The 56,978-nt window shown below is 66.9% G+C and carries 54 protein-coding genes, 4 tRNA genes and 1 pseudogene (1 of these 59 cut by a window edge); 28 read left to right on the forward strand and 31 right to left on the reverse strand.

Going from position 1 to position 56,978, the window contains the following annotated elements; genetic code table 11:
* Positions 1 to 123 precede the first annotated feature (123 nt).
* Positions 124 to 1,320: an amidohydrolase family protein gene (locus AWC03_RS22725; RefSeq protein ID WP_085242946.1), complete on the reverse strand. Its 1,197-nt coding sequence runs from the start codon at positions 1,318 to 1,320 to the stop codon at positions 124 to 126.
* A 108-nt stretch (positions 1,321 to 1,428) separates the two neighbouring features.
* On the opposite strand from AWC03_RS22725, the gene AWC03_RS22730 reads away from it, so the two are divergent.
* Positions 1,429 to 1,740, forward strand: coding sequence for an acyl-CoA synthetase (locus AWC03_RS22730; protein ID WP_085242947.1), 312 nt, complete (start codon positions 1,429 to 1,431; stop codon positions 1,738 to 1,740).
* A 41-nt stretch (positions 1,741 to 1,781) separates the two neighbouring features.
* Positions 1,782 to 3,143: a TetR/AcrR family transcriptional regulator gene (locus AWC03_RS22735; RefSeq protein WP_085242948.1), complete on the forward strand. Its 1,362-nt coding sequence runs from the start codon at positions 1,782 to 1,784 to the stop codon at positions 3,141 to 3,143.
* Here the strand turns inward: AWC03_RS22735 and AWC03_RS22740 are convergent.
* From AWC03_RS22740 to AWC03_RS22755, 4 genes are all read right to left on the reverse strand, one after another.
* Positions 3,113 to 3,799 (reverse strand): TetR/AcrR family transcriptional regulator, encoded by a 687-nt coding sequence (locus AWC03_RS22740; protein ID WP_085242949.1) that lies wholly within the window; start codon positions 3,797 to 3,799, stop codon positions 3,113 to 3,115. The genes AWC03_RS22735 and AWC03_RS22740 overlap by 31 nt on opposite strands.
* Positions 3,796 to 5,025 (reverse strand): CaiB/BaiF CoA transferase family protein, encoded by a 1,230-nt coding sequence (locus AWC03_RS22745; RefSeq protein WP_085242950.1) that lies wholly within the window; start codon positions 5,023 to 5,025, stop codon positions 3,796 to 3,798. The genes AWC03_RS22740 and AWC03_RS22745 overlap by 4 nt, the downstream gene beginning before the upstream one ends.
* Complete coding sequence (locus AWC03_RS22750; RefSeq protein WP_085242951.1) at positions 5,025 to 6,221, reverse strand: cytochrome P450; 1,197 nt, start codon at positions 6,219 to 6,221, stop codon at positions 5,025 to 5,027. The genes AWC03_RS22745 and AWC03_RS22750 overlap by 1 nt, the downstream gene beginning before the upstream one ends.
* Positions 6,222 to 6,525: 304 nt before the next feature.
* Positions 6,526 to 7,437 carry a TIGR03619 family F420-dependent LLM class oxidoreductase gene (locus AWC03_RS22755; RefSeq protein WP_211279273.1) on the reverse strand — a complete coding sequence of 304 codons (912 nt, stop codon included), beginning with the start codon at positions 7,435 to 7,437 and terminating at the stop codon, positions 6,526 to 6,528.
* 18 nt (positions 7,438 to 7,455) lie between these two features.
* On the opposite strand from AWC03_RS22755, the gene AWC03_RS22760 reads away from it, so the two are divergent.
* Both AWC03_RS22760 and AWC03_RS22765 read left to right on the forward strand, forming a co-directional pair.
* Positions 7,456 to 8,088, forward strand: coding sequence for a pyridoxamine 5'-phosphate oxidase family protein (locus tag AWC03_RS22760; RefSeq protein WP_249025957.1), 633 nt, complete (start codon positions 7,456 to 7,458; stop codon positions 8,086 to 8,088).
* Between the two features lie 16 nt (positions 8,089 to 8,104).
* Positions 8,105 to 8,446 carry a hypothetical protein gene (locus AWC03_RS22765; protein ID WP_085242953.1) on the forward strand — a complete coding sequence of 114 codons (342 nt, stop codon included), beginning with the start codon at positions 8,105 to 8,107 and terminating at the stop codon, positions 8,444 to 8,446.
* Between the two features lie 60 nt (positions 8,447 to 8,506).
* Here AWC03_RS22765 and AWC03_RS22770 read toward each other — a convergent pair whose 3' ends face one another.
* From AWC03_RS22770 to AWC03_RS22790, 5 genes are all read right to left on the reverse strand, one after another.
* Positions 8,507 to 9,292, reverse strand: a complete 786-nt coding sequence (locus AWC03_RS22770; protein WP_085242954.1) for an enoyl-CoA hydratase/isomerase family protein — start codon at positions 9,290 to 9,292, stop codon at positions 8,507 to 8,509.
* 60 nt (positions 9,293 to 9,352) lie between these two features.
* A complete protein-coding gene (locus AWC03_RS22775) occupies positions 9,353 to 10,096 on the reverse strand; it encodes an enoyl-CoA hydratase-related protein (protein WP_085242955.1) in 744 nt (247 codons plus the stop codon).
* 37 nt (positions 10,097 to 10,133) lie between these two features.
* Complete coding sequence (locus AWC03_RS22780) at positions 10,134 to 11,414, reverse strand: FAS1-like dehydratase domain-containing protein (protein WP_085242956.1); 1,281 nt, start codon at positions 11,412 to 11,414, stop codon at positions 10,134 to 10,136.
* A 12-nt stretch (positions 11,415 to 11,426) separates the two neighbouring features.
* Positions 11,427 to 12,278 carry a mycofactocin-coupled SDR family oxidoreductase gene (locus AWC03_RS22785; RefSeq protein ID WP_085242957.1) on the reverse strand — a complete coding sequence of 284 codons (852 nt, stop codon included), beginning with the start codon at positions 12,276 to 12,278 and terminating at the stop codon, positions 11,427 to 11,429.
* Between the two features lie 222 nt (positions 12,279 to 12,500).
* Positions 12,501 to 14,015: a class I adenylate-forming enzyme family protein gene (locus AWC03_RS22790; RefSeq protein ID WP_085242958.1), complete on the reverse strand. Its 1,515-nt coding sequence runs from the start codon at positions 14,013 to 14,015 to the stop codon at positions 12,501 to 12,503.
* A gap of 91 nt (positions 14,016 to 14,106) precedes the next feature.
* On the opposite strand from AWC03_RS22790, the gene AWC03_RS22795 reads away from it, so the two are divergent.
* Entirely contained in the window at positions 14,107 to 15,108 is a 1,002-nt protein-coding gene (locus AWC03_RS22795) for an acyl-CoA dehydrogenase family protein (protein ID WP_085242959.1), read from the forward strand.
* Between the two features lie 39 nt (positions 15,109 to 15,147).
* On the opposite strand, the gene AWC03_RS22800 is transcribed toward AWC03_RS22795, so the two are convergent.
* The 7 genes from AWC03_RS22800 to AWC03_RS22830 form a co-directional block, all read right to left on the reverse strand.
* Entirely contained in the window at positions 15,148 to 16,329 is a 1,182-nt protein-coding gene (locus tag AWC03_RS22800; RefSeq protein WP_085242960.1) for an acyl-CoA dehydrogenase family protein, read from the reverse strand.
* Between the two features lie 28 nt (positions 16,330 to 16,357).
* Positions 16,358 to 18,685 (reverse strand): acyl-CoA dehydrogenase family protein, encoded by a 2,328-nt coding sequence (locus AWC03_RS22805; RefSeq protein ID WP_085242961.1) that lies wholly within the window; start codon positions 18,683 to 18,685, stop codon positions 16,358 to 16,360.
* Between the two features lie 147 nt (positions 18,686 to 18,832).
* Entirely contained in the window at positions 18,833 to 19,687 is an 855-nt protein-coding gene (locus AWC03_RS22810; protein ID WP_276328784.1) for an NAD(P)-dependent oxidoreductase, read from the reverse strand.
* The gene (locus AWC03_RS22815; RefSeq protein WP_085242963.1) at positions 19,687 to 20,880 is read right to left on the reverse strand and encodes a thiolase family protein; all 1,194 of its coding nucleotides are present in this window, start codon (positions 20,878 to 20,880) and stop codon (positions 19,687 to 19,689) included. The genes AWC03_RS22810 and AWC03_RS22815 overlap by 1 nt, the downstream gene beginning before the upstream one ends.
* Before the next feature lie 243 nt (positions 20,881 to 21,123).
* Entirely contained in the window at positions 21,124 to 21,582 is a 459-nt protein-coding gene (locus tag AWC03_RS22820; protein ID WP_085242964.1) for a MaoC family dehydratase, read from the reverse strand.
* A gap of 266 nt (positions 21,583 to 21,848) precedes the next feature.
* The gene (locus tag AWC03_RS22825) at positions 21,849 to 22,145 is read right to left on the reverse strand and encodes a hypothetical protein (RefSeq protein ID WP_085242965.1); all 297 of its coding nucleotides are present in this window, start codon (positions 22,143 to 22,145) and stop codon (positions 21,849 to 21,851) included.
* A gap of 9 nt (positions 22,146 to 22,154) precedes the next feature.
* A complete protein-coding gene (locus tag AWC03_RS22830; protein ID WP_085242966.1) occupies positions 22,155 to 23,654 on the reverse strand; it encodes a class I adenylate-forming enzyme family protein in 1,500 nt (499 codons plus the stop codon).
* A 295-nt stretch (positions 23,655 to 23,949) separates the two neighbouring features.
* Between AWC03_RS22830 and AWC03_RS22835 the strand changes: the two genes are divergently transcribed.
* The 4 genes and pseudogenes from AWC03_RS22835 to AWC03_RS28015 form a co-directional block, all read left to right on the forward strand.
* Positions 23,950 to 24,690: a FadR/GntR family transcriptional regulator gene (locus tag AWC03_RS22835; protein ID WP_085243128.1), complete on the forward strand. Its 741-nt coding sequence runs from the start codon at positions 23,950 to 23,952 to the stop codon at positions 24,688 to 24,690.
* Between the two features lie 890 nt (positions 24,691 to 25,580).
* The gene (locus AWC03_RS22845; protein WP_085242968.1) at positions 25,581 to 26,348 is read left to right on the forward strand and encodes a FadR/GntR family transcriptional regulator; all 768 of its coding nucleotides are present in this window, start codon (positions 25,581 to 25,583) and stop codon (positions 26,346 to 26,348) included.
* 551 nt (positions 26,349 to 26,899) lie between these two features.
* Entirely contained in the window at positions 26,900 to 27,883 is a 984-nt protein-coding gene (locus AWC03_RS22850; RefSeq protein WP_085242969.1) for a Rieske 2Fe-2S domain-containing protein, read from the forward strand.
* A 52-nt stretch (positions 27,884 to 27,935) separates the two neighbouring features.
* Positions 27,936 to 28,219: pseudogene (locus AWC03_RS28015) on the forward strand (2Fe-2S iron-sulfur cluster-binding protein); the annotation flags it as partial.
* Between the two features lie 39 nt (positions 28,220 to 28,258).
* Here the strand turns inward: AWC03_RS28015 and AWC03_RS22855 are convergent.
* Complete coding sequence (locus AWC03_RS22855; RefSeq protein WP_085242970.1) at positions 28,259 to 28,873, reverse strand: TetR/AcrR family transcriptional regulator; 615 nt, start codon at positions 28,871 to 28,873, stop codon at positions 28,259 to 28,261.
* Positions 28,874 to 29,830: 957 nt separating this feature from the next.
* Positions 29,831 to 30,133 (reverse strand): hypothetical protein, encoded by a 303-nt coding sequence (locus AWC03_RS28020; protein ID WP_249025958.1) that lies wholly within the window; start codon positions 30,131 to 30,133, stop codon positions 29,831 to 29,833.
* 835 nt (positions 30,134 to 30,968) lie between these two features.
* Here AWC03_RS28020 and AWC03_RS22875 point away from each other — a divergent pair.
* A complete protein-coding gene (locus AWC03_RS22875) occupies positions 30,969 to 32,060 on the forward strand; it encodes a tyrosine-type recombinase/integrase (RefSeq protein WP_085242971.1) in 1,092 nt (363 codons plus the stop codon).
* A gap of 98 nt (positions 32,061 to 32,158) precedes the next feature.
* Here the strand turns inward: AWC03_RS22875 and AWC03_RS22880 are convergent.
* From AWC03_RS22880 to AWC03_RS22890, 3 genes are all read right to left on the reverse strand, one after another.
* Positions 32,159 to 32,235, reverse strand: a tRNA-Phe gene (locus AWC03_RS22880).
* A 31-nt stretch (positions 32,236 to 32,266) separates the two neighbouring features.
* Positions 32,267 to 32,340 (reverse strand) — tRNA-Asp (locus AWC03_RS22885).
* A gap of 29 nt (positions 32,341 to 32,369) precedes the next feature.
* A tRNA-Glu gene (locus AWC03_RS22890) sits at positions 32,370 to 32,442 on the reverse strand.
* Positions 32,443 to 32,566: 124 nt separating this feature from the next.
* Here AWC03_RS22890 and AWC03_RS22895 point away from each other — a divergent pair.
* A tRNA-Lys gene (locus AWC03_RS22895) sits at positions 32,567 to 32,639 on the forward strand.
* A gap of 34 nt (positions 32,640 to 32,673) precedes the next feature.
* Here AWC03_RS22895 and AWC03_RS22900 read toward each other — a convergent pair.
* Positions 32,674 to 33,570, reverse strand: a complete 897-nt coding sequence (locus AWC03_RS22900; RefSeq protein ID WP_085242972.1) for a class I SAM-dependent methyltransferase — start codon at positions 33,568 to 33,570, stop codon at positions 32,674 to 32,676.
* Positions 33,571 to 33,663: 93 nt separating this feature from the next.
* Between AWC03_RS22900 and AWC03_RS22905 the strand changes: the two genes are divergently transcribed.
* The 3 genes from AWC03_RS22905 to AWC03_RS27660 are packed head-to-tail and all read left to right on the forward strand — an operon-like array spanning position 33,664 to position 34,746.
* Positions 33,664 to 34,164: a nucleoside deaminase gene (locus tag AWC03_RS22905; RefSeq protein WP_085242973.1), complete on the forward strand. Its 501-nt coding sequence runs from the start codon at positions 33,664 to 33,666 to the stop codon at positions 34,162 to 34,164.
* A gap of 53 nt (positions 34,165 to 34,217) precedes the next feature.
* The gene (locus AWC03_RS22910; RefSeq protein ID WP_085242974.1) at positions 34,218 to 34,604 is read left to right on the forward strand and encodes an ArsR/SmtB family transcription factor; all 387 of its coding nucleotides are present in this window, start codon (positions 34,218 to 34,220) and stop codon (positions 34,602 to 34,604) included.
* Positions 34,605 to 34,617: 13 nt separating this feature from the next.
* On the forward strand, positions 34,618 to 34,746 hold the full coding sequence (locus AWC03_RS27660) for a zinc transporter Slc39a7 (RefSeq protein ID WP_208859296.1): 129 nt from the start codon (positions 34,618 to 34,620) through the stop codon (positions 34,744 to 34,746).
* Positions 34,747 to 34,761: 15 nt separating this feature from the next.
* On the opposite strand, the gene AWC03_RS22915 is transcribed toward AWC03_RS27660, so the two are convergent.
* On the reverse strand, positions 34,762 to 35,814 hold the full coding sequence (locus AWC03_RS22915; protein ID WP_085242975.1) for an oxygenase MpaB family protein: 1,053 nt from the start codon (positions 35,812 to 35,814) through the stop codon (positions 34,762 to 34,764).
* Between the two features lie 67 nt (positions 35,815 to 35,881).
* Between AWC03_RS22915 and AWC03_RS22920 the strand changes: the two genes are divergently transcribed.
* From AWC03_RS22920 to phoU, 5 genes are all read left to right on the forward strand, one after another.
* Positions 35,882 to 36,487 (forward strand): TetR/AcrR family transcriptional regulator, encoded by a 606-nt coding sequence (locus AWC03_RS22920; RefSeq protein ID WP_142278486.1) that lies wholly within the window; start codon positions 35,882 to 35,884, stop codon positions 36,485 to 36,487.
* Between the two features lie 151 nt (positions 36,488 to 36,638).
* Positions 36,639 to 37,661: an acyl-ACP desaturase gene (locus AWC03_RS22925; protein WP_085242976.1), complete on the forward strand. Its 1,023-nt coding sequence runs from the start codon at positions 36,639 to 36,641 to the stop codon at positions 37,659 to 37,661.
* Positions 37,662 to 37,666: 5 nt separating this feature from the next.
* The gene (gene dusB, locus AWC03_RS22930) at positions 37,667 to 38,800 is read left to right on the forward strand and encodes a tRNA dihydrouridine synthase DusB (protein ID WP_085242977.1); all 1,134 of its coding nucleotides are present in this window, start codon (positions 37,667 to 37,669) and stop codon (positions 38,798 to 38,800) included.
* Positions 38,801 to 39,018: 218 nt separating this feature from the next.
* On the forward strand, positions 39,019 to 41,055 hold the full coding sequence (locus tag AWC03_RS22935; RefSeq protein ID WP_085242978.1) for an LCP family protein: 2,037 nt from the start codon (positions 39,019 to 39,021) through the stop codon (positions 41,053 to 41,055).
* A 58-nt stretch (positions 41,056 to 41,113) separates the two neighbouring features.
* Entirely contained in the window at positions 41,114 to 41,782 is a 669-nt protein-coding gene (gene phoU, locus AWC03_RS22940) for a phosphate signaling complex protein PhoU (RefSeq protein WP_085242979.1), read from the forward strand.
* Between the two features lie 16 nt (positions 41,783 to 41,798).
* Here phoU and pstB read toward each other — a convergent pair whose 3' ends face one another.
* From pstB to AWC03_RS22970, 6 genes are all read right to left on the reverse strand, one after another.
* Positions 41,799 to 42,575: a phosphate ABC transporter ATP-binding protein PstB gene (gene pstB / locus AWC03_RS22945; protein WP_085242980.1), complete on the reverse strand. Its 777-nt coding sequence runs from the start codon at positions 42,573 to 42,575 to the stop codon at positions 41,799 to 41,801.
* Positions 42,576 to 42,588: 13 nt separating this feature from the next.
* Positions 42,589 to 43,503 (reverse strand): phosphate ABC transporter permease PstA, encoded by a 915-nt coding sequence (gene pstA / locus AWC03_RS22950; RefSeq protein ID WP_085243131.1) that lies wholly within the window; start codon positions 43,501 to 43,503, stop codon positions 42,589 to 42,591.
* Positions 43,500 to 44,531, reverse strand: a complete 1,032-nt coding sequence (pstC, locus tag AWC03_RS22955; RefSeq protein ID WP_420845691.1) for a phosphate ABC transporter permease subunit PstC — start codon at positions 44,529 to 44,531, stop codon at positions 43,500 to 43,502. The genes pstA and pstC overlap by 4 nt, the downstream gene beginning before the upstream one ends.
* 48 nt (positions 44,532 to 44,579) lie before the next feature.
* Positions 44,580 to 45,704: a phosphate ABC transporter substrate-binding protein PstS gene (gene pstS, locus AWC03_RS22960; RefSeq protein WP_085242982.1), complete on the reverse strand. Its 1,125-nt coding sequence runs from the start codon at positions 45,702 to 45,704 to the stop codon at positions 44,580 to 44,582.
* A gap of 166 nt (positions 45,705 to 45,870) precedes the next feature.
* Positions 45,871 to 46,782 (reverse strand): mycothiol synthase, encoded by a 912-nt coding sequence (gene mshD / locus AWC03_RS22965; RefSeq protein WP_085242983.1) that lies wholly within the window; start codon positions 46,780 to 46,782, stop codon positions 45,871 to 45,873.
* Entirely contained in the window at positions 46,779 to 47,555 is a 777-nt protein-coding gene (locus AWC03_RS22970) for a winged helix-turn-helix transcriptional regulator (protein ID WP_085242984.1), read from the reverse strand. The genes mshD and AWC03_RS22970 overlap by 4 nt, the downstream gene beginning before the upstream one ends.
* A gap of 177 nt (positions 47,556 to 47,732) precedes the next feature.
* On the opposite strand from AWC03_RS22970, the gene lmeA reads away from it, so the two are divergent.
* The 8 genes from lmeA (at position 47,733) to AWC03_RS23005 (ending at position 55,051) form a co-directional block, all read left to right on the forward strand.
* Entirely contained in the window at positions 47,733 to 48,545 is an 813-nt protein-coding gene (gene lmeA, locus AWC03_RS22975) for a mannan chain length control protein LmeA (RefSeq protein WP_085243132.1), read from the forward strand.
* 83 nt (positions 48,546 to 48,628) lie between these two features.
* On the forward strand, positions 48,629 to 48,718 hold the full coding sequence (locus AWC03_RS28360) for an Ms5788A family Cys-rich leader peptide (RefSeq protein ID WP_368730642.1): 90 nt from the start codon (positions 48,629 to 48,631) through the stop codon (positions 48,716 to 48,718).
* Between the two features lie 115 nt (positions 48,719 to 48,833).
* The gene (locus AWC03_RS22980; RefSeq protein ID WP_085242985.1) at positions 48,834 to 49,316 is read left to right on the forward strand and encodes a DUF4395 domain-containing protein; all 483 of its coding nucleotides are present in this window, start codon (positions 48,834 to 48,836) and stop codon (positions 49,314 to 49,316) included.
* Positions 49,317 to 49,339: 23 nt separating this feature from the next.
* A complete protein-coding gene (locus AWC03_RS22985) occupies positions 49,340 to 49,690 on the forward strand; it encodes a sulfurtransferase (RefSeq protein WP_085242986.1) in 351 nt (116 codons plus the stop codon).
* 5 nt (positions 49,691 to 49,695) lie between these two features.
* Complete coding sequence (locus AWC03_RS22990; protein ID WP_085242987.1) at positions 49,696 to 49,998, forward strand: DUF1416 domain-containing protein; 303 nt, start codon at positions 49,696 to 49,698, stop codon at positions 49,996 to 49,998.
* Between the two features lie 238 nt (positions 49,999 to 50,236).
* A complete protein-coding gene (locus AWC03_RS22995) occupies positions 50,237 to 50,875 on the forward strand; it encodes a heme-binding beta-barrel domain-containing protein (protein WP_085242988.1) in 639 nt (212 codons plus the stop codon).
* 129 nt (positions 50,876 to 51,004) lie between these two features.
* A complete protein-coding gene (locus AWC03_RS23000; RefSeq protein ID WP_085242989.1) occupies positions 51,005 to 53,380 on the forward strand; it encodes a hypothetical protein in 2,376 nt (791 codons plus the stop codon).
* Positions 53,381 to 53,521: 141 nt separating this feature from the next.
* Positions 53,522 to 55,051 (forward strand): sensor domain-containing protein, encoded by a 1,530-nt coding sequence (locus tag AWC03_RS23005; RefSeq protein ID WP_085242990.1) that lies wholly within the window; start codon positions 53,522 to 53,524, stop codon positions 55,049 to 55,051.
* A 241-nt stretch (positions 55,052 to 55,292) separates the two neighbouring features.
* Here the strand turns inward: AWC03_RS23005 and AWC03_RS23010 are convergent, their stop codons facing one another.
* The gene (locus AWC03_RS23010; RefSeq protein WP_090421314.1) at positions 55,293 to 56,165 is read right to left on the reverse strand and encodes an aminodeoxychorismate lyase; all 873 of its coding nucleotides are present in this window, start codon (positions 56,163 to 56,165) and stop codon (positions 55,293 to 55,295) included.
* Between the two features lie 98 nt (positions 56,166 to 56,263).
* Here AWC03_RS23010 and ygfZ point away from each other — a divergent pair, with 98 nt between their 5' ends.
* On the forward strand, positions 56,264 to 56,978 hold the 5' portion of the coding sequence (gene ygfZ / locus AWC03_RS23015; protein ID WP_085242992.1) for a CAF17-like 4Fe-4S cluster assembly/insertion protein YgfZ. The gene runs 368 nt beyond the window's last position; 715 of the gene's 1,083 nt are visible here — the first part of the coding sequence; its start codon is at positions 56,264 to 56,266; the stop codon falls past the right edge of the window.

Below are 56,978 nucleotides of genomic sequence, written 5' to 3' on the forward strand. Positions count from 1 at the left end.
ACACCGATCACGCCCACCAGTACCGTCATCGAATATCGTCCGTAGCGTCGAAAGGCAAAAGCACATTGGTTCTTGCGGGCCGGCGACTGTGGCGCCGCCAGCCCGACATCGGCCGAACCCCGGCTAGGCCGAGAGAACCACCTCTCGGACCGGCACCCGGGGGAAGTTGAGCATCCGGCGGGCATTCTCCTCGACGATCAGTGCACATTCGTCGTCGGGAACCTCGGCGAGTACCTCGGCGGCACGCTTGCGCGAGTTCGGCCAGGTGGAGTCCGAATGCGGGAAGTCGATCTCCAGGGTGATGCGGTCGACGCCGATCGCGTGCCGGTTCTTCAACCCGTGCTCATCATCGATGAAGCAGCCCCAGAAGTGCTTGCGGAACAGGTCCGAAGGGCGGGTGTCGAAGTCGATCGGCTGGTAGTAGCGGTGGCGCTCCCACACGTAGTCCGTGCGCTCGAGGATGTAGGGCACCCAGCCGATGCCACCTTCGGCGAGCGAGAACTGCAGGTCCGGGAACTGCTGCAGCTTGCCGGAGAACAGCAGGTCGACGGTCGTCCACATCAGGTTGGTGGCGAACAGCGTGATGGCGACGGCGAACGGCGCGTCGGGCATCTGCATCTGGCCCGCTATCGGTTTCATCGAGGAGAACGAGAAGCCGGGGACATAGGACCCGGAGCCGAAGTGCAGCGACACCGGCATCTTCGCATCGGAGCACACGCGCCACAGGTCGTCCCAGTGGTCGGAGTGGAACGACGGCAGGCCCAGCGGCACCGGACTGTCGGGGAAGGACACCGTGCGTGCGCCCTTGGCGGCCACCCGCTGCGCCTCGGCGACCGAGGCGGCGGCATCCCATACCGGCAGGATCGCGAGCGGGATGTAGCGCTCGGGTGCCGTCGCACACCATTCGTCGATATAGAAGTCGTTCCAGGCCTGAACGCAGAGCAACGCCAACTCCTTGTCCTGCCCACGGAAGAAGGTGCCCCCGCCGAAGCCGGGGAACGACGGGAAGCACAGCGCGGCCTGCACGCCGTCGAGATCCATGTCGGCGATCCGCGCGACGGGGTCGTAGCAGCCCGGGATCATGTCCTCGTAGCGGACCGGATCGATGCCCCACTCCTCCCGCGGCTTGCCGGCCACGGCATTGAGCCCGATGGTCGGGAAGACCTGACCGTCGTAGGACCACAGGTGCTGGCCGTTTTGCTCGATGATCCGCGGGCCGGCCTCGCGGAACTTCTGCGGCAACCGGTCCTGCCACACCCGGGGATGTTCGACGAGGTGGTCGTCGACCGAAACGATCTGGTGATTGTCCTGTAGCGGCATCGGTGCCTCCGAATTCTGACGCACCGTCTTGATTTCTGACGGTTCATCTCACACCGTATATGATGCAAACCACACCCGTAAAGAGCTGAGAGGCAGAACATGTCCGGGATGCAGGAGAGGTCGTCGCCCGACGGTGGCGCCCGCGAAAAGATCGACGAAGACGACCACGACCTGCTCACGTTCGGGGAGGCCGGCGAACGACTGCGGGCGGAGATCGCAGCGACCGCCGCTCGCGTGGCTGAACTGCAGCGCCTCGGCGACCGCGACGCGTTGGCCACGGCGACGGCGCGCCTGACCGCATTGCGCGTGGCGGCCACGCGCAATGCGGCCGACCCGATCAACGATGCCAACTTCGAGTCGTTCTTCGGTTATCCCGGCAGAGCCAAGCGCACCGTGCCGCGGCCGCCGGCCAGTAGCTGAATGGCCCATCGTCGCCTCCCTTAGGCGATGATGGGACTGCCATGAAAAGTCCGGAGAGGGTGCGCCGCCCGGGGTACGCGCCGACCAACCCCGCGGTCGGCCGCCGGGGTATGCACACCCGCGAGCAGATCGTAGCCCGCGCGGGACAGCTGTTCGTCGAACACGGCTATCACGGCACCTCGATCGATGCGATCGCCAAAGCCGTCGGCGGGTCGCGCGCCACGATCTATCAGTACTTCGAAAGCAAGGACGACATCTTCCGGGAACTGGTGCGCCAGTGCGAACCGGCGGTGCTCGAGCACGCCGCCCGGCTGGGGCGGCTGAGCCCCGACGCCGCCGGTATGCGCAGCCTGCACCGGTGGCTGACCGAGTGGGCGCAGCTGTACGACAAGTACGCGATGGTGTTCCTGGAGTTCCCCGGCATCGGCGCGATCGAAGGCCTGCCCCAGACCGAGGCGGGCGCGGTGTCGGGGCAATACGCCGACCTGATCACCGGCAAGCTGCGCGACGCGGGGATCAGCGGCATCGAGCCTGCCGATGCCGCTGCCGCGCTGCTGCGCATCGCGCACATGGTCAACCTGTACCGGTTTCGCGGGATGTTCGGCCTATCCTCGGCCGCGCGCACCACGGACTCGCTGACCGTCGCGATGCAGTTGCTGCTCTTCCCCGAGACACCCGCCGGCGACATTGCCGAAGTGAGCTCGGCGCCGACAGGCGTCGCTGTCGGGCGCGGTGAGCGGGCGGCACCGGCGGCTGCGGTGCCCGACGAGCCTGATCCGTTCAGTGTTTCGCCGATCCGTCAGGATGTGCTCTCGGCGAGTTCGGTGTTGTTCAACGAGCGCGGCTACTACTCGGTGGCGATGGAGGACATCGCCGCGGCGGCCTCGGTCAGCCGCGCGACGTTGTATCGGCATTTCAGCACTAAGGTCAAGATCCTCGAGGAGCTCACCGGCTGGGCGGTTCTGGAAGGCGGGCACCTGTCGACGGAGCTCTACGAACTGGACCGGACCGGCATCGACGTCAACGGGCTGCATTCCTGGCTGGGCCACTACGTACGTTTCCATCGCAGCTACAGCGGCGTCATCCGCGCCTGGTACGACGGGACCTTGGCCCAGCAGCTCGCCGGTGACGCGGTGGTCCGCGGCATGGGCAGCTTCCATGTTGCGGTCACCGCGCTGCTGGACGGCGTACGGTTACCGCCCGGCGTTGACCGCCTGGTCGCTGCCGCCGTGTTCTTGTCGGTGCTGGGCCGGATGACGGAGCTGTCGATCTCGCAGCGGCGCAACGTCAGCGACTACGACACGGCCGGCCTGATGTTGCTGGTGCTGCAACGCGCGCTGTTGGGGACCTTGAACCCCGGGGCTGGCACCGCTCACCCGAGACCACGCCGGCGTAGCCATTGACTGAGGTTCTCCAGCGCCTCGGTTGCCGCTGATACCGTTTGTTCGACCTCGCGGGCATGGGAGAGGAATTCACCGCCTACCCCGCCCCTGGCCTCCAGCGCTGGAATGATGAACTGCCGGAAGCGTTTACGCACAGGGGCTTCGGAGCGGTCGGCCTCCTCGGCGGCCAGGTAGGTCTGCTCGACGAGGAAATCGATCAGGTCATCAAGCCCGACATCGGTGCGGATCTCGCCGCGCCGCTGGCCCTCCTCGAGCACGGGGCCCATCACCCGCACTGCCGACTCGTGCACGCGCGGGTGGTGGACCGATGCCGAGTGGCGGGCGATCAGGGCGACGATGGCCGGATCGGTGGGCAGCTCGCGGGCGGTGTAGATCAACGCCGCCTCGACCTTGGCGAACGCCCCGTTCTTGGTGCGCACCAGGTGATCCACGGCCTGGATGTGACGCTCGGCGCGCAGCAGTGCCACTTGGATCAGCAGCTCGGAGACGCTGCCCAGCTGCCGGAAGGCGGTGGCCCTGGACACGCCGGCCCGCTGTGCGACGGCTTCCATGCGCAGCCCGTCGACGCCGTGCTCGTCGACTTCGACGTCGGCGGCCCGGACGAGCCGCACCCGAACCGAGCCGTCGTCGCTGCGCTCGGCCTGTGCTGCGGTCATGTGATCGCGCCGGCGACCTTCAACTCGATGAGCGCGTCATCGTCGAGGCCAAGTTCGCGGAGCACATCGTCAGTGTGCTCGGCAAACTGCGGCGCCCGGGTCAGCGACAGCGCCGCGTCGTCGAACCTCACCGGATTGGCGACCAGTTTCTGCGGCTGCCCGTCGGCGTCGACGATGTCGACGATGCGTCCGTTGGCGATCAGCGCCTCGTCGTTGCCGACATCCCAGCCATCCTGCACCGCGGCCCAGGCGCCGGTCCCCTGCTTGAGCCGCCGCACACACTCGTCGAAGGTTCGCGACCCGATCGCGTGGGCGACGATATCGCAGGCCGCCTCGGCGTTTTCGGCCAATGATTCCAGCGAGCTGAACCGCTGGTCGTTGGCGTATTCGCCGCAGCCCATTAGCTCGCAGAATTCGGGCCAGTACCGCGTCGGCTGCAGCATCGACAGCTGAATGAACCGCCCGTCACCGGTGCGGTAGTTGCCCGTTAACGGGTTTCCGGGAGCCTGGGTTCTGGTGTCGATCTTGGGGAGATGCCCACCGCTGAGCAAGGCCAGGTTCACGCTGAACTGAGTCGCCCAGGCACCCACCGCCAGCAGCGACACATCGAGCACCGATGGCTGCCCGGTGACCCGCCTGCCGTATAGCGCGGCCGCGACCCCGCCGGCGATGGCCAGTCCGCCGATGTTGTCGCCGTAGGCACCCGACGGCATGAAGGCGATCCTGTCGGCATCGGCGGGCGTCACGCCGTTGGCACTGCCGCCGCGCGCCCAGTACGCCGTCGCGTCGTAGGCACCGGTATCGCGATCGGGCCCGTCCAAGCCGTATCCACTGCCCACGACATAGATGATGTCGGGATTGATCTTGCGGACGTCCTCGACGTCGATGCGCAGCTTGGCCCGGACACTGGGCAGATAGTTGGTCAGGAACACATCGCTTCGGCGGATCAGCTCCTCGAGGATGGGCCGCGCCTCGGCGGTGGTCAGTCCCAGGCCGACGCTGCGCTTACCGCGGTTGGGTGCCTCCATGATGGGTGCGAACGACGATCCGGGGGCGGTCACCGCGCGACCGAGGACCTTGACCAGTCCGCGCTGAGCGTCGCCGGTGACGGGGTTTTCGACTTTGATGACGTCAGCACCCCAGTCGGCCAGGACGGCGCCCGCGGAGGGGACGAAAGTGAACTGAGCGACTTCCAGGACGCGGACGCCGTCGAGCGGGCGCTGCATCAGCGCCCCCAGACCAGCGGCAGCGTTTCGATCCCCAACTGGGCGCCCGTTTCGGTCAAGTCGGCCCCAGCGGCGAGCCGGTAGTCGTGGATCCGTTTGTGCCACTCCTCCAGGGCGATCTTGAGTTCGCGGCGGGCCAGATGCGAGCCCAGGCAGCGGTGCGGTCCGGCGCCGAATCCGATGTGGTTGTTCGGCTTTCGGGTGATGTCGACAGTCGAGGGGTTCGGGAACGCAGCGTCGTCGCGGGTGGCGGCATTCAGCGGGATGCACACCATGTCACCGGCTTTCATCGGACATCCCTGTATCTCAACGTCTTTCATGACCTTGCGGGCCGGGATCACGATGGCGTAGGCACGCAGGAACTCTTCGACCGCGGTCGGGATCATGGCGGGATCCGCGACGATCCTGGCGCGGTCGTTGTCGTGGCCGGCCAGGTGCCAGAACGTCCAGCCTAGCGTCACCGATACGGTGTCGAGCCCGGCCATGAACATCAGCAGGCAGAACGACAGCAGGTCGGCGTCGGTGACCGGCTGGCCGTCGATCTGGTAGTCCAGGGCCTTGCTGACGATGTCGTCGCGCGGCTGCTCGCGGCGCTCGGCGATGAGAGTAAAAAATCGACCCATCACCGCCATCATCGCTTCGAGTTGCTTCTGCTGACGTTCTTCGTCGCTGCCACCGGCGTGCAGGATGTCGTGTTCCCACGCCATGAACTGGTCGAGCTCGTCGACGGGCAACCCCATCATTTCCAGGAAGATCGTGGTCGGGAACCGTTGGGCGAATTCGGCCATGAAGTCGCAGCTGCCGCGCTCGGCGATCCCGTCGATCAATTCGACGGCGCGCTGGCGGATCTTGCCGTCGAGGCGTTCGACTGCTCCCGGCGCGAACAACGGCGCGAGTTGGTGGCGCCATTGCTTGTGTTCATCGCCGTCGAGCATTTCCGGGATCCACTTGTACGGCGGATTCGGTTCGTAGGCAACGACGACGCTGTTGGAGAAGGTCTCCGGGTCCTGCATGACCTGCAGGATTCCCTGGTAGTTGACCATGGTCCAGAATCCGGGCCCGAACTCGTTGCGGAACCACGGAAATCGTGACCGCAACTCGTCATAGGTGTTCAGCCATGTCCCGGCCGGCTTGGTCTCGGTGTAATCGAAGTTCAGCGTCGGACACTGCTCGGCGGGTCGCTGGACCGTTGTCACGACAATCCCCTCTCTGCGATAGTCATTGACATTAGTCGCATTGATGCGACTATGAGCCGTTACAGTATCAGCAATGGTGCGCTGGTGTCGAGATCCAGATCACATCGGCCCCTAGGCTGTGGCGACCCCGACACCGCCACCGTGCCCACAACGACCCACCGATACCCGGATGGCCTGCGAGCACCAGTCGTCAACCGCCCCAGTGGGGTTCATCCGATCGGTCGGCCGCGCGGCTGCGGGAACTGGCGACCAGATCTCGTCCATACCCTCGGGGGCGCCGGCTGTGGCCTCGTGGTAGGTGGAGTCAGTCGCCGAGGAGGCAGGACAGCGTCTGGATGTCGGCGCGGAAGTCGGTCAGGCTCCTGCTGGCCGGCTCGAGGGTGATCCATGTGACCCCGGCGGCGGCGTAGGCCGACAGTTTGGGCTGCACTGCCGAGCAGAACGCGTCGCATCCCTGCGCAAGCAGAGCGGCCTCAAACGGCATGAACGCCACATCGGCGGCCCCGCGGCCGCGTTCGGCGCGCCGTGCGTTCACCTCGGCGATCCAGTCGGCCAGCACATCGATCTGTTCGAGCGCGCGGGCGCGGGTGATCTCAGCGAACTCCCCTGAGGCAGCCATCGGAATCCAGCCGTCGGCGACCTCGACCACCCGCCGGCGCGCAGCCCCGCCGTTACCTCCGATCCAGACCGGGGGTCCGCCCGGTGTGCGGGGTAACGGGAGAGCGACATGATTGGCCACGCCGAACTCCCCTCCCAGGTGCTCTTGGCCGTCCCAGGTGCGTTTCCAGGCCTCGATCGCCTCGTCCATCAGCTGGCCACGACGGGGGAATTCCGCTCCGAGCGCGTCGAATTCGCTCTTGAGGTATCCCGCAGCCGTGCCGAGGGTGAATCGACCGCCGGAGAGCACGTCCAGGCTGGCCGCGGCCTTGGCGGCCAGGTACGGATTGCGGTAGCCAGCGACCATCACAAAGGTGATGACGCGCAGTGTTCGGGTGGCCGCCGCGGCGAAGCTCAGGGAGACGAACGGGTCGAAGGCGTGGTGGCCCCCGTGGGCGAGCCAGTCCTTGTCCGGGTATGGATGCTCGCTCATGGAAAACCCGTGGAATCCCGCGTCCTCGACCAGTTTGGCGATCTCACCGATACTTGCGCCTTCCGACCAGCGGTCCCAGCGCTTGACCGCCCGCATGGGGAACAGCAGGTTGAACTTCAACGTCATCGTTTCCTCACCGCCGCCATGGCCGCGCCGGGGTTGGGTATCGACATCGGCCGGCGCCCCGACGTTCCCGGCAGCGACCGGGACGCATTGGATATAGTCAACCATATAGCTATTTTGGACAACATCGGATTGGGAGTTCCCGTGATCGCGGACAACACCGCCCAGCCCAACCCCGGGACTGACTTGTCGCCCGCGGCTGCATCGCCGGTTATCACCGACTTCCTAAGCCGCCACCATCGCGCGTTTCTGTTCTGCCGGGACTCCGCAGGCGAACCCACGGGGTATGCGATGCGCACGGTCGCCTACCAGGGCGGTGATCTGCTCTTCGCCACGTACACGAAAAGCACCAAAGTCAGAAACATCCGCGCCCGGCCCGGGGTCGCCTGCCTCGTGCAGTCGGGGCCCGAGCAGAACGCGTCGTGGGTGTCGGTTCGTGGGCATGCCGAGATCTTTCTACCGGCGCGCGACGAAGTCGACGCCCTGATATCCTCCGCTTCTTCTGATGCGCGAGTGCCCGACGCGGTGGTGGCGACGGTGAGGGACCGGCTGATCAGCGGGAAGCGCTGCATCATTCGGGTCGCTGTCGACGAGATTGTCGCGAGCAATCTGGCGGCGGCGCCTGGATCGAGCAGCGACCATGCAACGCAATGAGATTCGACGTGGGCCGATGGCCATGTCGCCCCGCGAGCTCGACGCGTTCCTCGAGGGCCGGCCGACCGGGGCGATCTGCTTCGACGAAGACAGTGGGGCGTTGGTGGCGCTGCCGGCTGCGGTGGTCGGCGGGTCCGTCCGGCAGGGCGAACTGCACGTGTGCGTGGCCGGGACCGTTTGCATCAGCAGGGATTTGCCCGCTTGCCTGGTCGCAGACAGTTTTACGAGCTACACCGCGATCCGGGGCATCATCGCTCAGGGCGCTGTGTCGAGCGCGACAGCCGGCGTGCACTCCGACATACTGGTCTGGCTGCGGCTCAATCGAGTTCGCACCTTCTCCTTCGCCGACGCCGTCTGAACATGCGATCACAGTTGCGGTCAGCCAGGCCCGGCTCGCACCGAAACGAACACCATCACCTCATCGCCGTCGCGGCGCCTTCTTGTTGACCCGGGAGTCGGTCTGGCCCTCGCCGGCGTTGCCGATGTGGGTGTAGTACAGACCGTGGCGCTGCGCGAGGGTGGGCGGCAGGTCCCGCGCCTCCCACATCGCCCGCACCGTGCCCTGGATGGTCTGGGGTCGCCGGGTGGCGATCTCGGCCGCCAATTCGGCAGCGCGGCTTCGTAATTGGTCGTCGGACACGACCTCGGTCACCAGACCGATCCGCAGCGCGGTCTGGGCGGCGATCCGCTCCTCACTGCCGAGCAGCGCCCACCGCATCACGTCGCCGTAGGGTAGGCCGAGTGCGAGCATGCCCATGGGCTCCAGCGCGGAGACGACACCGGCGTTGGCATGGGGATCGAAGAATTCGGTCGACTGCGCGCAGATGGCGAAGTCACACTCGTTGACGAAGTACATTGCGCCGCCGGCGACCATGCCGTGCAGGGCGCCGATCACGGGCTTCCACACCTTGTATGCCTTGGGCCCGAGCAGGGTGCCCGGGTCCTCTTGGTTGAAGATCGGCTTGTGATACCACCACGGGCCCTTGGACACGTCGATGCCGGTGCAGAACGCGCGATCGCCGTTGGCGCGCAGCACAGCAACGCGGATGTCGTCGTCATCGCGCACGGTGGCCCACACCGCCGCCATCTCGGTGGCCATCTGCTCGTTGAAGCTGTTGAGTTGACCGGGTCGGTTGAGGGTGACGGTGGCGACGTGGTCGGCCACGTCGAACTCGATGGTGTCCAGCGCGCCTAGATCTGTCATCGGTAGTCCTTGGTCATCGGGCCGACGCCGCCTGACGGCAGCTACGCCGGCGTATCAGGTTTACTTGCCCGGTCTCGGGCCGCGACGAAACGCCCGCACGGCGCGTTGAAAATCATCGGTCTGCGTCAATGCCTGCTGCCCTTGGGCTTCCAGTACCTGGGCGCCTGTCAGGTCGGGCAGTGTCGCGTTCGTCAGTGCGCGTTTGGTCCATCCGTATGACGTTGTCGGTCCGGCCGCCAGGGCCTGCAGCACCGACTCCACTTCGTCGTCGAATGCCTCGTCGTCGACAACGTGACTGATCATGCCCCAGTCGAACGCGTCGGTGGCCGGGATCTTTTCGGCCAGCAGGGCCATCCGGGCGGCGCGCGCCCGCCCGATCGCGGCGGGCAGTAACGCGGACGCCCCGCCGTCGGGCATCAGCCCGACCTTGGTGAAGGCGAGTTGGAAGAAGGCCGAGCGCGCCGCTATCACTAAGTCGCAGGACAGTGCCAGAGAACATCCGAAACCTGCTGCGGCGCCGCGCACCCCGGCCACCACCGGTTTCGGTAGCTGGGTGATTGCCTGGACCACCTCGTTGGCCGCGATCGCCGCGCCCTCGGTGTCGACCCCGCTCAGGTCGCCGCCGGCGCAGAACGCCTGGCCGGCACCGGTGAGCGCGACGACGCGCACCGCATCAGTGCTCGCCGTCGCGATCGCCCCGGTCAGCTCCCGCAGCATCGACGTGTTCACCGCGTTGCGCTTGACCGGCCGGTCAAGCACGATGTGCAGGACCGAGGCGTCGGTGTGCGTAGTAACGCCGTTCATCGCTGCTGTTCGGCCGAAGGTGGTCTCATGCCCGCGGTTACTCCCCGTGCAGTCGGCGCATCTCCTCACCGACCTTGCCCGACATCCGCGACACCACCTGCGCGCCGCGGCGCCGCAGATCCTCGTCGGGCACCGGCAATACCACCGCACCGGTCTGTTTGGACGGCAACAGAACCTTCGCCGTCCCTTTGGTGGTGGCTTCGTCGCGCTGACTGATTCCCTTCACCTCCAGCGACACCGCGGTACCCGGCTCGTCACCCTTGGCGGTGACCGTGCCCGTCATCCGGTGGGTGTCACCCATGTAGTTGAAGCCGCGCAGCTGCAGGTCCATTTCGGCCAGCCAGCCGTCATCACCGATCCAGTTGCTCAGCAAGTGGCTCACCCAGGCTGCCCGCATCTGCCCGTAGTCGTAGGGTGCGGGGAGTCCGAGGGCCTCTGCTCGGGCGACATCCCAGTGCAGCCGCTGCACGACGTCGGGCACACCGTACTCGTCGGGCTGATAGAACGCCGGCATCCGCTGGCGCAGCTGGTGGGCGTACTTGAGGGGGCCGACGCCGTAACCTCCCCAGCCCCAACCCATGTGCATGCTGATGATGTCCACCACCGTCAGCGGTCCCTTCATCACCGGCGGCAGCTCGTCACCGACGGCCACGTCCTCCCACCATTGCGGCTCGGCCCCGCGGCGCACCTCGGCGTCATAGGCCTGTTCAACCTTGGTGAATTCCTCCTCGGTCCAGTGCTGCCGGGTGATATGCGAGTACTTGCCGGACTTCTTCGAGCCCTGGCGTTCGGCGTTGATGTAGGACTCGTCGCGGGTGGCCAGCGGGTTGCCGTCGATATCGACATAGAGGTACCGAAAGGTCTCTTTGACCGAACGCCCACCGGAGAACTCGCTCTCCTTGACCTGCACATCGAGTGTGTAATTCTCCGCCAGCACCGGCCTGCCGGCGTAAATCGGCTGATACCAGGTCCATTTCACGCCGGCGTAGTACTTGCCGGTGCCGCGGAACAGGCCGCGGAACAGTTTCTTGCGTTCGGGATCGGTGAACCTGGGTGTCTGGTCTAGGCCCGTGCTGATCGGGAACGTCGGCGGGGCTATCTGTGCGTGCCAGCGTGTGGTGGCCCCGTAGCCGGGGTCGGTGAACAGTGGGTTGTCATCGCCGCAGCCGAACGCGAAATGGCTGATGGCATCGGCACTGGGCAGCCGGTTCCAGGCTTCGTCGCGCTGGTTGACCGGGATGCCGATCTGGGCCTTGGCCCGTGCAATGTCTTCGTCGGTGATGCGGCCCTCGACGGCGGCTGCTTCTGCGGTTGTCATCGTTTCTCCTTTTCAGAACTTCAGCATTGCTCCGGCGTCGACCTTGAACTGGCTGCCGGTGATGTAGCGCGATTCATCGGAGGCCAGGAAGCACACGACCTGGGAGATGTCCTCGGGCTCGACGTAGGGCACGGGCATGGCTTGCATGGCCGGAAATGCCAGCAGTGCGTCGTCGCGGGTGGGGTTCTCGAGATCGGGCCGGAACTGCTTGTACATCGGGTCGCTGTTGAGCATTCCGGTGTTGCAGTTGGTCGGGTGAATGACGTTGGCCCGAATCGACATTGGCGCCAGCTGGGCGGCGAGCTGCCGCGTGTAGGAATCCACGAGCTGTTTGGCGAAGCTGTAACCGGCCCCGCCCGGTCCGAGCGGGCCACCGCCGGCGGGCTGGCTGGCGGCGACGAGGCCGGCGATCGAGCCGGTGGTGATGATCGACGCACCGGACTTCAGGTAGGGTAGCGCCACGTGCACGGTGTTGACCACACCGACGAAGTCGACGTCGAACGCGTCGGCGAAGCCACTGATGGGAACATCGGCGCCGAGCGGGCAGATTCCGGCGTTGGCCACGACGACGTCGAGGGTGCCGCCGAGTTCGGCGACGGCGTTGGCCAGTTCCCGGGTCAGTGCCGCGCGGTCGCGGACGTCGACCTCGGCGGTGACGGCTCGCCGGCCGGTCTTCTCGACTTCCAGGCCCGCCTCGGTGAGGTCGTGTGGTGTGGCCAACGGATATTTGTTGGTGTCGATGTCGTGGCAGATGTCGAAAAGAATGATGTCGGCACCCTCTTCGGCGAGTTTGACTGCGTGGCTGCGTCCCTGGCCGCGCGCGGCGCCGGTGATCAGAACGACTTTGTCGCGTACTCTTTCCATTTGTCAGGGTGCCTTCCAGATCGATTGCCGCTTCTCGGCGAACACCGTCAGCCCGTCCCTTGCGGTGCTCATCACGACATCTCCATGATCGTCGCACCGACTCGGTCGTGGGCACCCATACCCGACGGAGCCGCGAATACCGTTGTCGCGCGGGATGATGACTGTGTCTGGCATCAAGTTTCTCCGTGGGGCTGGATTCAACAGGACCGTTAACGACCGGGTTCAGGTGGCCGCGGGCGGCCTCGATGATCGCAGGTCGTCGAGCATCTCGGTGAGCCTGCGCCGATCGACCTTCAATGCGGCGCCACGCGGCAACTCGCCGACGACGAAGATCTGGGCAGGCACTTCATACGGCGTCAGGATCGACCGACAGTGCGCCCGCAACTCTTCGGGGGTCACCGAGGTGCCGGCGCGCAGTTCCACGGCGGCGAGCGGGATTTGACCCAGCCGAGGGTCGGGCAGCCCGGCCACCGCGGCGTCGTGCACAGCCTCGTGACGTCGCAGCGCCTGCACCACCGTCGCCGGCGCGATCTTGAACCCGCCCCGCAAGACCACGTCGTCGGCACGGCCGTCGATGTACAAGAACCCTTCGTCATCGAGGTGCGCCAGATCGCTGGTGGTGACCCAGCCATCACCGGATCCGCTGACCTGTGGCGAGGCGACCTGCAATCGGCCGGTTCGCCCGGACGCCAGCACCGCGCCGTCGTCGTCGATCACCTGCAGACGTACCCCGGGGAACGCCCGCCCGACACTGCCCTTCTTGTCGGTCCAGCGGGCGTGGAAATCCTTCAGCGTCCATCCCGCGACGGCGCCGGAGAACTCGGTGGCGCCGTAGACGATGAGGATCGGGATGCCGTATCGCTGCCAGAAAGCGTCCACCAGTGCCGGATCGACGGGGCTGGTGCCGGCATTGATCGCGCGGACGCTGGCCAGATCCTCGCGGGGGATGTCCGCGTCCAGGACCGCTCGGATCGCCGGTGGCGGCAATCCGACCAGCGCGGGCCGGTGTTCTTTGACCGCGGCGTGCCAGCCCGCGACGGTGAAGCGTTCCAGCAACGCGAATCGGCGCGCCGAGACCAGCGATTGCAGCAGCCCCCACAGGCCGCCGATGTGGACGATGGGCAGGGTCACCAGGGCGACCGCGCCCGTCAGTGGTGCCTTGGCGCGGACTTCGGGACGCTCGTTGTGCTGTAGCGCCGCAGCCAGGGACGCCTCGAGTTGGGAGCGAGTGAGCGGGACGCGCTTGGGTGGCCCGGTGGTGCCGCTGGTCAGCATCTCGATCGCGACGTCGGGATCGCCGGGCACCGGCTGGCGGCTGGCCTGCGCGCGCGGTGTTACCGCGTCGCCCTCCACAGACCACCCTGCCACACCCAGATCGGTGACCACTTTGCTGAATTCAGTGTTGGACCAGAGGTTTTCGGGGGCCAGAACATAACCGGCGCCGGTCGCGGTCAAATCGGCGCTGAGCCGTCCGGGGGGCTGCAGCGGGCTGAGGGTGACCAGTGTGCGGGAGGCGCGCAGTATCGCCAGCAGCGCCGCGACCGACTCGACGCGGTTGCCGAACACGACCGCGACCCGGCCGCCGGGACCGCAGCCGGCCGCGGAGAGCTCGCGGTCGATGCGTTCGGTCAGTGACCTGACGTGTCCCCAGGACGCCCAGCGCCCGTCGCACTGCACCATCGCGGCGGCATCGTCGGCAGTCCACAGCCGTGCCAGCGCTTCGGGGAGGCTCGTCATCGTCTGTGTCCTTGCTCGGTTCGGTGCGACGTCCGGTTCCCCGAAGATAAACGACATGGTTTACTAGGTCAACCTACTGGGAAGGACCGACATGGACTTTGGGCTCTCCAGTGAGCAACAGCAGCTCGCCGAAGCCGAACGGTCTTGGCTCACACGCAATGATCCGATCCCACGGGCGCGCGCGATACTCGATAGCTCCCCGGTCACCGTCGACCCGAAAGCGATATCCCACGCCGCCGGGGCCGGGTTGTTGGCGCTGTTGACGCCCGAGGTGAACGGCTGTCACGTGGATCTGGCGGTCCTGGCCGAGGCCCACGGCTACGCGGCGAGCTCGCTGCCGATCGCCGATCTGGCGATCGCGGCCTGGCTACTCGGGGTGTCCGGTGCGCCGCAGGCGCAGGCGGCAGCCGAGGGCGAGGCGCTGTTCGGCCTAACCCGCGCGCCGGCGACAGTGACCGGCCCGAGCAGTCCGGTCCCCATGGCGGCCGATATGACGGGAGTCGTCGTCGTCGGCGAGGCGGACGAGGGTGACTACCTGTCCGTCATGACCAACCCGCGGCTGGATCCGATGTCGACGCTGGATCTGAGCCGGTCGTGGGCGCGTGTGGCCTTCGACCCGGGCGAAACCGGGCGGCTAGCGCTACCGTCTGGCACGGCCGGATTCGTCCGGGACGCGCTGGCGGTTCACCGCGGTATGGATGCGCTCGGGGCGGCCTCACGACTGTTGGAGATGACCGTTGTCTACGCCGGTCAGCGCCAGCAGTTCGGCGTGCCGATCGGTTCATTCCAGGCGGTCAAACACCATTGCGCGAATATGGCGCTCGCTGTGGAGGCTGGCCGGTCGACGTTGTGGGCGGGCGCGCTGGCGCTCGACACCACCGCACCCGCGGCGCAGCGATCGCGCGCCGCGTCCTCGGCTGCGGCCTACGCCAAAGCCGCGGCGGCCGAGGTTGCCGGGACCGCGCTGCAGGTGCACGGCGGTATCGGCTTCACCTGGGAGCACGATCTGCACCTGTTGCTGCGGCGGATCAAGGTCGACGAGGCGATGGACGGCACCGTGGCCGAGCATCGCGCTGCGCTGGTCGCCGTCTAGGCCCCGTGGCGGAGGGGCCCTCGCCCGGCGAGCAACTGGTTACCGTGGCAGGCCGAGCCCGCGCTCGGCGATGAGATTGCGCATGATCTCACTGCTGCCACCGGCGATGGTGAAGGCGCGGGCATAGAGCCACTCGTCTTGCCAGCGCCCGCTGTCGAGCACGTGGGGGTCACCGCCCACCAGGACACCGTCCTCCCCCGCCAGGTCGACGGCGAAGGTTGCGATGGCGAGGTTCAGTTCACTGAACATCAGCTTGGCCATCGCGGCGTCGTGCATGCGCTCGGTGCCGCGGGTCCATCGGGTGATGTTGGCGTAGGTCAGCGCCGAAAGGGCGTCCACCTCAGCGGTGAACATCCCGATCTGGTCACGGACCCGGTCGCTGTCGAGGGCGCGGCGGCCGTCGATGGTGACCCGGCGGGCCAGATCGGTCAGCGCTTCCACCGCCAGTCGCAACTTGACGACGATGGCGCCGACGTTGCTGCGTTCATGGGCCAGTGTGGAGTTGGCGATCGCCCATCCCTGGCCGGGCTTGCCGATCATGTTCGCCGCAGGGATCTCGACGTCGTCGAGGAACACTTCGTTGAAGTCCGAAGTCCCGGTGATCTCGCGTAACGGACGCACTGTGAGACCGGGTGTGGACATGTCGCAGATGAATGCGCTGATGCCTTGGTGCTTGGGCGCGTCGGCATCGGTGCGGGCCAGCAGGTAACCGTACTGCGCCCAGTGCCCGTCGGTCGTCCACACCTTCTGGCCGTTGACGCGGTAGATGTCCCCGTCGAGCACCGCCTTGGTGCGCAGCGCGGCCAGGTCGCTGCCGGCGCCGGGCTCGGAGAACAGCTGGCACCACTTCTGCTGGCCCGCGCGGATCGCCGGCAGGTGCCGGCTGCGCTGCTCTTCTGTGCCGTAGGCGATCAGCGCCTGGGCGGCCAGCACGTTACCGCTGGGTAGGCCGGGCGCCTGCGCCCGCGCCAGCTCCTCGCCGACCACCACCCCGTGTTCAGTCGTCCAGCCGTCGCGGCCACCGTATTCGGCCGGCCAGTCCGCGCCGGCGTAGCCGGCCTGATAGAGCCGGGCCGCCCACTGATTGAGGAGTTCATTCTCGTGGGCGTCCTCGGCACTGCGGACGCCAGCGCGCGGCGGGATCGCCGGTGCATGCGTGGCGATGAACTGCCGTACCTCCGCGCGGAAGGCCTCCAGTTCCGGACCCGTCCCATATTCCATCGATCTACTGCCCTCCGTCAGCGAATCGTCATCGTGCCAATGCCCGTTCGAGGCGGCGTTCCTGCAATGGGGCCAGCAACTCGCGTGCGGCACGGTCGCGCAGCGCGTCGGCCCGGCCTACCGCCACGGCGTTGGCCTGGGCGCGGCGCAGCAGCAGATGGGCGGGGTGCTCCCAGGTGAAGCCGATCCCGCCGTGGATCTGAATGGTCGCTTCGGCGGCACTTACCGCGCCGTCCAGGGCTGCTGCGGCGGCCAGATCGACCAGGCAGTCCGACTCGTCGCCGTCCAGATCCGCGTCGGCGGCGGCCTGCACCTGGCTTCGCGCGCCTTCCAGGACGACGAGCATGTCGGCGCAGCGGTGCGAGATCGCCTGGAAGCTGCCGATCGACCGGCCGAATTGCTGACGTTCACCGGCCCAGGCAACCGCCATGCTCAGTGCGCGGGCCGCGACGCCGACCGAGTCGGCGGCCACGGCCAGCAGAGCCCGCCGCCGGGCGGCACGCAGACCGTGCCGAAGAGTGCCGCCGGTGCACAGCGGCTGTCCGGTCGCGCCAGTGAGGGTCACCGAACCGATGGTTGCGGTCAGGTCCAGCGGCTGCTGCGCTGCGACGTGCACGCCCGCGATGCCGGGATCCACGGCGACGAGCAGTTCACCCTCGCCGCCCTCCGATCGGGCCACCACCAGCAGAATCTTCGCCACCGGGGCTCCGGCCACGATGGGCACGACCCCGGTGAGCGAGCCGTCCCACACCGGCAGTTCGATACCGCTGGTGACCCAGCCGTCATCGTGGAGGGGCACCGCGAACGCGGCCGGAGCCCCGGCAGTGATCCGCCGGGCTATCGCAGTGGCGCCAGTCTGCACGGCGACGTCGAGGGCGATGACGGTGGGAACGAGCGGTGCGGGCACCAGCGCCGCGGCGGCCTCCTCGATGGCCGCGTACAGCAGCCGGGGCGCGGCGCCGGCGCCGCCCGCCGATTCCTCGACCGCCAACCCGGGCAGCCCGAAGTCGACCAGCGCCGACCACACCGCGGGGTCAGCGATGTCGAAGCGGCGCCCGGAGTCCAGCAGCGCGGTCACGTCGACACGCGCGGGCAGGGCCTTGGCCAGCACAGCGCGTAACTCGACTTCGCTGGGATCGGCCACGGCCAGCGGGGCGCCCGGAATGACGGCTGGGGCCCGGGTGCCCTCGCCACGGTGGGACGGCAGGCCCAGCACCGCCTCGGCGATGGTGTTGCGCTGGATCTCGGCGGTGCCCGCCCCGATGGTGGTGGCGCGGCTCATCAGGTAACCGTAGGTCCAGCGGCCGCCGTCTACGGCGTCGGCGGCACGGCTGCCCAGCGCGGCGTGCGGACCGCCGGCGCGCAGGGCCAGGGCATGCATGCGTTGCTCGAACTCCGACTTGACCAGCCGGTTGACCGAAGCGACCCCACCGGGATCCTCACCGCGCAGCACGGCCGACAGCGCCCGGGCGCTGTTGGCCGCGATGGCGCGCACGTCGGTCTCCAGTCGGGCGATGTGCTGGCGCACCAGCGGATCGGAGTCGAGCCCGCGGGTCACCAGCAGTGCGACCACCTGGTCGACCGTGCGGCGGTACCTGAACTCATCGGCGAGGAATGCCGTGGCACGTTCATGGCCCAGCGAGGTCCGCATGATCGACCAGCCCTGTCCTTCGACGCCGACACGATTGTTGACGGGAACCTCCACGTCGTCGAAGAACACCTCGGCGAAGTGCGCACCGCCGCTGATGTCGCGCAGCGGGCGCACGGTAATTCCCGGGCTGTCCATTGCGATCAGCAGGTAAGTGATGCCGTCGGTGCTGCGGCCGGCCGGCCCGGTGCGCACCAGCGCGAACATCCAGTCGGCGCGGTCGGCCATCGACGTCCACACCTTCTGGCCGGTAACCCGATAGATGGCGCCGTCGCGGACCGCACGGGTGGACAGTGAAGCCAAATCGCTGCCGGCGCCCGGTTCGGAGAATCCCTGACACCAGAATTCGTCGGCCCGCAGCAACGGCCGCAGGAACCGCTCCTTCTGCTCCTGCGAGCCGTGGGAGATCAGTGTCGGCGCGAGGATGAACGACAGCTGACACGGGTGTGGCGGCGCGCCGGCCGCCGTGGTCATCCGGTAGTAGTCGAGCTGTTCTTCGACGGAAAGCTCAAGCCCGCCAGCCGATTTGGGCCATCCCGGTGCGGCCAGCCCATGGTCCACGAGCTCAGCATGCCAGGCTCGCGCGGCTTCGACCCGGTCGATCTTGACCCCGCCGCCCTTGGCCTCGGATCTGAGCTCGGCCTGCCGGCGGACGTAGTCGGCAAGCAACACCTGGAGCCGGGGTCGCCACTCGGTGGACTGGTTCACGGAGAGACCTTACATAGTTAACTTGGTGTGTTATCTACTAGCAGTGTCACCATAATGGGCCTTTTTGGCAAGAAGCGGCGATCATCCCCGGAGGATCGGCGCGAGTTACCGGCCGGCGGCAGCCCCGTCGCGGGCGGCCCGCTCGCCCTAGCGGTTGGTTGTCAGGTCCAGTGGCCCCTCGGTGACCACTGCCTGCAGGAGTCCGAGATCCGCTCCGGCCTGTTCGGCGGCGGTGACGGCGACGGCCACGTCTTTAGCCAGGAACGGTGCGGCCGCCTCTGCGAATCTGCCCAGTCCGCCGATGCCTTTTGCGTAGGTTGCCGCGCTGCTGGATCCGCTGCACGCCAGCAGCGCGTCGAGGAATGCGTGCGGCGCGATACCGAGTTGTTCACCGATCTGTGCGGCCGCGGCCAGCAGCTGCGCGTTGGCCGCGAACAACATGTTGTTGATCAGCTTGATTCGAAGCGCGCTCCCGAGTTCGCCGGTGGCGATAATCGGGTTGGCGTAGGCGGCCAGGATCGGTCGCACCCGCTCGACGTCGTCGCCGCACCCGCCGACGAGCACGGTCAGTGTGCCCGCGGCGATGTGGTCGGCGGTTCCGCTGACCGGCGCATCGAGGATCGCTTGTGCGCTCGCGGCGCTATTCGCCAGCTCGGTCAGGGTGGCGGCGCTTCCGGTGGTGTGCGATACGAACACCGCGCCGGGTTTGGCGTTGGCGATGAACCCCTCTGGGCCCAAGCCGGTCTCGCGCAGCTGGGCGTCGGAGAACAGGCAGGAGATCAGAATGTCGCTGTCGGCGGCTAGGCCGGCCACCGACTCGGCTACTACCGCGCCCCGGTCGGCCAGCCGCGAACGCACGTCAGAGCGACGGGCGTAGACGTTCACCGGATGCCCGGCGGCGAGCAGGCGTTTGACCATTGGTTCGCCCAGTTGTCCGGCACCGATGAATCCGATGGTCGGCATTGGCGGTTCCTTTCGTAGAACGGCCCGCGATCGTGAGATCAGCGGCTGCTCAACAACATTGACCCGGCCACCGGTCCGCCGCCGACCCCAACGGCCACCACCTCTGGGGTTTTAGACGCCTGGCACTGCCCGCCCTCACCCCACAACTGGACGCAGGCCTCATGCAGAAAGCCCATACCATGCAGACGTCCACCCGAGAGCTGGCCGCCACTGGTGTTGAGCGGCAGATCGCCATCCAGGGCGATCCGTTCACCACCGTCCACGAATTCGCCGACGCGGCCGTGCTCGCAGAATCCCATGGCCTCCAGCCACATCACCGTCAAGAAGCTAAATCCGTCGTAGAGCTGCGCCATGTCGACGTCGCCGGGGGTCATCGAGGTGTTTTTCCACAGTGTCGCGGCTGAATCGTGGGCGGCCATCGTGGTCACATCGCGGCGTTGATCCCACGTGGCGCGCTCGAACATGCCCGGTCCCACGGATTCCACTGTCAGGGGATGGCGGGGAAGACCGCGGGCGGCGTCGCGGCGCGAGACGATGACCGCAGTCGCCCCATCGCAGGGAACATCGCAGTCATACAGGCACAGCGGTTCGGAGATCATCCGGGCGCCCAGGTAGTCCTCCATCGTCATCGGGTCCCGGTAGACCGCATCGGGATTGCGTGCGGCGTTGCGGCGCGCGTTGATCGCAATCCAGCCCAGTTGCTCACGGGTCAACCCGAAGTCATGCATGTACCGCTGGGCGGGCATCGCCAGCCAATTGGCCGCCGAGAGCGCGCCGAAGGGGGCGACCCACTCCAGGTGCGGCGGCAGCTTGCCGCCGCTGAAGAGGACCGAGGCGCGGCCGCCCCCGGCCTGGTGGGCGGCGGTGGATTCCCATACCGACCGGTACACCACCACGTGATTGGCCAGACCCAGCGTGACCGCCATGCACGCCTCGATCGCCGGGCCGATCTGGCCGGCGGTCTCCATCGCCGAGATGTACCAGCGGCAGCTGAGCCCCAGCGCATTGCGGACCTCGGTGATGGTGGCGCCGGAGAACCCGGGATCAGGCGCCCCCGGGCCGGGATAGCTGGCGATGCCGTCAATGTCGTCGGGCTCCAGACCCGCGTCAGCGATCGCCCTCAGCACCGCTTCCAGCGTGAGCTCCAGGCCAGTGCGTCCCAGCCGCCGCCCCACTTGAGACTTGCCTGCCCCGGTGATGACGGCTTTGCCGTCGAAGGGTCCGTCATTCATGCCGCCACCGGGCCGGGTGGCCCCGACTGGTTGTTGGCCGGCGCCCGACGGACGATACGGTCGCCGACGCCGTTGGCCGTCTCCTGGCTCATAGGTCCTCTCCGGCACATCCCACGACACCGCGCGCTGCACCCCGGCAAATCGATATCGTCAACTGTATAGCGGATTATGCTAAAGGAGCACGTTCCGGTCGGCTGGCCGCGCGGGGGTAATCCACCCGAGCGCCGCGATTCGCAACCGGATTCAGAAGATGTACCGAGCGATCAGCTCGACCACGGCGGCGGGTCGCTCGGACCCCTCAATTTCGAGAGTGTGACGCACGGTGAGGTTGACGGTGTTGTCGTTGACCATGTCAGCAGCGGCAAGCTCGGAACGCACGCGGATCCGGCTGCCCGCGGTCACCGGAGCCAGGAAGCGCACCTTGTTGAGCCCGTAGTTGACCCCCATCTTGGCGTTGTCAACCCGGTAGGTGTCCTTGCTCAATTTCGGAATGAGCGACAGCGTCAAGAAGCCGTGGGCGATCGTGGCACCATAAGGGCTTTCGGCCTTGGCGCGCTCGGTATCGACGTGGATCCATTGCTGATCCTCGGTGACGTCGGCGAACGCGTCGATGCGCTGCTGATCGATCTCTTTCCAGTTGCCGACCCCGAGCTCCTGGCCAACGGTGTCGACAGCGTCTTCGACCGACGTGATCACTTTCATGGTCTCTCCTCGCGCTGGGCTCGATATCGCTATTTATATAACGCTATAGGATGGCGAGGCCACGAGCCCTCACCTGCGCAGCGATGGTGGCCCCACCAGGGTCGCTACGCATCTAATTCCCCCGCGCCGTGGGCAGCACACGATGACTCACTGCGTGCGTCACGACATGGGAGGTGAACTGGCCTCCATCGGGTGGCGGCCCGCGATGCGCTCGCGAACTGCGAGACCGCGCAAGCGGTCGCCGAATACGGTTGTGCGGCAAGCGTTCAGTCGCTGGCCGGCAGTGGCTTGGCTTCTTTGAGGCTCAGCGGGGTATCGCCGATGCTCAGAGTGCCGGCGCCGGCTTTGGTAACCAAGACTTCGGCGGCGTGGTCATCGACGTAGCGCTTGCCCATCAGGTTGCCGTCGGCGAACGCCGGGTTGAGTTCACCGGCACGGTCGGCGCCCAGCGCCACCATCGGCGCGCCCCCGCAGCGCAAATCGTCCAGACTTTCGGCGGACTTGATGACGATGACCTGGGTGTCGCAGACCTGGCTTTGCAGGCGGGTGCCGTTCTTCATCACGGTGCGTCCTCACTTCTGGGCATTAACATTTCGCAGGCTTTCCACGATGTCGCGACGCAGGATCTTGCCGGTCGGATTGGTCGGCAGCTCCTCGCGGAAAACCACGTGGTCTGGTGTTCGCGAACCCCGCAAGTACTTGCGGACGTGCGCGCGCAGTTCTTCGGGGTCTGGGTCGATGTCGGCGGCGGGCACCACCACGGCCACGATCGCCTGGCCCCACTGCGGGTCTTCCACACCGACGACGGCGACTTCGCGCACATCGGGATGTTCGATGAGCACGTCTTCGAGTTCGGCCGGTGCGATGTTCTCGCCGCCGCGGATGATGGTGTCATCGGAGCGCCCGCTGATAAATAAGTAGCCATCCTCGTCGAGGGTGGCCACGTCCCTGGTAGGAAACCAGCCGTGGTCGTCGAGCACCGAGCCGATGCCGGTGTACTTTCCCGACACCTGGTCGCCCCGCACGTAAAGCTCGCCGGTCTCTCCCGGCCCGACGAGGGTGCCGTCGGCGGCACGGACCTGCACCTCGATGCCGGGTACGGGTCGGCCTACCGACGCCAGCCGTTTGGCGATGGCCGCGTCGGGGTGGTTGTGGGCCGTGCGGTGATCATCGGGAGTCAGCACAGCGATGGTCGAGCTAGTTTCGGTCAAGCCGTAGGCGTTGACGAATCCGACTCCGGGCAGCAGGTCCAGCGCCCTGCGCAACAGGGGCAGGCCCACTTTCGACCCACCGTAGGCAAGGTTGCGCAGACTCGGCAGATCTGTCGGCTCCTGCTCAAGCACTGTCACGATGCGCTCGAGCATGGTGGGCACCACCGTGGCGGTGGTTACCTGCTCGTCGACGATCAGCCGGACCCATTGCCGGGCGTCGAAGCTGGGCAGGTACACCATCCGCCGACCGGCGTACAGGTTCGAGATCGCCGCGTTTACCCCGGCGATGTGATACGGAGGCACGCAGATCAGGGCCGCGTCCTCGGGGCTTGCCGAGTCGAACCCGACCGTGCCGGTGATGTAGCTCGTCAGATTTGCATGCGACAGCTCAACCGCTTTCGGCTTAGACGTGGTGCCCGATGTGAAGAGCACGATCGCGATCGCGTCGGGATCGGCGAACCCGTTGGCGGGCGCCGCCGTAGCAGCAGAGGCAAGAAACTCCTCAGAGGTGATCACCCGTTGGGCTGCGGTGGCGATCATGTCGCGGTAGCCGGTGTCGACGACGACCAGGGGGTCAGGCAGCCGTGCGATCAACTCCTGCATCGCCTCGGCCGACAGCCGGTAGTTGACTGGGGTGAATCCGCGCTCCGCACGCGCCGACGCGAAGATCAACGCTGGCAGCATTGCCCCGCCGACACCGACGTAGATGACATGCTGCGCGCCCGACGTGGCGATGACGCCGGACCCGCCGTCGGCGAGATCACTGAGTTCCCGGGCGGTCCAGCGCCGTCCGCCTGACACCAGCGCGGTGCGCTCAGGGTGGGCCTCGGCCGCCATCTCCAGCAGCAGCGAAATACTCACAGCGTTCGTCCCTTGTCGTGTGCCCGCGCGGCAGATAGCCTGCGAGCCTGTGGAGATACCTTAGCGAATCAGATATATAGTTAGCTAGTTGTGGTAGTAGTTTGGAGAACCGGGCATCAGCCGGCGGCGTGTCTGACTAACGCGCGACGTCGCGACGGATCCACTGGGTCAGGGGTGGCGATCAGCGATGACGTTGCACACTGAACTCGCGCGTATGGCCGCCGCCTTCGGGTGCCGGTCGGCTAACCTGTGAATCAGTTAGTGGATTGATGGTGCAGGCCGACGGAGGGACATGATGGAGGTCACCAGCCTTCGCGAGCCGAAGATGGCCGATCGGGTAGCCACCGTGCTGCGCAGGATGTTCATCCGTGGCGAGATCGCGGAGGGCACGATGTTGCCCCCGGAATCGGAGCTGATGGAGCGGTTCGGGGTGTCGCGCCCCACGCTGCGCGAGGCGTTTCGGGTGCTGGAGTCCGAGTCGCTGATCGAGGTGCAGCGCGGGGTGCGCGGCGGGGCCCGCGTGACGCGTCCACGTCGCGAGACACTGGCCCGGTACGCGGGGCTGATCTTGGAGTACGAGGGCGTCACAGTCAAGGACGTCTTCGACGCCCGCGTCGCCTTGGAAACCCCGATGGTCGTCCAGTTGGCGAAAGACCGCGACCCAGCGGTCATCGCCGAACTGGAGGAGATGGTCGAACGGGACGCTCAACTCATCAAAGGGGCCCACGCTACCGATCAGTTGACTGATTTTCATGCCGCGATCGCCCGGCTCTCCGGCAACAAGACGTTGCAGATCGTCAGCGCCATGCTGCATCACATCATCGAAAAGGCCAACCGGTCACTACAGCCCACGGCCGGCACGCGGGCCGAGCAGGCGGTACGGCGATCGGCGAAGACCCACCGGATGATTGTCGACCTGATCAAAGCGGGTGAGGCCGAGAAGGCCGGCGAGCTGTGGAGCCGACACCTGCGCAAGGCCGAGGAATTCGTGTTGACCGGTGCCGAATTGTCGACGGTGGTCGACCTTCTCGAATGACAGAGGTCTGCAGCGAGGAGTTTCTGCAGGCGATCGGAACGCCACTTCATCTCCTGCGCCCCTTCGACATCGACGTGATGGACGCCGACACCAGCCGAGGCACCGCGCTGATGGCGATGTCGCGGACGGCCCTAGTCGATCCGATCCGTTCACGGGCTTACCGACGGTCGGACCGCTGGCCATCCTCGTCGATGCGGTCGGCGGGCTGGTCAACCACTTTCGCCGCGACAGCGATCAGTGGACAGTGTCCGGCGAACGTGCCTTCGATCTGAGCCCCGACACCCAGCGGCGGGCCTCGATCGAGGCCGAAATTCCGGTCAGCGCCGCCGCTTCCACTTTGGGCCCAAAGGGAGCCAGCTCGCTGGCCTTGTGCACGTTGACATATGAGGGCGCCCTAATCGGAAGCGCCACCGTCCGGTCCTATTTCGTCGGCACCTACGATCTCGTCCTCGACGAACCCGACGAGACGGTCTCAGGCGATACGTCATGTGTCGAAACTGCCCCAGCGTGCTTGGGGTCTTAGGTCAGCACCGCAGGCAGGAACGGCGACCGGTTCGATGTGGACGCGACCCTCTCGCACCGCGGCTGGACGGAGCTCATCGAGGTCATCAGGGCAGTCCTGCGGGCCGAGAGGCGCGTGGCGATCCGCCTCCACGCCCGGCTGCGCACCTGCGATTCGGTTATTGTGCGGCTGCACGATCGGCAGAATCGGGGCGCTGTGATTGATGCGCTGCCGCCGCGATGGTTCTTGCCGTCCGTACGCCGTGCTCTGGCCCGGACCCGGTTGTCGCATCGCACTGCAGAACCACGTCCATCGGGGCGGGTTCAACCGCACCGACCGGTGCAACATGGTTTACTGAGTTGTATAGGTTGGCCCAGAGGAGGTTCCGGTGACTCAACGGCAGTCACTTGCGCCGGAGCCGGGTCCGGCTCGGTCGCCGAAGACTTTCGAGCTCGTGGCGGGCACCCTGCGCAAGATGATCGTAGACGGACGACTCAAGGACGGAGACTTCCTCCCACACGAGTCCGAGCTCATGGCGCAATTCCAGGTGAGTCGACCGACCCTGCGCGAAGCGGTGCGGGTGCTGGAGTCCGAACGGCTGGTTGAGGTTCGACGCGGCTCACGCACCGGGGCGCGGGTATGCGTCCCGGGTCCCGAGATCGTCGCCCGTCCGGCCGGACTGATACTGGAGCTTTCCGGGGCGACGCTCGCCGACGTGATGACCGCTCGTATCGCGATCGAGCCGGCTGCCGCCAAACTGCTCGCCGAAGTTGGCACCGTCAAGGCACACAAGGAAGTGAAGCGCCTAGTCGATGCGATTCCGGATGCTTGGGACGCCGGAGAACTGGCCAGTGCATCGGCGAACTTCCACCGCAGGATCGTCGAGCTGTCGGGCAACGCAACCCTGGCGATGATCGCGGGGATGCTGCACGAGATCTCTGAGCGGCACACCACCGCGGCAGTCCTAGCCGCCGAGAACGCGGTGCCCCAAGACCAGTACGACAAACTGCTCCGGTCCTATCACCGCCTCGCCGAGCTCGTCGAGACACGCAACGGCGACCGAGCGGAAACCCATTGGCGCAGACATATGCAGAACGCCGCCGGAGCGCTGCTCAAGGGCTACGAGAAAACCAAAGTTCGCGACATCATGGATTGACAACGCCGGTCGCGCGGCGACGGGTTAACGTCGACCCGACGTGCTCCCACTATGCGATGGCGTTCGCCCGCGCGCCGGAGGAAATCACCGAGGATGCGCGGTCTCGTGCCGCTGGCTAGCAGCGGACGCCGAACTGCAACGGCGGCAAGGCCATCCGGTGATCCGGCGGGCGCAGTGAATTTGTGACGCCAAGTCCCGCCGGTGCGGCAACCGCGGTTCAGCGGCTTCGACGGCGGCACGGGAGCGGCTCATCGCCGGGCCACAGACGTGCTCGATCCACCTCGATTTCGACAACGGTGGCCAACCGGATGGATCCGATCTGCCGTGGGTGCGCCTTCCAATCAACCCGGTCCGCCAAGGCCGATCGTGATCCGCAGATACGTGTTGTTGCGCGGGCTCATGGCTTCGATCCAGGCACCCGCGGGCCGCCGGGGTCCTGTGAGGGTTTACGCGGTGACGGCTGCGCAAAGCTTTGGACGGCGCGGTGCGAGCACGACTAAACCGGTTGTAAGTTTTTGACATATGTGTCAAAGACATGGCACGATCGCGACATGATTCAGGCGCCCAGCATGCAGCCCACTGGTTGGTTTCAAGTCGCCTGGAGCGCCGATGTGCCGGCAGGCGCGGTCAAGCCGCTGCGGTACTTCGGCAACGACATGGTGATCTTCCGCGGCATGGACGGTCACGTCAGCGTGCTCGACGCCCACTGTCAGCATCTCGGCGCCAATCTGGCCCGAGGCGGATTCGTTGTCGAGGACGGCATCCAGTGCCCCTTCCACGGCTGGGTGTGGAGCGGTGAGGGGCGGAATGTGCGGATTCCGTACGAGCCTCGCCCCAACCGGGCACGCAGGGTTCGCCCGTGGCGGGTCACCGAGCTCAACGGCTGCATCTTCATCTGGCACGACACCCAGGGACGCGAACCGCTGTGGCAGCTACCGGACTGGAAACATCTGCTCAATGCAGACGTCGTCACGCAGGACTATCGCCCCCTCGGGGATGACGAGCGGGAATTGTTCTCACAGGTGAAGGTCCACCCTCAGATCATCGCCGAGAACGCTGTTGATCCGCACCACTTCCGCTTCGTCCACGCGACGCCGATCAGTCCGGTGGTGCTCAGCGAGACGATCGACGAGCACGTCTGGCACGCGAAGGTGGGTTTCGGGCGGCGCTGGGCAAACGGGGTGGACCGCGCGGGCGATAACCGCAACACCATCGAAATCTATTGGTCCGGAATCGGATACGCCATCAATGGCGAATGCACCGCCGACGGAGTCCGCGTGATTGCCATCAATGCGACGCCAGTTGGCGATGGCACCTGTGACATCTTTGCCAGTTACTGGATCTCGGGGTCGGACAACTACGCCGAGCGGCTCAAACAGGCGAAAGCCGCTTTGCCCGACGATATCAACATCTGGGAATATCAGAAGTACATGGACAAACCGGCGCTCACGCCATCGGAGGCCGACGGCTTCTATAAGTTGCGGCGCTGGGCTCGCGGCTTTTATCCGCCGGAACCGGTGGCAGTCTCCGGATAGCAGCGGTGAGTCTCACCGATCCCACCCTGACCTAGGGGTGGCCCTTGATAAGGACGGACCGCCGGCCGCCGCGTTCGTGCGCCTCGACGGGCAGACCCGCACCGTATCGCGGCCGCGCACCGCCACGCCGCTCCACGTCCTGCTCGACGAGGGCATCGACGCTCCGTTCCCTGTCGCGAGGGTCATTGGGGCGCCTGTGCGATGCTCAAGCACCGGTGCGAGATCGAAATGGATACCAACGACGTCCTCGACCCCAACGACCTCGCCGACGGACTGATCCTGGCCTGCCAGGCCCGGCCCACGTCCGATGCTGTCGAAGTGACTTACGACGAATAGGCGCGACGCGCCGTTGGGGTGATTCGCTCGAAAAGGAGCTCACCCGACCGCGAGCAACTGGTGGAGGACTTCACAGAGTGCAGCAGTGATCTCCTCGCGCGACGTCGAGGCCATCTCCTCGTGTTGTGCCAGCAGCCAGGACCGCTCGATCATCGCCATCACCACCAGCCCCAGCGAGTGCGGGTCTGACCGCAGCGGCGTCGGTGTGAGTTTGATGATTCGCTGCCCCAGCGCTTCGGTCGTCCTGCGATACGACCGTGTGGTTGCAGCGCGGAACCGCCGGTCTAGGGGTGCATCCTCCGTGCTGCGCAGAACGAACGCGCCGTTGCGGTCGAGGTAGTCGAAGTACCGCAACACCCACTGCCTGATCTCGGGCATCGTTGGGGGGCTGCCGAGGTCGCTGAAGGCCTCGACAACGGCCAGCACTTCTAGGTATGTCGTGTTGCCGAGCTCGTAGAACAGCTCGGACTTGTCGCGGAAGTAGTAATAGAAGTTGGCGCGCGTCACCTCGGCCCGCTCGGTGATGTCCCGGATCGTCACGCCAGAAAAACCCTTGCTGGAAAAGGCATAGCGAGCCGCATCGACGATGCGCTCTCTGGTCCGGTCCGACTTGCGAAGCCCCGTCGAGCCAGCGGCGACGTCCTCAGCCGTCATGGATGATCGGCAATCCTCTGTTCTGGCAGTGGTCAGGGAGACGCGGTGCGAATCTCCGTTGGATCGTCGCACCGTTGCGGCGCCAATTCCCGTTCGCATCTCCGGACATTATCAACACATCTGTCAAAACTAGGCTAGTGCACAGCGGTGGGCGGCACAAGCGCCGGTGGCGACTGGAACGCAGCGAGAGCCGCGCATCCGGCGGCGCGCCCACGTCAACGCCGGCGCGCACCGTTGAGGGCCGCCACCCCCGCCAGTTCAGCGATCGCCGCAAGCGTCTCACCGCGGCCCTGCATACACGCCAACGCAGCGGCGCCGCCCAGGCGGTGTTCATGACGGCGACGCTCCCCCTCGGCGCGAACCTCAAGGATCCGGTTTGCTCCCACTCGTCGACCGCCGCCAGGCGCCCGAGCTCGACGAGAAACGGCGCTGCACCGGCGGCATTTTGACGTTCACGCTCAAGACGCGCCTCATTGGCTTTGTTCTGCGCCTCACGAACACGCTTGAGCGCTTCAGCTTTCGAGTTGATGCTCACGATCGCCGAACCATACGACGCGTCCGGCGCCTTCCTCTACCACCATCCGCAACATCACCGTGTCCCCATCTGTCGCCACCGCCTGTGCCCAGTTCCCTCGCCCGCCAACACAACCCAGTGCGCCCTGCGCCCACCGCTCACCACCGCCCACCAGCACCAGCACTTCTCAAGCACCCCACGCACCACACACCTTTTGCATACCTAGTGCTTGCGCCGCCACGTTGTTGGGCACGCCACCGCCGGCCTCTGGCCCGGCGGCGTCTACTGAACCTAGTGCTTGCGCTGCGGCGTCGGTGGCTGCGCCACCGTTGGCTTCCGGCACCGCGCCCTCTCCTACGCCCCGCGCCGCGCTGCCTTCCGCACCTGGTGCATCCGCACGCGGCGCTGCCTGCGCGTCGGCAGCCTTCAACACCGCGCGCACCTCACCGACTTTGACCCGCCAGTTCAGCGATCGCACTGAGGCTTTCACCGCGGCCTTGAATCCGGGCCACCGCTGTCGCACCAGCCTGGCGGTGTTCGTGACGGCGCCGCTCCCCCTCTGCGCGTATCTCGTGGATACGGTTGCGCTCCCACTCGTCGACGGCGACGAGCCGCCCAAGCTCGACGAGAAACGATGCAGCGTCATCGACATTTTGACGCTCACGCTCCAGACGTGCCTCGTTGGCCTTATGCTGCGCCTCCCGGACACGCTTGCGCGCCGCCGATTTCGAATTGATGTTCACCACGTAGGAACCATAGGACGCACCCACCGTCGCGCTCTACCATCCTGACCAACATCATCTGTGTCCCCATTTGTCCGCACCCACTGTCGCCAAATCGTCTGCCCACCAATGCAACACATCCGCACCGATCCGCACCACTCACCACAACCACCTGTCCGATCCGGGAAACGGTCGGGTGTGCTCATTCACGGGCTAACGCACACGTATCCAACGACGCCCCGTACCGCAGCCTCAAACCCGCTAGATGCACTGGTCGCCACACCGTGGTTTCGCCTGGTGTCCGTTGCCGCAATATGACCATTTCAGATGCACTTCCGGCGTCTCACCCGTTCGGGCTTCTAGGCTCTCCTAGAGCTGGTCTCGCAGATTCGACCCCCTGACCGCACTCGACGGTGCATTTCCGATCGAATGTCGCACTGCTGGTAGCGGGAATCGAGAACTAGGCCTCATGATCTCGGTATGACCTGCCGGCTAGTACCGACGGCGGGAGACGGGGTTGGAGACGATGACTATAGAAAATGCGTCGGTCATGCTCAGCGCTCATGAAGTTCGAGCGATGACCGGAGTTCCGGTCTCAACGCTGCATGATTGGGCGGCCAGGAGGGAACGTGGGATCGATGCGCCCGGTCCACATCACCTCAGGCTTAGCGATCGGCACCGTCGATGGTTACTGGATGACGTCAAAGATTGGCTGGAATCGACTCGGGTATAGAGCGATTCGCCCTCACAGACTACTTAGCGCAACCGCAAATTTTGAGCTAACGATTAAGCTCGCACACGGTCACCGCCGGCTGGAGGCACTGATCCTCAATTCCCCCAACGGCATTCGGGAGGAATCTTGGCCATAAAGCGCCGCGAGACGAAGGACGGCGTGCGTTATGACGTCCAATGGCGCCTACCGGATCGTTCGAAGCGCAAGAAGAGCTTCCGAACGGAGCGTGAGGCGCGCCAGTTCGAAGCAAGGCTCGTCACCGACAGCGCCGCGGGCGTCAGGGTGGATCCACGCGGCGGCAAAATCCCGCTCCGCAACGTCTATCGGTCCTGGCTAGCCTCCCGACCCGACCTGAGCGCGAAAGTCCGCCGCGGATACGAAGACAACTGGAGGCTGCGTATCGAGCCACAGTTTGGTTCGTGGCCGATCGCACGGATCGACCACGAGTCGATCCAGCGATGGGTGAATGCCCTGTCAGCGTCGGGTCTCGGACCGCGGACGGTGAGGTGGACGCACTCGGTCCTCAAGATGACCCTTGACCGCGCCGTCGAGGAAGACCAGCTCCTCGGCAAGAACCCCGCATCACGCACCAAATTCCCACCGATGCGGCAAGCTACCCACGTCTATCTAACCGTCGGCGAAGTCGCAACACTTGCCCAAACATGCGGGGCTCAAGGCGACGTCGTCTTGCTCCTGGCTTACACGGGCCTACGATTCGGTGAACTCACCGGCCTCGATGTCGAGGATGTCGACCTGGGCGCTCGTCGAATCCGCGTTCGCCGGTCGATGACCCAAGTCGGCGGCAAACTCGTTGAAGGGAATCCGAAATCGGAGGCCGGCCGACGTTCTGTCCCTATCCCCGAGCGCTTGATGCCGGCACTTAAGGCGCGGCTCGACGCACGACCCGGTGGCGCGCCGGCGATCGCGTCGCCGAAGGGTTCCCGGCTGAGCCTGGAGAACTGGAAGCGTGCGGTCAACTGGCGGAAGTCTGTGACTGAGATCGGCCGGGCCAACTTGCGTGTGCATGACCTCCGGCACACCTATGCATCGCTGTCGCGACGGGCCGGGGCCGACTTGCGACTCCTCCAAAAGGCGATCGGCCACGCATCAATCACCGTGACCGCACACACCTACGCGGACCTGTTCGACGACGAGCTCGACGACATTGCAACCGCGCTTGACTCGCTCGACGATAGTTTTCGCGCGGGTCGCGGTTAATCCAGTTTGGCCCCATTTTGGCCCCATTTCATCCGCTGCTCACGTGGTCGAGGAGGCGCCGAGGCCGTTCTGCAGCACTCTGAGCAGCATAAACAATGTGGTGGCCAGGGGCGGGATCGAACCGCCGACCTTCCGCTTTTCAGGCGGACGCTCGTACCGACTGAGCTACCTGGCCGGAAGGCATGCATTGTGCCTCGCCGAATCGGCGACCCTGACGGGACTCGAACCCGCGACCTCCGCCGTGACAGGGCGGCGCGCTAACCAACTGCGCCACAGGGCCTTGCTGCTGCTCCGCGTTACCGCGTCGCGTACCCCCAACGGGATTCGAACCCGTGCTACCGCCGTGAAAGGGCGGCGTCCTAGGCCACTAGACGATGGGGGCCAGAACCGAATCACTCCGGGGTACTCGCAACGTGGTTTCGTTAGGAGCCACGTCAGCTTAGGTCACCGCAGGCCCAATCCTCAAACGAGCCGCACTTTGGGCCCAAGTATCCTGAATCTCCGCAGCCCCTATAGCTCAGTTGGTAGAGCTACGGACTTTTAATCCGCAGGTCCTAGGTTCGAGTCCTAGTGGGGGCACCGACGCGTGTTAACCTCGCCAGCGCGGCGCTCGTCACCCGAGCACCGCGCTGCTGTAGGTCACGTCGGCGAATGCCTGGGCGACCTCGTCGTCGGCATACACGAAGCCATTGGCCGCGTGCAGGTCCGCGATGGTTTGCGACGAAGTCTGCCAGCCGCGCCGGTTCAGGTGGTCGACGATGTGGCTGCGCTCGCCGTGATAGACGAGGTCGTTGAAGTCGACCTCGAACCCGAGCTCGCTCATCCGGTCGTGGTGCGCCCGCCAGCGCGGGTCGGCGAAAACGGCGGTGTCGGGCACGAAATCGAAGGCCAAGCGACTGCCCGGGGCGCTCAGCGCGGTGATGGTGTCGAACAGCGCGTCCTGGGCCTCCTCCGGCAGGTACACCAGCAGGCCCTCGGCGCTCCACGCCGACGGCGCCTGCGGATCGAAACCGGCATCGCGCAGCGCCGTGGCCCAGTCGTCGCGCAGGTCGACGGCGACGGTGCGCCGCTCGGCGGTCGGCTCGGCGCCCAGATCGTGGAGGGTCAGCGTCTTGAACTCGATCACCTCTGGCATGTCGACCTCGTAGACGACGGTGCCGGCCGGCCCCGGCAGGCGGTAGGCGCGCGCGTCCAGCCCCGACGCGAGGATCACCGCCTGCCCGATGCCACCGCGCGTCGCTTCCAGGAAGAAGTCGTCGTAAAACCTGGTGCGGCAAGCCATTCCCCGTGCCATGCGCTGCGGGTCGAACTCCGCCTCCCCGCCGGCGGCGATGTCGCCGTTCACCAGCCGGACATAGACGTCCATCCCGACAGCCCGCACCAGCGGGGCCGCGTAAGGGTCGTCGATCAGCTTCGCCTCGGAGGACAGGGCCCGCTGGGCGGCGACCATGGTCGCCGTCGCGCCCACACTCGTCGCCAGATCCCAACGATCACGATCGGTGCGTGCCATGGTGCTCCCTCATCCGATACAGGAAATTAAATAGACCATCTAGTCACTATCACAGCGTCCATCCCCGACCCTCGCGCGACTACCCTGCGACCTGTGACCGACTTCGCCCAGCGGACGATCGAACTGGCCCGCCGAAACGTCGCGGAGGGCGGTCGCCCGTTCGCGACGGTGATCGTCAACGACGGCGAGGTCCTCGCCGAGAGCGCCAACCGGGTGGCCCAGACCAACGACCCGACCGCGCACGCGGAGATCCTGGCCATCCGCGAGGCGTGCATGAAGCTGGGCACCGAGCACCTCGTCGACGCCACGATCTACGTCATGGCGCATCCGTGTCCGATGTGCCTGGGCTCGCTGTACTACTGCTCCCCCAGGGAAGTGATCTTCCTGACCACCCGCGAGGCATACGAGCGGTATTACGTCGACGACCGCACGTACTTCGAGTTGTCCACGTTCTACGACGAGTTCGCGAAGGGCTGGGAGCAGCGCCGCCTGCCCATGCGCTATCAACCCCGAGACGATGCGGTGGACGTCTACCGGTTCTGGAACGAGCGCAACGGTGGTCAGGCCCGGTCCACGGTCGTCCCCTCCCCCTAAACCCGCTCATCGCAGCCGTTGGAAGCGCCGGCGCGCTTGACTATTATTTGCGCATGCATGCAGGTAATGGCGCAGCCCGGTTGCCCGATCACCAGGTGAGCCTGGTGGTCGAGGTATTCCGGATGCTGGCCGATGCCACCCGGGTGCAGGTGCTGTGGTCGCTGACCGACGGGGAGATGTCGGTCAACGAACTCGCCGAGCATGTGGGCAAACCGGCACCATCGGTCTCTCAGCACCTGGCGAAGCTGCGGATGGCGCGCCTGGTCCGCACCCGCCGGGACGGAACCACGATCTTCTACAGCCTGGAAAACGACCACGTCCGTCAGCTCGTCATCGACGCGGTCTTCAACGCCGAACACGCGGGCCCGGGCGTGCCCGGCCATCACCGCCGGGATGGCGGCCTGAAGGCCATCGGCGATCAGCAGAGCGCATCTACATAGGGAGGCTCCACCGATGACCGAGCACCACACCCACGACGCACCCCACGCTCACGAACACGAGCACGTCGACGGCACGGAGCACACCCATCAGCACGTGCATCAGGCCGGACTGGAGGACGTGCACGGTCACGCCCAGGTATAGCGGGGGCGTGCCGGCTCAGGAGACCGCGGGGCAGTAATGCTTGGGGTCGCCGCGCTCGTCCACGGGCGGCAGGTTGCGCGCCGGCGTCTGCACCAGCGGCGTGTCGGCCGGGATCCGCCCGGCGGCGCGGTCGAAGCCCGCGCGGGCTCGTGGGTGCTTGCGGAAGCGGCTCGGCACGAAGGCGAAAACCGCGCGAACCACGTCGCCGAAGCGGCGATGCAGCCACTCGTCGCGCCGCGACCACCGGTAACCCATCAGCTCGCGCACCGGGGGGTCGTACAGGCCCACGGTCACCCAGACGAAGAACGGCGCGAGGAGTTTACGCTGGGCGGCCCACAACCAGTCCGGAAGCCGTTGCGCGAACGGGGGTTTGGGCAACTCGGTGAGGTCGAGCACGGCGCGGGCGGCGAAGTTGTCTTCAAGCACGTTGCGGCACATGTGGTCCCAATAGACCTGAAAGTCCTCCCACGACGCGGGAACAGGCCGCATGCTCACGCCATACATCCGGTACCAGTCGACGTGCTCGTCGAACAACTTGCGTTTCTGCGCTTCGGTCAGCCCGCCACAGAACCGCTCGGCCACGTGAATGGTGCCGACGAAGAAAGTTGCGTGGGCCCAATAGAAGACGTCGGGGTTCAACGCGTGGTACCGGCGGCCCTGTTCGTCGACCCCCTTGATGTCGGTGTGGTAGTCGCGCACCTCAGCGCCGGTGACCGGGGCGCGATCACCGTCGAAGACGACACCACCGATCGGGTACAGCGAGCGCAGCAGGCGCTGCCAGCGCTCCCGGAAGAACGTCGAATGGTCGATGACGGCCGCGCCCAGCTGCGGGTGCATGTTCTGCATCGAGCCCGCCCACGGGCCCTGCAGCATGCCGCGCCAGTCACCGAAATATCGCCACGTCAACGAGTCGGGGCCCAGCGGCATCGGTGGCGCGTCGTAGCCCAGCGGCGATACCGGGCAGCCGACGGAGACACCGCCCGACGGGTCGGTCCCGGCGGCGGTGGCCGAACAGCCGCGCACGACGTCGCTGGTCGGCGGGCGGGTTCCGGACGTATGTTGGGTCACTATTGAATCCCTGTAGGTATCTGGAAAACTGACTACATGCGTTGTCATTTTTAAGCTTAGGAGTGATGTGCAGTCCGGTCAACGACGGGGCCGTTGGACCGGCGTTCCCCTGCAGGATCGCCTCACCCTCCGTCGCGACAACCTCATCTCCGCCGGCGTGCAACTGCTCGGCGGCGACAGTCGACCGGCGCTGACGGTACGTGCGGTGTGCCGCAAGGCCGCGCTGACCGAACGCTACTTCTACGAAAGCTTTTCCGACCGTGACGAGTTCGTGCGCGCGGTCTACGACGACGTGTGCACTCGCGCGATGAACACGCTCACGTCGGCGAACACCCCGCGAGACGCCGTCGAAAAGTTTGTCGAGCTGATGGTCGACGACCCGGTCCGCGGCCGCGTGCTGCTGCTGGCGCCGGCGGTGGAACCGGTATTAACCCGCTCGGGAGCCGAGTGGATGCCCAACTTCATCGAACTGCTGCAGCGCAAGCTGTCCCGGATCGGCGATCCGGTGCTGCAGAAGATGATCGCCACCAGCCTGGTCGGCGGCCTGTCGGGCCTGTTCACCGCCTACCTGAACGGGCAGCTCGGTGCGACGCGCGAGCAATTCATCGACTACTGCGTCAACATGCTCTACGTGACGGCGGCCCCGTACGTTGTCGCCCCCGACCTGGGGTAGCACAACCACCGGTTTACCGGGCGCGCCATAGCGGCAAACCCCAACAAAGTTGGCATTATCCGTTAGGCGGCGCGCGGCCAGGCGGCTTGATGCTACTGAGGTTCACAGATATATTGACTGCTACCCGTCGACACAGATAACTGGAGGCCGTATGTCAGCCGAGCTGACAAACCTACAGCTGCTGCACGAGCTCGAACCGGTGGTCGAGAAGTGCCTCAACCGGCACGAGAGCATGCACAAGGACTGGAACCCGCACGACTACATCCCGTGGTCGGACGGCAAGAACTTCTACGCGCTGGGCGGGCAGGACTGGCACCCCGAGGAGAGCAAGCTCTCCGATCTCGCCCAGGTGGCGATGGTCCAGAACCTGATGACAGAAGACAACCTGCCGTCATACCACCGCGAGATCGCGATGAACTTCGGCCTGGACGGTGCCTGGGGCCAGTGGGTCAACCGGTGGACCGCCGAGGAGAACCGACACGGGATCGCGCTGCGCGACTACCTGGTGGTGACCCGTGCGGTCGACCCGGTCGAGCTGGAGAAGCTGCGCATCGAGGTGGTCAACCGGGGCTTCAGCCCGGGCCAGAACCAACAGGTGCGGGCCGATCTGTTCGCCGAGAGCCTGTTCGACTCGGTCATCTACGTGACGTTCCAGGAGCTGGCCACCCGGATCTCGCACCGCAACACGGGCAAGGCGTGCAACGAGACGATCGCCGACCAGCTGCTGGCCAAGATCTCGGCCGACGAGAACCTGCACATGATCTTCTACCGCGACGTCAGCGAGGCCGGGTTTGAGATTGCACCTAATCAGGCGATGAAAGAGCTGCACAAGGTGCTGCGCAATTTCCAGATGCCCGGCTATCAGGTCCCGGAGTTCCGGCGCAAGGCCGTGTTCATCGCCGTCGGCGGGGTCTACGACCCCCGCATCCACCTCGACGATGTCGTGATGCCGGTGCTGAAGAAGTGGCGCATCTTCGAGCGCGAGGACTTCACCGGCGAGGCGGCCGCTATGCGCGACGACCTTGCCCTGCTGATCAAGGAACTCGAGCAGGCCTGCGACAAGTTCGAGATATCCAAGCAGCGCCAGCTCGACCGGGAGGCCCGCACGGGCAAGAAGACGACGGCGTTCGAGCTGCACCAGACTGCGGGCAAACTGGCGATGAGCCGCCGGTAGCGGCCTTGCGCATCGGACCCATCACGCTCGCCAGCCCGGTGGTGCTGGCCCCGATGGCGGGCGTGACCAACGTTGCATTCCGCACGCTGTGCCGTGAGCTGGAGCAGTCGAAGGTTGGCACGGTCAGCGGGCTGTACGTCTGCGAGATGGTGACGGCGCGCGCGCTCGTCGAGCGGCACCCGGTCACCATGCACATGACGACGTTCGCGCCGGACGAGTCACCACGCTCGCTGCAGCTCTACACCGTCGATCCGGCGACCACGTACGCGGCCGCCAAGATGGTCGCCGACGAGGGCCTGGCCGACCACATCGACATGAACTTCGGCTGCCCGGTGCCCAAGGTCACCAAGCGCGGCGGCGGGGCGGCGCTGCCGTACAAGCGACGGCTGTTCGGCCAGATCGTGGCGGCCGCCGTGCGCGCGACCGAGGGCTCCGGGATTCCGGTGACCGTCAAGTTCCGCGTCGGTATCGACGACGAGCACCACACGCACCTCGACGCCGGCCGCATCGCCGAATCCGAAGGGGCCGCCGCCGTCGCACTCCACGCCCGCACGGCGGCGCAGCGCTACTCCGGCACCGCCGATTGGGAGCAGATCGCCCTGCTCAAGCAGCATGTGCGCACCATCCCCGTGCTGGGCAACGGCGACATCTACGACGCCAGCGACGCCCTGACGATGATGGCCACCACCGGATGCGACGGCGTCGTGATCGGCCGCGGCTGCCTGGGCCGGCCCTGGCTTTTCGCCGAGCTCTCGGCCGCTTTCACCGACAGCCCGGCCCCCACCCCGCCCACGCTGGGCGAGGTCGCCGACATCGTCCGCCGACACGGGCGGTTGCTGGCCGCGCACTTCGGCGAGGACAAGGGCATGCGCGACATCCGCAAGCACATCGGCTGGTACCTGCACGGCTTTCCGGCCGGCTCCGAGCTGCGCCGGGCGCTGGCGATGGTCAGTACGCTCGACGAACTCGATTCGCTGCTAAGCCAATTGGACGGCACGGTGCCCTTCCCGGACGCGGCCAGCGGCCCACGGGGCCGGCAGGGCTCTCCCGCGCGGGTCGCGCTGCCCGAAGGCTGGCTGACCGACCCCGACGACTGCACCGTCCCGGCCGGCGCCGACGTGATGCACTCCGGCGGCTGACCGACCGCTCGAAATCGCATCCGCGCCGATAACTCAGTACGATGTGGACCTTGCCGCCGTACGCGTTCCTGGGACGGATGGGTAACGCGCCGCCGCCCGAGCGCGACAAAGGAGTGCGACCCACGGGTGGCACGAGCCGCAGCGCTGACAACGCACTGGGCCGGCATCGCGCACGGACGGGCTGGGATCCGCATCAGAGCTTCGGAGGCCGGTAGGACATGAGTGACGCCGAGGGCGACGCCACTCCCGACGCTCGGCGCACCGCGCTGGGCGCCGCCCCGTGGGAGCGGTTCTCGGAGCCGCCGTCCGACTACAGCCTTCACCTGTGGCAGATCGACAATGCGGTCGAGCCGGCCGGGCCCCTCCAGCCTCGACCAGCCGATGACGAGGGAGCCGGATCCCACGCCGGCGGTGGGGTCAGCGTGGCCGACCTGATCGCGAAACTCGGTGCCCCATCGACAGGCCGATCCACTCACCGCCGCGCCGACCCGGAGATCGAATCCGCCGACGCCGGCGCCGACCTGCCGGTCGAGCTGCAGAAAACCGAGGTGATCGAGGACCTCGCCTACTCCCTCGATCTGGTCACGGAGCTCCCCGACCTCCAGACCGCCGACCACCGGAACGGCGACGGCCCCGCCTCCGACGAAAGCCCCGGCGAGGCCGACCTCACCACGCGGCACCGTCGCCGGCCGGCGCTGCTGGCCGGACGCTCAGTCGCGGCGCTGCTCGCCGTACTCGCCATAGTGATGACCGGCGGGGCGTGGCAGTGGAGCACGTCGAAGAACGCCAAGCTCAACACCATCAGCGCGCTCGACCCGCAGTCGGACGACATTCGCGATCGCAACGGACAATACGGGGACGAAGACTTCTTGATCGTCGGCCTCGATTCGCGCGCCGGCGACAACGCCAACATGGGCGCCGGCAGCACCGACGACGCCGATGGCGCCCGCTCGGACACCGTGATGCTGGTCAACATTCCCGCCAACCGCAAACGCGTGGTCGCCGTGTCGTTCCCCCGCGACCTGGCGATCACCCCGATGCAATGCGAGGCGTGGAACCCGAACACGGGTAAGTACGGGCCCCTCTACGACCCGAAGAGCAAAACCTGGGGTCCGAAGATGGTCTACACCGAGACCAAACTGAACTCGGCGTTCGCCTTCGGCGGCCCGAAGTGCCTGGTCAAGGAGATCCAGAAGCTGTCCGGCCTGAGCATCAACCGCTTCATCGCGGTCGACTTCGCCGGCTTCGCCAAGATGGTCGACGCCCTCGGCGGTGTCGAGGTCTGCTCGAAAACCGCGCTGCACGACTACGAGCTGGGCACGGTCCTCGAACACGGCGGCCGCCAGGTCCTGGACGGCTCGACCGCGCTGAATTATGTGCGAGCCCGGCAGGTCACCACCGAAACGAACGGAGACTACGGCCGCATCAAACGCCAGCAGCTGTTCTTGTCGTCGTTGCTGCGGTCGTTGATCTCAGAGGACACGTTGCTCGACCTCAACAAGCTCAACAACGTCGTCAACATGTTCATCAGCGACACCGTCGTCGACAACGTGCAGTCGAAGGACTTGATCCAACTCGGACAGTCGTTGCAGGGGATGGCCGCCGGGCACGTCACGTTCGTGACTGTGCCGACCGGCGTCACCGACCAGAACGGCGACGAGCCGCCGCGCATGGGCGATATGCGGGCGCTGTTCGACGCCATCATCAACGACGACCCGCTGCCCGAGGAAAACGACCAGAACGCAAAGAATCTGGGGCCCTCCGACGACAAATCGGGGCAGGCCAAGGCGCCCGCCACCAAGATGGCGCCGCCGCTCCCACCGGCCCCCGAGGCTCGGCACGAACAGGTCACCACCACCACGCCGGGCGACGTCACGGTGCGGGTCTCCAATGCCACGACGCAGACCGGCCTCGCGGCCACCGCCACCAGCGAGCTCAAGCGGGACGGCTTCAACGTGATGTCGCCGGACGACTATCCGAGTCCGGTGACCACGACGACGGTGTTGTTCTCGCCCGGCAACGAGCAGGCCGCGGCGACCGTGGCCTCCTCGTTCGCCAATGCCAAAGTCCAGCGAGTCTCCGGCTACGGGCAGGTCGTTCAGGTGGTGCTCGGACCGGACTTCAAGGCGGTTGCCACACCCCAACCGAGTGGGTCGTCGATCAACTTGCAGATCGAACGCGGCTCGGGCAGTGCACCGGCCAAGCTCCCCGAGGACTTGACCGTCACCAACGCCGCCGACACCAGCTGCGAGTAAACGCATCTGGCGGCGCTCCGCCGCCCTTTCCCGGCGCCGAGAACGTAGGCTTGGCGGTATGCGGACCGCCTACCACGAGCAGCTCTCGGAGTTATCCGAGCGGCTCGGCGAGATGTGCGGGCTGGCGGGCATCGCCATGGAGCGGGCCACCCAAGCCCTGCTGCAAGCGGATCTGGTGCTGGCAGAACAGGTGATCTCCGATCACGAGAAGATCGCCACGCTGAGCGCCCGGGCCGAAGAAAGTGCGTTCGTGTTGCTGGCCTTGCAGGCACCGGTGGCCGGTGATCTGAGGTCCATCGTGAGCGCCATCCAGATGGTGGCCGACATCGACCGGATGGGCGCGCTGGCCCTGCACGTCGCGAAGATCGCCCGCCGCCGTCATCCCCAACACGCGCTGCCCGAAGAGGTCAATGGCTACTTCGCCGAAATGGGCAGGGTCGCAGTCGAATTGGGCAACAGCGCGCAAGAGGTGGTGATGTCGCGCGACCCGGAGAAAGCCGCCCGGATCCGCGAAGAGGACGACGCGATGGACGATCTGCACCGCCATCTGTTCTCGGTGCTGATGGACCGCGAATGGAAGTACGGTGTGGCGGCCGCCGTCGATGTGACCCTGCTGGGCCGGTTCTACGAGCGATTCGCCGACCACGCCGTCGAAGTGGCGAGGCGGGTCATCTTCCAGGCGACCGGCAAGCTGCCCGACGAGGAAACCAACTCAACCTCGCAGTGAGCGAAACCGCGTCCGGCTAGCCGAAGCGGCCGGAGATGTAATCCTCCGTCGCCTTCTGGCTGGGGTTGGAGAAGATCTTCTCGGTGTCGTCGACCTCGACCAACCGCCCCGGCTTTCCGACCGCCTCCAGGTTGAAGAACGCCGTGTAGTCGCTGACCCGGGCCGCCTGCTGCATGTTGTGGGTGACGATGACGATCGTGTAGTCCTGTTTGAGCTCGCTGATCAGCTCCTCGACGGCCATCGTCGAGATCGGGTCCAGCGCCGAGCACGGCTCGTCCATCAGCAGCACGTCGGGTTGCACGGCGATCGCCCGCGCGATGCACAGACGCTGCTGCTGGCCCCCGGACAAGCCGCCGCCGGGCCTGTCCAGCCGGTCCTTGACCTCGTCCCACAGGTTGGCGCCGCGCAACGAGTATTCAGCCGTCTCGTCGAGTAGCTTGCGATTGCGCACGCCCTGCAGCTTCAAACCGGCCACCACATTGTCACGAATCGACATGGCGGGGAACGGGTTCGGCCGCTGGAACACCATCCCGATCGCCCTGCGCACCCCGACCGGGTCCACCCCGGCTCCGTAGATGTCCTCGTCGTCGAGGAGTACGCTGCCCTCGACCCGGCCGCCGGGCACCACCTCGTGCATCCTGTTCAGGGCGCGCAGCACCGTCGTCTTGCCACAACCCGACGGGCCGATGAACGCAGTCACACTGCGGGGAAGAACCGACAGCGTCACATCCGCGACCGCGTGAAACGAACCGTAGTAGATGTTGACGGCTTTGAGGTCCAACCGCTTTGCCACTTACTGCTCCTGCCTATGACTTGTTGGCGCCAACGAACTTCGCCAATATTCGGGCCCCGATGTTGATGGTGGCGATCACCAGAATGAGGGTTAGGGCGGCACCCCACAACCGATCCGTGGGGACGGGGTTGACGCCGGCACCGGCATTGGTCTGGTTGTACATCATGCCAGGTAGCGTTCCCATGAACCCGCTGAAGATGTTGAAGTTCATCGCCTGCGCATAGCCGACGAGAATCAGCAGCGGCGCCGTCTCGCCCATCACCCTGGCCACCGCCAGCATGATCCCGGTGACGATGCCGGAGATCCCGGTGGGCAGCACAACCCTGACGATCGTCTTCCACTTCGGGATGCCCAGCGCGTAGCTGGCCTCGCGAAGATCCAGCGGGACGATTCGCAGCATCTCCTCGGTGGCTCGCACGATCACCGGAAGCATCAACAGGACCAGCGCGAGGGACACCGCGAGCTCGGAGCGGGGAAGACCCAGCGTCGCCACGAACAGCGCGTAGATGAACAAAGCCGCCACGATTGAGGGCACCCCACTGAGGAGGTCCACCATGAAGCTGGCCAACCTGCCCAGCGGGGTGCCGCCACCGTATTCGGCCAGATAGATGCCGAGCATGAGGCCGACCGGGATGGAGATCAGCGCGCATACCAGTCCCTGCAGGACGGTGCCGACGATCGCGTGGTACGCGCCGCCACCGGCCACGAAGGCGGTCATGCCCGCTTGCGAGTGCGTCCACCAAGCGGTCGACACGACGGCCCTGAAACCCCTGGCGAACACCGAGTGCAACACCAACAGCAAGGGGGTCACCGCGATCGCCATCGACAGCGAAACCAGCACCAACGCAAGGCGATCGGCGACCCGGCGGCGCCGGCTCGGTCGCGAGAACGTGCGCGGCTTGAGCGGGCGGTCCAGCATCGAGGTCATCGGCCGCCCCATCTGGTTCCGGCGGCGGCGCCACGCGCCAGGGCGTCGACCAGGAAGGTGAGCACGAAGAGCGCCAACCCGGCGGCGATGTATGCGCCCGCCTTGTACTGGTCGTCGAATTGGGCCGCAGCCCCCGCGATTTTCGTCGCGACCGTGGAGCCGCCGTCGAACAGCGACCAACCAAAGGCCGCCTGGGTTCCCCGCAAGATGATCAGCAACGCGACCGTCTCCCCCATGGCGCGACCAAGCCCCAGCACTGCCGCACTGATGTATCCGGACCGCCCGAAGGGCAGCACGATCGTCTTCACCACTTCCCAACGGGTCGCGCCGAGCGCCAGCGCCGCCTCGACCTCCTCCCGCGGTGTCTGGATGAACACTTCGCGGGTGACCGCGGTGATGATCGGCAGGATCATCACCGCAAGGACCACGCCGCCGGTGAAGATGGTGCCGCCACCGGCGATCGACGCGTTGCCATCGGCGAACAGGAAGCACCAGCCCAAGGAGCGGTTCAGCCAGGTGGCCAACGGCCGCAGCTCCGGCGCCAGCACGTACAGGCCCCACGCACCGTAGATGATCGAGGGCACCCCGGCCAGCAGGTCGACGGCGTAGGCCAGGGCGCCGGCGACGCGTCGCGACGAGTACTGCGTGATGAAGATGGCGACGCCCAGCGCGACCGGCATCGCCAGGATCAACGCGAACGCCGACACGAACAGCGTGACCTTCAGCAGATCGGAGATGCCGAAGTGCATCGCCGACGCGTCGGTGGTGGCCCAGTTTCCGCCGTAGCTGAAGAAGTTCTCGCGGTCGCGTTTCAAGGCCGGTACCGCGCGCAGCAACAGGAATCCGCCGATCGCCGCCATCACGGCCACGATCAACAAGCCCGAGCCGTTGGCGAGCCAACGGAAAGCCCGATCTCCCACCTGCGGGCGCCCCTCTCCCCACGGGCTGATCGGTATCAGCGGCGCCTCGGGAAACGGCGCGGCGACGGTCGCGCCCGAACCGGCGTCGACGGGGTTCGGCGTGGTCACGGTGATCCCGGCACGGTTCTGTCGCTCCTTGACTGCGGGGCAACCTGGTTACTGCAGGGCGTCGATCGCGGCAGCGAGCCGCTCTTTGACCCTATCGGGCAGCGGGACGTAGCCGGCCGACGGAAGGTCGGTCTGCCCGCTGCCGGCGGCCACCGTGAGGAACGACTTGATCGCTCCGGAGGTGTTGGGGTCGGAGCTTTTCGAGCACACGATCTCGTACGTCGCCAGCACCAACGGGTAGGCACCCGGCTCCTGGGAGCTGTACATGGCGTTGAGGTCGAGCACCAGGTCGTTGCCGTCGGCCACGAATTGCGTCGCTTTCACGGCGTTGGTGGCCGTGTCGTTGGTGAGCGGGACGACGGCGCCCTTGTTGGTGGCGATCCGGGCGTAGGGGATGGCGCCCTGGTCGGCGAACCCCTTCTCGACGTAACCGATGGCTCCGGGGGTGGCCCGCACCACCTGGACGACCCCGGCCGATTTCGTGGCGCCCTCGCCCACCCCGCCCTGAAACTCGGTGCCGACGCCTCTGGTCCAGCTCTGCGGCGCGGAGGCCGTCAGAAACTTCTGCAAGTTGTCGGTGGTTCCCGACGAGTCCGTTCGGTAAATCGGCGTGATCCTGGTATCGGGCAGGGCGACGCCGGGATTGAGCGCCGCCAGGATGGGGTCGTTCCAGGCCGTGATCCGTCCGCTGAAGATCTTGCCCAACGCATCGCTGCTGACCACCAGCGCCGGGACTCCGGGCAGGTTGTAAACCAATGCGATCGGCCCGAACACCAGCGGCAAGTCCCACGCCGGGTTTCCGTCGCAGCGCGCGGCGGCGGGGCCGATCTGGTCGGCGGCCAGCGGGGAGTCGGCGCCCGCGAAATCGACATGGCCGGCGATGAACTGCTCCCGCCCCGCCCCCGAACCGGTCGGGTTGTACGCCACGCTCTTGCCCGGGCAGTACTGCCCCCAGACCTGGTTGAACAGCGACATGGCGTTCTGTTGGGCCGTCGAGCCTTCTGCGGTGAGCTGGTTCTTGCCGCCACATCCCGCCGTACCGGTGATCCCGGAGACTGCTGGCGACGGCGCTCCCCGAGGGTTCTGATCGCTGCCACAGCCCGTCATCACGACCGCACCGACAGCCAGCGCCACCAGCGCCGCCAGCGCCCCGCCACCCCTGTCGAGCCTCACCGATCCCGCTTCCTGACCATTCGTACCCGCGTGTGCGCCGCCGGCCGTCTCCCAAGAGGTTGCCGCGCAGCGGCGAAAATATGCTCGGATGCGGCCCGCGGCACCAGTTGAGTAGCAGGCGCAGGTGAACAGCCGGGGATACCCGACCCGCCGCCTGCGTGCGCGGTCACTCGGGAGCGACCGCGTAGGCGGTGTCCACGCTGTGAGTGGTGAAGCCCAGGCGCTGATAAGTGCGCACGGCGGCGACGTTGTCCGACTCCACGTAGAGCAGCACGGTCGGCTCGGCGGACCCGGCCAGCCGCTGCGCCAACGACTCGAGACCGATGGCTGTCAGGGTCCGCCCCAACCCGCGGCCCTGCGCCGACGGGTCGACGCCGACGACGTACACCTCCCCCAGGCCGGGCTGATCGGGATGCACCTTGGTCCAGTGGAAGCCCAGCAGCTTGCCCCGCTGACCGGCGTCGGACTCGTCGTACGCGAGGAACAAACCGGTGGGGTCGAACCACGGTTCGCTGCGCCGCTCGGCCAGCTGGGTCTCGGTCCAGCCGCCCTGCTCGGGATGCCTGGTGAACGCGGCGTTGTTCACGCGCAGCAGCTCGGCGTCATCGGTGGTGCCCGCGTAGGTGCGGATCCGCACACCGGGCGCGGGACGGACCAAATCCTGCGTGTCGCGCAACGTCCGTCGCATCTGCAGCAGCTCACGCACCGGAACCAGACCCATCGCCGAGGCGGCGGCCCGGGCGGGCTCGAGGGTGCCGTGCGCCCAGAACCGGTTGCGTCCCCCGGTCTCGGCCAGCGCCGAGCGCACCAGGGCGGTCCCGAATCCAAGCCGCCGGACCTGCGGGTGCACCACGAGTTCCGCCATCCCGGCTTCCGCATCGCGCGTGAGGTTGAGGTAGCCGACGACCTCGTCGGTCTCGGTGATGAGCAGATGGCCGGTGCGGTCGTGCGCGAGCTCGCGCAGCACCTGTTCGCCGACCGGGGCCACGCCATCGAATTCCGTGGCCGCCGTGACGAGTTCGCGCACTTGCCGCTGCTCGTCGGCGGTGAGCGTCGAGCGCCAGGCGGGCGCGGTCACTGACTGCGCAGGGCGTCGCCCACGGGTTGGTGCAGGCCCTCGGCACCGGATTCGACGTCGTCGGCACCCTCGGCGTCATCGGGCTCCGCGATCGGCGCGCGCCCGCGTGCCGGCCGGACCGCCTTGTACCCGACGTTGCGGACGGTGCCGATCAACGCCTCGTATTCGGGGCCGAGTTTGGCCCGCAGCCGACGCACGTGCACATCGACGGTGCGCGTGCCGCCGAAGAAGTCGTATCCCCACACCTCGTGGAGCAGTTGCGCGCGGGTGAAGACGCGACCGGCGTGCTGGGCCAGGTACTTCAGCAACTCGAACTCTTTATAGGTCAGGTCGAGCGGACGGCCCCGCAGCCTGGCCGTGTAGGTGCCCTCGTCGATCACCAGCTCGCCCAGGCTCACTTTGCCGGCGCTCTCCTGGTCGGCCAGCCCGCCGCGGCGGCCGATCACCAACCGCAGCCTGGCATCGATCTCGGCGGGGCCGGTGCTGGGCAGCAGGATCTCGTCCAGCCCCCAGTCGGCGCTGACCGCCACCAGGCCGCCTTCGCTGACCACAGCCAGGACCGGGACCGAGCGGCCCGCGGTGCTCAACAACCGGCACAGGCCGCGCGCCGACGACAGGTCGGTGCGCGCGTCCACCAGGACGGCGTCCGCCGTCCCCGCCTCGAGCAACGACGACGGCTCCGCCGGCGCCGTCCGGACGGTGTGGGGAAGTAGCGACAGCGACGGCAGGACGGGGTCGGGATGCAGCTCCGAAGTCAGCAGTAATAGCTCCAACTAGCCCCTCCAGCTCGGGGGAACGGCATCTTCACAGTTCGCAACGCAACGACGCGTTAGTTGCCAGGTCATCTAACGATAACTTGCCACCTGCCATTTTGGCGTGGCGAGGATGGCAGTGTGAGCCCCGCCACCCGGGCGGTCGGACGCACGGCGGGCGCGGGGCTACGCGACAATGTGCGGGTGCGCAAGGTCCTGATCGGGGCGGCGGCCGTGACGGCCGCCCTCGTCGTGGTCGCGGTCGGCGCCGTGGCCGTCGACTACGGAAGCAGCATCTACGCCGAATACCGGCTGTCGTGCAGCGTCCGCAAAGCCGCCAACCTGAGGTCGGACCCGTTCGTCGCCATCGTGGCGTTCCCCTTCATCCCCCAGGCCATGCGCGACCACTACAACCAGCTGGAGATCAAGGCCAACGCCGTCGACCACGCGACGGTCGGTGAGGCCACGCTGGAAGCCACCATGTACTCGGTCGACCTGACCCACTCGTCCTGGCTGATCGGGCCCCACGCGACACTGCCGGTCGGCAAGCTCGAGAGTCGCATCATCATCGGCTCGACCCATCTGGGCCGCTACATGGGCATCAGCGATTTGATGGTCGAGGCGCCGCCCAGGGAAACCAACACCGCAACCGGCGGCGTCACCGCGTCGGGCATTTCCGACAGCCATGGCCTGGTGTTCAGCGGCACCCCGGACTCGGCCAACTTCGAGCACCGGGTCAGCGTGTCGGTGGACCTGTCCATCGCCCCGGACGATCAGGCGACCCTGGTGATCACGCCGACGGGCATCCTCACCGGTCCGGACACCGCGGACCAGACCGTCCCGGACGACAAGCGGGACGCGGTCCTGCGCGCCTTCACCACCAAAGTGCCCAACCAGCGGCTTCCGTTCGGGGTGGCGCCGAAGACCGAGGGGGCACGCGGCTCCGACGTCATCATCGAAGGCATCAGCTACGGAGTGACCGTCAACCTGGACGGGTTCAAGCAGTCGTGAGCTCGTCACCGTCCAAAGCCTGCGGTCCGCCCAGCAACCGCCGTTGATTTGATCGTTCGCGGTCATTCGGTAAGCTTGCCGACGTGCTAGCCCGCCTTGAGCCTTTGCTCACCCAACGCCGCGCAGTCGATCTGTGCCGCACCGCGGGCTGTTGCTGTCGCTGTAGCTGCTGAGTGGCGTGCGCCTTCGCGCGTAGCACTCGGAGCAGCCCGGAACGTTGCCGTGGCCTGACTCCCTTCGTTCGTTCCCAAAAGCAGACAAGCAACAGGCGTATCCAGGAGTACCACCGTGCCGAACACCAACAACAGCACCCAGCCAGACACCGTCGACGTACGGGGCCCGAGGTTCGCCGCCTGGGTCACCACCGCAGTCCTGGTGGCGGCGCTCGCCGTATCCGCCATCAGCGCGCCGGGCGCGGCGGCGATTCTGGGGGTGCAGGCCGTCATCTTCGCCGTCGGCGCCGTCGGCGGCCCTCGCAAGCATCCCTACGGGCGAATATTCGCCGGCGTGGTGGCGCCCCGGCTCGGCCCCGTGACGGAGCGCGAACCGGTCGCACCCTTGAAGTTCGCCCAGCTCGTCGGCCTCGTCTTCGCGCTCGCGGGTGTCGCCGCGTTCGCCGCGGGCGCGTTCGTGATCGGCGTCATCGCCACCGCCGCCGCGCTCACCGCCGCGTTCCTCAATGCCGCCTTCGGCATCTGCCTGGGCTGCCAGCTCTACCCCTTGGTCGCACGGTTCCGGGGCCGCCGCGCGCGTCTCGTGACCCGCTCGTAGGAAGCGACCGAAAGGACCCCCGCATGGCACGCTCCGACGTCCTGGTCTCCGCGGACGGGGCCGAGAGCAATCTAGACGCCGCCGGTGTCGTCTTCGTCGAAGTCGACGAGGACACCAGCGCGTACGACACCGGCCACGTTCCCGGAGCGATCAGGCTGGACTGGCGTTCCGACGAGGAGCTGGCGAAGCTGTACGCCGACGCCGGCCTGGACGGCACCAAGGAGACGATCGCGTACTGCCGCAGCGGGGCGCGCTCGTCGCACACCCGGTTCGTGCTCCGGGAATTACTCGGCCACAAAAACGTCACGAACTACGACGGAAGTTGGACGGAATACGGCTCCCTGGTGGGTGCCCCGATCGAGTTGGGAAGCTGACTGATATGTGCTCTGCCCCGAAGCAAGGCCTGACCTTGCCCGCCGGCGTCGACCTGGAGAAGGAAACGGTGATCACCGGCCGGGTCGTGGACGGCGACGGCCAGGCGGTGGGTGGCGCGTTCGTCCGCTTGCTCGACTCGTCCGACGAATTCACGGCCGAGGTCGTCGCGTCGGCCACCGGCGACTTCCGGTTCTTCGCGGCGCCGGGGTCGTGGAAGCTGCGCGCCTTGTCGTCGGCGGGTAACGGCAACGCCGTGGTGACCCCATCGGGTGCGGGCATCCACGAGGTGGATGTCAAGATCGCCTGAGACGCCCGCTGCCCCGACCGGGATCCCGCGGGGCGAATAGACTGATCTCCGTGGCGCTCTTCTTCGAGATCATGCTGGTCGTGTCGGTCGTGGTGATCTCATGGTTTGCGCTCTACACGCTGTACCGGCTCATCACTGACGAATCGTGACCCGCGCCGGCGACGATCCAGAGCGCAGCGATGGGGTGGGGGTCCCTCCCGCTTGCGGGGGAGAGTGGCGCACGACTTCCGACGAATCGTTGAGTTCTGTTAGCTCCGGCGACCGCGCGGTGGCCGCAGCCGCCGAGCGCGCCAAGCTGACCGCCGGCCGCAACATCCCCGCCTTCGACGACCTGCCGCTTCCCGCCGACACCGCCAACCTGCGCGAAGGCGCCAACCTGCACGACGCATTGCTGGCGCTGCTACCGCTGGTCGGTGTGTGGCGCGGACACGGCGAGGGCCGTGGACACGACGGGGATTACCGGTTCGGCCAGCAGATCGTGGTCTCGCACGACGGCGGCGATTACCTCAATTGGGAATCCCGGTCCTGGCGGATCAGCGACACGGGCGATTACCAGGAACACGGGTTGCGTGAGACGGGCTTCTGGCGCTTCGTCAGCGACCCCGACGACCCCAGCGAATCTCAGGCCATCGAGTTGCTGCTCGCCCATTCGGCCGGCTACGTCGAACTGTTCTATGGCCGGCCGCGTACCCAGTCGTCGTGGGAGTTGGTGACTGATGCGCTGGCCCGCAGCCGATCGGGCGTGTTGGTCGGCGGCGCGAAGCGGCTGTACGGCATCGTCGAGGGCGGCGACCTGGCGTACGTCGAGGAGCGAGTCGACGCCGACGGCGGTCTGGTTCCGCATCTTTCGGCGCGGCTCTCGCGCTACGCGGGCTAACCGCCGACCCATTGCCCACCCGGGCAACCGGGTCGTGCGCGCCGACCCGGAATCATTGCTTTCGGCCGATCTTTTGCGTGTACTGTTCGACGTCCGAGCAGCCGATATCGCGCGAAGGGAGATCGGCGGATGCGTCCGACGAGCGCACCCTCGCCCTTCTTGCGGTGGGGTGTGACAACGGTCGGCGTGCTCCTCATCGCCTATCTGTTCGTGCTCGACCTGCAGCCCGGGCTCATCGACGTGCTGCCGCCGGCCGTGGGGTGGTTCGGCAGGCCCGGATCGATGCCGACGCTCGCGATCGTGGTGACGGTGCTGGTCTGGGCATCCGTGCTGACCTTCCGCTCGGGCAGTAGCCACCGGGTGGTGGGTGTTTCTTTCACCCTGATCGCAGCCCTGGTCGCCATGACGGCGATCCTCGGCCTCAGCTCGTACTGGGGTTGCCACGACGCCAACCACCCGGCCTTCTTCACCCCGCTGATGGCGACGGCCAGTCTGGTCAAGGGCGGCACCGGCGACTTCTCGGTGAGCGGACGGACTTGCCCGAATCCGACGCCGGTCGGCCTGGAGCTGGCCCGCATCGCGGCGCTGTCGGCGATCTTCACCGGGCTGGGCGGCGTCGTGGTCGGGGTCTTCCGAGCCCAGGTGGACCGGATGCGGGCCAACCTGGCCGATTCCGTCACCGCCATCGTCGGCGTCGACGGTGACACGCAGTCGATGATCAGCGGGGTCGCGCGGACGCTGGACCGACGCGGCACGCTGGTCGTCATCACCGGCGCCAGCGACGACCGGGTGCAGCGGGCCCGCAGACAGGGCGCCCGGGTGGTCCTGGTGGACTTCAACAACCCGTCCACCCTGGTCTCGCTGCGGCTGTGGCGCCGCCTGTCCCGGCTCTATCTGATGGCGCCCGACCCGGCGATCAACCTGCTGTGGCTGGACCTGATCGGCCACCGGCTCGACGAAGTCGCCCACAAGCGGCGGTTGCCGTTGATCGTGCGGATGGACGACCCGTGGCTGGCCCAGGCCTGGCGGGCCCAGCAGTTCGGCGGATCGGATACCCGCTGGGCTGCCGACGTGATCGGCAAGTACGAGGTGACGGCGGGCAGACTGCTCGACGGCATCATCGCGACGGGGCGCATCAAACGCGTATTCGTCTGCGGCACCTCACAATTGACCCTTGCGCTGTGCGCGGACCTCACTCAGCGCGCCCTGGAACGCGACTTCTACACCCCACCGGGGGCGGTGCCGTTGCCCGCGCTCACGCTGGTCGAAAGGGACGCCCAGGAGTACCTGGCGGATCACGAGTTCTACCGGCAGCAGGCGGGCTTCATATCGGAGGGGCCGAGCATCGATGCCACGGCGGAGGCGCCGACGGTGCCGACGATGCTGCAGCTGATCGGCGACGCCGACCCGACGATCAGCGCCGTGATCTTCGTGGACTCCCATGCGGCGACGACCGCCGCCAGGCTGGCGGCCCGCTTCCCTGACATGCCCATCTACGCCTCGGACCTCAACACCAGCATCAGCGACGACTCGATCCAGGTGGTCGGCCGGCTGCAGTCCTACTCGCTGGTGTTGGACACCCAAGAGGGCCAGGTGCGGGACACCTGGGAGCGCGCGGCCAGGCTGATCCACGAACGGTACGTCTCGACGATCGCTCCCGGCGCGCCGCGGTCCGCCGCCGCGATGCCGTGGTCCGAGCTCGACGAGTTCTACCGCGGGTCCAACCGCCGGCAGGTGCGCAACGCGCTGTGGATGGTCGAGCAGATCGCGGGGCACACCTGGAACACGTGGGGCAGCCCACCGGCACAGCTGTCCGGCCACGACATGGCGGCACTGCCCCCCTTGGAACAGCTCGCCCTCATGGGCTTCGACCCGGATTCGGCGATGAGCATGGCCCATGCGGAGCACGAGGATTGGTGCCGCTACTACCGGCGCAACGGCTGGAAATGCGGTTCGCCGCGCGATGATTCGCGCAAGATCCACGACAAGCTGGTGGACTGGTCGGTCGTCGAGAGCAACCCGGATCTGCTCAACGCCGCGGTGCGCAGCCTGGCGGCCACGTTGTGGAGTCTGCGCCAGCTCGGTTTCCGGTCGCGTCCGCTGTGGCAGTCCTTCACCCGGGTGGGAACGGTGACCGCCGAACAACGAAGCACCCCATGGACATGGACGTCGGATGCGGGGCACGTGATGCGCGCCGACGCCGGCGACTGGGCGATCCAGGAAGACGGCAAGGTGTGGTCCGTTCGCGACGACATCTTCCGGGACACGTACGAGCCCGCCGGCGAGGGTCGCTGGCGACGAAAGGGACGCGTTCAGGCCCGCCCGGCCTACCCAGGGGAGACCGTGAACACCTTGGAGGGGCCGACGACCGCGGCGGAGGGCGACTGGATCGTACGGGGATCCACCGGCGAACAGTGGCCGGTTCCCGGTAACGAATTCTCGCGTCGCTACGCCGAATTCCACCCGCCCGAGCAAGCGTCCGCGGTCGACGGCGGACACGGATGAGATTGGTCGCCGCCGCCCCGAGCGACCGCAAATTTGCGCGGTCCGGCACGGCCCAGCACTGATACGGTATCGGCGCATGCCCAATAGCGGCATGCGCGGATTTCACCGTCCGTTTGCTACGCCCGCCCGTAGGAGACCGCGATGCCGCTGTTCATCAGCTACTCGAGCCAGGACAGGGCGACGGTCGACGCCCTGACGACCGCACTTCGCCGCGGACAGCAACAGGTTTGGTTCGATCAAGAGCTCGGCGGCGGTGAGTCGTGGTGGCACAAGATTCTTGAGCAGATTCGCTCGTGTGACGTGTTCATCGTGGCGCTGTCCAACAACTGGCTGCAGTCCAAGCCCAGTCAGGCCGAGTTGCGTTACGCACGGGCGCTGAACCGGCCGATCCTGCCGGTCCGGGTCGGCGACATCGACAGCATGCGCGTGAATCCCCTTGCCTCGTTGCAGATCATCGACTATCGGGAACCGACCGTCGACGCAGGCATCCAACTCGTCACGGCGGTACACGCGTTGCAGAGCAAGCCGGTGCCGTTGCCGGACCCGCTGCCCGAAGAGCCGCCGGTGCCGTTCGGATACATCACCCGGTTGGGCGACACCCTCGCCGAAAAGGAACTCAGCCCGCAGCAGCAGACCCAGCTGTTGATCGAACTCCGGCAGGGGCTCGATGAGGACGGCGACGATCCCAGCGCTCGCGGGGACATCGGCCAGCTGCTGCGCATGTTGCGCCTGCGCCACGACGTCACCTACCGCACCCGCACCGAGATCGACAACGTGCTGGCCGAGATCGAGGCCAAGGACGGTTCGCCGGCGGCCGCGGCCACGCAAAAGACGCAGGCACCGGCGTCGGCCCCGCCGCAGCCCGATGCCGCGGCGCCAACCAGCGGTCCGCCCGAAGCTGCCGCACCGACCGTGGGGGCCGCGGGTGCCGGCGGCGGGTCCGGCAAGCGGCTGATGATCATCGGCGGCGCGGCCGCGGCCGTCGTCGCCGTGATCGCGATCGTCGTCGTAGTGGCCACGCAGGGCGGCAAGACGAAGCCATCCCCGAAAGCCACCACGGGCGTCCCGGCTTCAACGGCACCGAGTGCCCCGACCGCCGCGAACCTCCCGAATCTGGACGCGTATCTACTCGGCCCCGCCGATGTGAGCGCCATCGTGGGCGAGCCGAACCTGGTCGTGTCCGACAAGACGAGCGGGATGCGTTCGCCCCGATGGACCCTGTCCAACCCGGACTGCCTGGGCGCCTACGAGCCCATCGCGGAGTCCGCGTACCGGGCGAGCGGCTACACCGCGGTTTCCGGCCAGGCAGTTCACAGTCCCGGCCAGGAGCCCGCCCACCGAGTCTTCGAATCGGTGGTAGCTTTCCCGTCCACCGACAAGGCCGGTGCCTTCGTCCAGGCGTCGGCGGAGAAGTGGAAAGCCTGCGCCGGGCAATCGGTGACGGTGACCGCCACCAACGGCAAAACCACCGGATGGAGGTTCGGCGAGGTCACCGGAACCGTGCCGACGATCTTCCAGCAGCGGACTGAGGCGCCGGGCGCCCGGATCTGCCACCACGCGCTGCATGCGGTGTCCAGTGTGGTCGTAGACCTGTTGCTGTGCGGCCCCGAGGGCGAGAACGGTCAAGCGGGCAAACTGACCGGGCAGATCGCCACGAAGGTGGGCCAGTAACGGCTCCGGACATGGAGCGGCCCCCGAGCATGGCAACCGGGTGGACACACCGGAAGCTCGGGGGCCGGGTGGCTACGGGGAATTCGCCAGCGCGCGTATATCGCCGGCTCTTCGAAAGCCACTGCTGCTAGCGCGCAGCCACCTCACATGTCCATGAAGCTATCAATTCGCGGACCACCTCCTTCCTTGTGTACGGCCGACCGTACCCGCGATTCCGCGAGGCGACAACACAATTCAGCGCTTAGCGATCGCTGACGATCGCGGAGTCGATCAGCGCGGCGAATTCCGCGGCCATCGGCGACCTGGGGAGCGGACGACCGTCGAGCGTGTGTACCCGCGCCGCCAACGTCATGCTCGAGACCAACCAGATTCCTTGCGCGGCATTGAGATCGGCGGGCCGTAGCGCGCGATAGTCGCAGTCGTAGCCCTTGGCCCGCGCCACCTCGAAGAGCGCCTGCTGCGTGGTGCCCCGCAAAATCGGATACCACGGCGGGGGTGTCAGCAGGCACAGGTTCCCGCCTCCCGGCGGCTCGGCATCGGTCGCGATCACCACGGTCGAGCGAGGGCCTTCCAGGATGTAGCCGTCCGAGCTGACGAAGATCACGTCACCGGCGCCCTGCCGGGCGGCATGACGCAAGGCGGCCATGTTCACCGCATAGGACAGCGTCTTGGCCCCTGCCAGCAGCCACGGCATCGCGTCGGTACCGGCGGCGGCCAGCCCGCGGTCCAATGTGATGGCGGCCAGGCCCTCCCGCCGAACCGCCGTCACGCGATCCGGGACAGCGGTGATCATCACGTAGGCGGTCGGCGCCGTTCCGCTCTCCCGGCCGCGGCTGTAGATGAGGCGCATTGCGCCTTCATCAGCGGTGCCCGCCGCCCACTGCCCGGCGGCCACGCCGATCGCGCTGCGCCAGGCGGGCAGGTCGGGCTCGGGCAGATCCATCAGCCTGGCCGATTGGGTCAGCCGCTGCAGGTGGGACTCGACCAGACAGGGCCTGCCGTCGCGGACCAACAGCGTCTCGAAGATGCCGTCGCCGCGGACCGCTGCCAGGTCGTCGGCGTGCAGCAGCGGCACATCGGGCGGATGGATCGCGCCGTCCAGCGTGACGATCACACCCGTCTGGCCTGCCATGGGGGTAAAGCCTAGCCGCGAACGTAAAGCCGCCCGCACGCTCGTCGGATGGACCGCGCACCGGTCCGTAGAGTTGATGTGTGTCTGCAGTACCTGCACCCGATACCGGACCCGACGCGGGCGCCGTTTGGCATTACGGCGATCCGCTGGGCGAGCAGCGCGCGGCCGAGACCGGCGCGGTAGTGGTGGACCGCTCGCACCGCGCCGTGCTCACCCTGATCGGTGGGGACCGCCAGAAATGGCTGCACAGCATCTCCACCCAACACGTCAGCGACCTCCCCGAGGGCGCCAGCACGCAGAACCTCAGCCTCGACGGCCAAGGGCGCGTCGAGGACCACTGGATCCAAACCGAACTCGGCGGCACCACCTACCTCGACACCGAACCGTGGCGGGGCGAACCGCTGCTGGCCTATCTGCGCAAAATGGTGTTCTGGTCGGACGTCTCCCCGGCAGCCGCCGACCTGGCCGTGCTCTCGCTGTTGGGTCCGCGCCTGGCCGACCGGGCGGTGCTCGATGCGCTCGGCCTGGACGCCCTGCCCGCCGAGCTGACGGCGGTTCCGCTTGCCGGCGGTGGCTTCGTGCGCCGGATGCCCGGCGCCCCCGCCGGACAGATCGAACTCGATCTGCTGGTCCCGCGCGACGACTCCGCCCGGTGGCAGGAACGTCTGGCGCAGGCCGGTCTGCGACCCGCCGGGGTCTGGGCCTACGAAGCGCACCGGGTCGCGGCGCTGCGGCCGCGACTGGGCGTCGACACCGACGAGCGCACGATTCCGCACGAGGTGGGGTGGATCGGCT

Source organism: Mycobacterium europaeum, assembly GCF_002102155.1.
Lineage (GTDB): Bacteria > Actinomycetota > Actinomycetes > Mycobacteriales > Mycobacteriaceae > Mycobacterium > Mycobacterium europaeum.

What these genes read in the sequence shown, in the direction of transcription:
- AWC03_RS22775 (WP_085242955.1), bottom strand. Translation starts at nt 10,096, where the DNA reads ATGAACGGCGTTACTACGCACACCGACGCCTCGGTCCTGCACATCGTG.
- AWC03_RS27660 (WP_208859296.1), top strand. Translation starts at nt 34,618, where the DNA reads ATGACCGAGCACCACACCCACGACGCACCCCACGCTCACGAACACGAG.
- AWC03_RS22935 (WP_085242978.1), top strand. Translation starts at nt 39,019, where the DNA reads ATGAGTGACGCCGAGGGCGACGCCACTCCCGACGCTCGGCGCACCGCG.
- AWC03_RS22725 (WP_085242946.1), bottom strand. Translation starts at nt 1,320, where the DNA reads ATGCCGCTACAGGACAATCACCAGATCGTTTCGGTCGACGACCACCTC.
- AWC03_RS22735 (WP_085242948.1), top strand. Translation starts at nt 1,782, where the DNA reads ATGAAAAGTCCGGAGAGGGTGCGCCGCCCGGGGTACGCGCCGACCAAC.
- AWC03_RS22760 (WP_249025957.1), top strand. Translation starts at nt 7,456, where the DNA reads ATGGCCGCGCCGGGGTTGGGTATCGACATCGGCCGGCGCCCCGACGTT.
- AWC03_RS22780 (WP_085242956.1), bottom strand. Translation starts at nt 11,414, where the DNA reads ATGACAACCGCAGAAGCAGCCGCCGTCGAGGGCCGCATCACCGACGAA.
- AWC03_RS22910 (WP_085242974.1), top strand. Translation starts at nt 34,218, where the DNA reads ATGCATGCAGGTAATGGCGCAGCCCGGTTGCCCGATCACCAGGTGAGC.
- AWC03_RS22765 (WP_085242953.1), top strand. Translation starts at nt 8,105, where the DNA reads ATGGCCATGTCGCCCCGCGAGCTCGACGCGTTCCTCGAGGGCCGGCCG.
- phoU (WP_085242979.1), top strand. Translation starts at nt 41,114, where the DNA reads ATGCGGACCGCCTACCACGAGCAGCTCTCGGAGTTATCCGAGCGGCTC.
- AWC03_RS22900 (WP_085242972.1), bottom strand. Translation starts at nt 33,570, where the DNA reads ATGGCACGCACCGATCGTGATCGTTGGGATCTGGCGACGAGTGTGGGC.
- AWC03_RS22850 (WP_085242969.1), top strand. Translation starts at nt 26,900, where the DNA reads ATGATTCAGGCGCCCAGCATGCAGCCCACTGGTTGGTTTCAAGTCGCC.
- AWC03_RS23005 (WP_085242990.1), top strand. Translation starts at nt 53,522, where the DNA reads ATGCCGCTGTTCATCAGCTACTCGAGCCAGGACAGGGCGACGGTCGAC.
- AWC03_RS22755 (WP_211279273.1), bottom strand. Translation starts at nt 7,437, where the DNA reads ATGACGTTGAAGTTCAACCTGCTGTTCCCCATGCGGGCGGTCAAGCGC.
- AWC03_RS22785 (WP_085242957.1), bottom strand. Translation starts at nt 12,278, where the DNA reads ATGGAAAGAGTACGCGACAAAGTCGTTCTGATCACCGGCGCCGCGCGC.
- AWC03_RS22855 (WP_085242970.1), bottom strand. Translation starts at nt 28,873, where the DNA reads ATGACGGCTGAGGACGTCGCCGCTGGCTCGACGGGGCTTCGCAAGTCG.
- AWC03_RS22740 (WP_085242949.1), bottom strand. Translation starts at nt 3,799, where the DNA reads ATGACCGCAGCACAGGCCGAGCGCAGCGACGACGGCTCGGTTCGGGTG.
- AWC03_RS22800 (WP_085242960.1), bottom strand. Translation starts at nt 16,329, where the DNA reads ATGGAATATGGGACGGGTCCGGAACTGGAGGCCTTCCGCGCGGAGGTA.
- AWC03_RS22835 (WP_085243128.1), top strand. Translation starts at nt 23,950, where the DNA reads ATGGAGGTCACCAGCCTTCGCGAGCCGAAGATGGCCGATCGGGTAGCC.
- AWC03_RS23000 (WP_085242989.1), top strand. Translation starts at nt 51,005, where the DNA reads ATGCGTCCGACGAGCGCACCCTCGCCCTTCTTGCGGTGGGGTGTGACA.
- AWC03_RS22820 (WP_085242964.1), bottom strand. Translation starts at nt 21,582, where the DNA reads ATGAAAGTGATCACGTCGGTCGAAGACGCTGTCGACACCGTTGGCCAG.
- AWC03_RS22795 (WP_085242959.1), top strand. Translation starts at nt 14,107, where the DNA reads ATGGACTTTGGGCTCTCCAGTGAGCAACAGCAGCTCGCCGAAGCCGAA.
- pstA (WP_085243131.1), bottom strand. Translation starts at nt 43,503, where the DNA reads ATGACCTCGATGCTGGACCGCCCGCTCAAGCCGCGCACGTTCTCGCGA.
- AWC03_RS22985 (WP_085242986.1), top strand. Translation starts at nt 49,340, where the DNA reads ATGGCACGCTCCGACGTCCTGGTCTCCGCGGACGGGGCCGAGAGCAAT.
- AWC03_RS22815 (WP_085242963.1), bottom strand. Translation starts at nt 20,880, where the DNA reads ATGAATGACGGACCCTTCGACGGCAAAGCCGTCATCACCGGGGCAGGC.
- AWC03_RS22730 (WP_085242947.1), top strand. Translation starts at nt 1,429, where the DNA reads ATGCAGGAGAGGTCGTCGCCCGACGGTGGCGCCCGCGAAAAGATCGAC.
- AWC03_RS22990 (WP_085242987.1), top strand. Translation starts at nt 49,696, where the DNA reads ATGTGCTCTGCCCCGAAGCAAGGCCTGACCTTGCCCGCCGGCGTCGAC.
- AWC03_RS22770 (WP_085242954.1), bottom strand. Translation starts at nt 9,292, where the DNA reads ATGACAGATCTAGGCGCGCTGGACACCATCGAGTTCGACGTGGCCGAC.
- AWC03_RS22745 (WP_085242950.1), bottom strand. Translation starts at nt 5,025, where the DNA reads ATGCAGCGCCCGCTCGACGGCGTCCGCGTCCTGGAAGTCGCTCAGTTC.
- AWC03_RS22790 (WP_085242958.1), bottom strand. Translation starts at nt 14,015, where the DNA reads ATGACGAGCCTCCCCGAAGCGCTGGCACGGCTGTGGACTGCCGACGAT.
- AWC03_RS22925 (WP_085242976.1), top strand. Translation starts at nt 36,639, where the DNA reads ATGTCAGCCGAGCTGACAAACCTACAGCTGCTGCACGAGCTCGAACCG.